The sequence below is a fragment of the Streptomyces sp. NPDC028305 genome, from assembly GCF_055569495.1.
Map to the genome: position 1 here is coordinate 54,538 of NZ_JBVHTN010000004.1, position 55,585 is coordinate 110,122.

Here is a 55,585-nt window from a genome sequence, read left to right on the forward strand (position 1 = left end):
AGTCCGTCGGTCTCCGCCACGGCGATCGCCCTGGCAGGCAGGATCCGCACCATGGGCCTCTTCGTCCGCTTGGATTCCGCGCAGGTTGTCACGGCCCTCTTCGAACAAGCGCAGCGCCATGTCCCAGCCGCCGCGTCGCAGTGCGCCACGGGATGGAACGTCTACCTCCTCGAAGTGCTGGAGCCGTTCAAGCTTCCATGAGTCGCCGTTGCGGATGGCGGCATCCCGAGCACGGAAATCCCGAAGGTACTCATCGCGCGTGAGCCGTTGGCCGCGCTCCTCGGGGAGCGCGGGAGCGTGAACGTCAAGCATCGGGAATGTCCGGCTTCGCCGCGCTGAGCATGTTGCCGGGAATGACGACGATTCGTTCGTCGGCCCCGACTGCCACACCTTCCGGCAGGCCCGAATGGTAGTGGGGGTCAGATCACGGCCGATGACGGCGATGTCGCCATTGCTGAGCTGCCAGATGTCCTGGCACTCTGTCTTACGAACCGCCCCAGACCAAGTTGGCGACGGCCACGAACATCGCGAGAGCGATCGCCACACCCTGGGCGACCTTCCCCCAGCCAGGCATCGGCTCGCTCCTCTTGGACGCCGAACGCGCGGCGAAGAAGGCGAACGCCAACGCGACGAGGACGATGGGACCGAGCAGCACGGACAGCCAATCGACTTGCACGGGCGTCATCGCGGATCTCCTTGTTCCACCTCGGTGACTGTCGGCACATCATCCGCGAGCGCCACCGGGACCCCTCCCGGACGTGATGTGCGCGCCTAGCCCCCCGACGGCGCCACCAGGCCCGCCTCGTAGGCGAGGATCACCAGCTGCACCCGGTCGCGGGCGTCGAGCTTGGCGAGCAGCCGGGTCAGATAGGTCTTGGCGGTGGCGACGCTGATGCACAGCCGGTCGGCGATCTCGGCGTTGGACAGGCCGCTGCCGACCAGGGTCAGCACCTCGCGCTCCCGGTCGGTGATGCCGCCGAGCTCCGCCCGCCGCGGCGGCGTGACCGTGGGGCGGGCGGCGAAGTCCTTGATCAGGCGGCGGGTGACGGCCGGGGCGATCAGCGCGTCCCCGGCGGCGACGACGCGGACCGCGGCGAGGATGTCGTCCAGGGCCATGTCCTTGACCAGGAACCCGGAGGCCCCGGCGCGCAGCGCCCCGTAGACGTAATCGTCGTCGTCGAAGGTCGTCAGGACGACCACGCGGGTCTCGCCGGGGCCCGTGGTGATCAGCCGGGTGGCCTCGATGCCGTCCGTGCCGGGCATCCGGATGTCCATCACCACGACGTCCGGGGCGAGTTCCGCGGTCAGCCGGACCGCTTCGGCGCCGTCCCCGGCCTCGGCGACGACCTCGAGGTCCGGGGTGTCGGTGATGACCATCCGGAGGGCGGCGCGGACAAGTGGCTGGTCGTCGGCGAGGAGGACTCGGACGGTCATCCGGCTGCGGCCTCCGCCTTCGTCTTGAGCGGCAGTCGGGCCGTCACCAGGAAGCCGCCGCCGCGCCGGGGCCCGGCGGTGAAGTCGCCGTGCAGCAGGGCGACCCGCTCGCGCATGCCGACCAGGCCGTACCCCGTGTCGTGCTCGGCGTCCGCGCCGGTGCCCGTGCCGCGGTCGCGGACCTCGATGGCCAGCTCGTCCTCGCCGTAGTCGACGCTCACCCGGCAGGAGCCGGCGCCCGAGTGCCGTACGACATTGGTCACCGACTCCTGGATGATCCGGAACGCCGCGAGGTCGATGTCCGCGGGCAGCGGGCGGCGCCTGCCCTGCCACCACACGTCGACGCGGACCCCGGCGGCCGTTGTGGTCGTCACCAGCCGCTCCACGTCCGCGAGGCCCGCGGCCGGCCGCAGCGGGAACGGCGCGGGCTCACGGTCCGCCTCGCGCAGCGCGCCCAGCATCCGCCGCAGCCCGGACAGCGTCTCGCGGCCCGTCTTCTCCACGGCGACCATCGCCTCGCGGGCCTTGCCCGGCTGGGTCTCGATGACCCGGGCGGCCGCGCCGGCCTGGAGGGCGATGATGCCGATGCTGTGGGCCACCGTGTCATGCATCTCGCGGGCGATCCGCAGCCGCTCGGCGGTGACGGCCTGGGCGGCGGCCTGGGCGTGCAACTCCTCGGTGTGGAGCCGGGACTGGCGCACCGAGTTGCCGAGGAGCCAGCCGATCACCACGGTCAGGGCGATGTACGGCTCGGGGGCGACACCGCCGTCGTGGACGCCGAGGCCCTGCCTCAGGAGGACGTAGCAGGGCAGCGTGGCCAGCGCCGCCGCGGCGGCGTTGAGCGAGGAGCGCCGGGGCCGGACGACCGCGACGTATGCGAGGGCGACGTCCGCCCCCAGGTACTGCATGGGCGGGATCTCGTCCTGGCGCCATGCCAGCGTCGAGGCGAGCGTGCCGGCCAGCAGTAGCCCGTACCCCAGAGAAGCCCTGCGGCGCAGCAGCGCACATCCGGCCAGGACGAGGGCGAAGGCGATGGCGAGCAGCAGCTTGGCGGACAGCGGGTCCAGGCCCTGCCGGGGGTAGCTGAGCGAGTACATCCGCCGCGGGGGCATCAGGACGTACTTCACGATGGGGTCCAGCGCCGCCGCGAACCACACCAGCCCCGCCCACAGGCCCGGCGGTATGCGCTTGAGCAGCGGCAGAGGCTGAGGCGGAGAGGCGGACATGGCGGGATCGTAACCGCGGGGCCCGAGGCCGGGCATCGGACCGTGGCTGTACAACCAGGGTCGACAACGGCGCCCGGCGATTGTCGGCGCTGGGCCGACGACGCGCGGGGCCGTCCACGGGCACCGTTGCCACCGTGATCGAAGTCAACCAACTCACCAAGCGATACGGCGGCACGACGGCCGTCAAGGACCTGACCTTCACCGTGGATCCCGGCCAGGTGACCGGGTTCCTGGGGCCGAACGGCGCGGGCAAGAGCACCACGCTGCGGATGATCCTCGGCCTGCACGAGCCCACCGGCGGCACCGTCACCGTCGAGGGCCGCCCCTTCGCCTCCCGCCCCCGCGGGCTGCGCCACGTCGGCTCGCTGCTGGACGCGCAGGAGGTGCACGGCGGACGCAGCGCGGTGGCGCATCTGTCCGCCCTGGCGCGCGGCAACCGCATCCCGCGGCGCCGGGTCGACGAGGTGCTGGAGCAGGTCGGCCTCGCCAAGGTCGCCCGGCGCCGCATCGGCGGCTTCTCGCTCGGCATGAAGCAGCGGCTCGGCATCGCGTCCGCGCTGCTCGGCGACGCGCCGGTGCTGCTCTTCGACGAGCCGCTCAACGGACTGGACCCGGAGGGCGTGAAGTGGGTGCGCGAGCTGTTCCGGGGGCTGGCCGCCGAGGGGCGCACCGTGTTCGTCTCCAGCCATCTGATGTCCGAGATGGAGCACACCGCCGATCAGTTGATCGTCATCGGCCGGGGCGAGCTGATCGCGGCGGAGAGCCTCGAGGAGTTCTCGGCCCGCGGCACCCGGCAGAGCGTCGAGGTGCGCACGCCCGCCGCGGGCGTCCTGCGGGACCTGCTCACGGCCGAGGGCGCGGCGGTGCGCACGGACGGCGAGCTGCTGACCGTGACCGGTCTGGGCGCGGCCCGGATCGGGGAGCTCGCGCAGGCCAACGGCGTTCCGCTGCACCACCTCAGCGCCCGGTCCGCCTCGCTGGAAGAGGCGTTCATGGAACTCACCGCAGACAGCGTCCAGTACCTCACGGGGGAGTCCCGATGACCGCGACCGCTGTGTACCTGCATGCCGCCGAGCCCCGCCCCCGGTTCGGCGATCTGATCGCCGCCGAGTGGATCAAGCTACGGTCGCTGCGCTCGACCTGGTTCGGCTACGGGGCGACCGCCCTGGCCGTCGTCGCGTTCAACGTCGGCACCGCCTATGACACCTACCGCTACTGGGGTCAGCAGAACCCGGACGGCCCGGAGGGCTTCGTCCGGGCCGGGATGCCGCTGGATGAGGCGTTCACCACCAATTCCGCCATCGTCATGATGCTCGCCCTCGGCGCCCTCGGTGCCATGGCGATCGTGGGGGAGTACGCGTCGGGCACCATCCGTACGACGTTCGCGGCCGTTCCGGCGCGGCGTTCGGTGATGGCGGCCAAGGCGGTGGTGGTCGCGGTGGTCGCGGCCGTGTTCGGCGCCTTCGTCGCGGGGGTCTCGTTCGCCGCGACCCAGGCGATCCTCGACCAGCGGGGCGCGGGCGTCTCGCTCGGCGACCCCGGCGCGCTGCGTGTCGTGGTGGCGTCCGCGCTCCTCGCGCCGCTGTGCGCGCTCGTCGGCCTGGCGCTGGGCACGGTCGTCCGGCAGACAGCGGGCACCATGATCGCCTCTGTCCTGGTTCTCCTGGTGCTGCCGATGGTGTTCACCGACGGCCGCCACTGGTCGGCGACCGCCTCCCACGACACGCTCTACCAGGCGTGGCGTCGGTTGGTGACCACTGATTACCGCCCGCTGCACTACCCGTGGACGGTCGGCGGAGCCTGGACCGTGTACGCGGTGTGGGCGGTGGCCGCGGCCGCCATCGCCGTCGTCGGTGTGCACCGGCGCGATCAGTGAGCGGAGGTGTCACCGGCGCGCGGTGAGCGCGCCGTACGCCCCCTGCTGACCCCATGCGCCGTCCAGCGCCCGCACAAGCGGGTTCCAGGGGCCAAGGGTCCCTATGCCAGCGGCTCTTGCATCCCCACACTGGAAGGCCTTCCGGCTGGTCGGCGCCCTCGCGGGCGGTGTGACCGCCGGGAGCAGGGGGGTTCGGGGGAAGCGGGGGAACCGCGTGGTTCAGCGACGGGGACGGTCGCCTTCGCGGCCGGAGGAGGGGCGTCGTGCGCCCGGTGTGAAGGTCTCGTACCGGCGGGCGCGGCCGGGCGCCGGGCCGTCGGTCCATCGGCACCGGCTGGCGTGGCGCGACATGGAATGGCAGATGCTCCGCATCCTGCTGATCTTCCGGCTGATGCACGGCATCCAGCTGGCCGTGACCGTGCCCGGCATCGCCGGGCACACCCGGCACGCCGGGCGGGCGCTGGTGCTGCTGCTCGCGGTGCTGGCCGAGTCCCTGTGGTTCGCCCAGCACATCTTCCGCAACCACCGGCGCCTGCTCACGCGGGACGCCGGAGGGGAACCGGACGCGGCACCGCCCGCCGGGACGGCGCCGCCCGGCGGAACGGCGGCGCAGGGGCCGACGGTGTACGACTCCACCGCGGCGGCCGTCGAACTGGGCTCCGCCGTCGTCTTCTTATGGGCCTGCGCCCTGGTCGTGGGGCAGAACCGGGCGGCCGACATGGCCCCGCTGCTGGTCCTGACCACCGAGCAGATCTCCGGCGCGGGCGTCGGCTCGGCCCTCGGCCAGCGGCTGCGCGTGCTCGTCGGGGGCACGGCCGCCATCGCCGCCTCGTACGCCGCGGTCATCGCGCTGGGCGACCCGTCGGCGCTGGGCCACCCCGATGTGCTGATCGGGCTCACCGGCTATGGGGCGCTGGCCTATCTCATCCGGCGCGGCGGCATCTTCCTGCTGCAACTCTCCGCCGACCTCGGCGACATGAGTCTCCAGCTGCACGAGCAGGAACAGCGGCGGCTGCTCGCCATCGAGCTGCACAACCACCTCGGGCACACCCTCAACGCCTTCCAGCGGGTCGACATCACCGACCCCGGGCAGCTCGACTCGCTGCGCAGGTCCGCGGTGGTGGCCCGGGAGCGGCTGGCCACCTTCATCGCCACCGGGCGGTTCAGCGAGTCGGTGCCGCTGATCGGCATGGTGCACCGGCAGGTCGCGCTGGCCACCAACGACCTGCTGACCGTGGAGCCCATCATCCCCGACCGCGTGGTCGAGGCGGCGGCCCGGATCCAGCCCGCCGAGGTGGAGCTGCTGGAGCCCGCCCTGCGGGCGCTGCTGATCAATGTGCCGCGCAGTGCGGGGGTGCACGACGCGGTGCTGCATGTGGATGTGATCCCCGCTCCGGAGCGCGTGGAGCTGGTGGTCACCGACCACGGCGCCGGGTTCCCGCCCGAGGTGCTGGCGGGCGGGGTCGCCCGGATGCGGTCGCTCGCGGTCCACGAGCGGCTGCTGCGGGAGCGGGGCGGGGCGCTGCGGGTGCGGTCGGTCAGCGGGCTCACGCAGGTGACGCTCACCCTCCCGATCGCGTCGCCCGCCCGGAAGAAGGCGTAGCGCACATGTCGAGCGAGCAGAACAAGGGGGCATCCGCATGGCGTTCGAAGCGGAACGGGACGACCGGCAGCCACTCCAGGTGGCGGTGGTCGAGGACCACGAGATGACCAGACGCGGCCTGGTGGAGGCGCTGAACGACGACCCCAGGCTCACCGTGGTCAGCGAGGTCGACTCGGTCAGAAAGCTGCGCATCAGCGGCGCGGAGTACGACGTGTGCGTGGCCGACCTGATGGGCGTGGCGACGGCCGAGGAGTTCGCCGAACTGGTGCGCCGCTCCGACGTCGTCGTCTGCACCGCCGCCGAGCAGTGGCGCCAGCGAGTGGCCCCCTGGGTGTGCGGGGCGAAGGCGGTGTTCGGCAAGACGGTGGGGCCCGCCGTGCTGGCCAACGCGGTCTGGGACGCCCGCTACCACCCGGACTGGCTCAAGCCCCACCTGGCCGACGCCCTGGAGACGGCGGTGCGCGAGTGCGGGCTGACCCTCCCGCCGTATCTCGCCGAGGTGCTGTTCAAGACGGCGCGGGGCGGGCGCGTGCCGTGGATCCTGGAGGAGCTGGGCGTCCAGGAGGACCAGTACTGCAAGGACCTGTCCGAGTTCCGGCAGCAGTGCGTCCAGGCCGGTCTCGGCCAGCTCACCCTGCTGGACGCGCTCTACATGGCCGCGTCGGCCGAACAGGCGCCGCCCCGCGAGCCCGTGGTGTTCTCCGACTGGGCGGCGGGCCTGAGCGAGGGCCAGGTCCGGGTGCTGGAGTGGTACGCGGACGGCTACTCGTACGAGGAGACCGCGGCCGCGCTGAACGTGAAGGTCTCGACGGTCAAGACGCAGATCGACCGGGCGATGACGGCCTGCGGGATCAGTTCGAAGCCCGCCGACGTCCGGATGATGTTCGCGATGTTCGTATGCTCCCGGCACACCAACCCCGACCTGCTGCTGCGCAGGCTCAACGCGCTGGGCGCGCACCCGCCCCGGAGGCTCACGGCCGAGCGGTGACCGGCCCGGCCGGCCCGGTGCGGCGCGTCGGATTCCGTCCCATCCGAGCCGGGCTCTGTCGTATCGGAGGACGACAAGGGAGGGCGCGATTACCCGCCCTCCCGGGGGACGAAGAGTGACAGGCGCGGCGAGGAGCATCGAGACAGGCCCCCGCGGGGTGCGGGGGTCCGGGGAGCCGGGGGGAGACACACATGTCCGACGATCAGGCGGTCCGGGGGACGCCGCGCGAGGTGAGGCGCGGGACGACGAGCAGGGCGCCCAGCGGGCTGACGGGCGCGGTGCCGGGCGGGGCCGCGGTCGGGGCGGCGGGCGCGGCCGCGGGCGGGGTGACAGGCGCGGCGGCGCAGGGCGACCGGCTGCTGGACACCGCCGACCGGATGCTCCGCCGGATCGTCCGGCTCGTGGAACTGGGCGACCAGGTCGACGAGGCCAGGAGCGGCCTCGTCGCCAAGCGGCTGCCGCGCCACCCGGTCCTCGGCTACTCCGACGTGGTGGCCTTCCTGGTGCGCAACCGCGCCACGGTGCCGGAGGCGGCGGGGGGCGCGGTGCTCCGGCGGCGCAGGGGCCGCGAATACCTCGTCCAGACCTTCTACCTGGACGCCGACGGCACCCCGCTGCACCGCGCCGAGCAGGCCGAGGCGCCGGTCTGGGTCTGCCGGGCCCAGCGCCTGGACGAGGAGCTGGCGGCCGCCTTCGGCGACGCGGACCTGATCGTCTTCCAGGGAGGGGCGTGACCGTGCTGAGTCTGCTGGCGACCGTCCTCCTCGGGCTCGGCGGGCTGGGCGCCGTCGCGGTGGTCTACGTCGTGATCGTGACCATCGAATACCTCGCCGACTGGTTCCGGGCCCGCAGCGAACGGCTCCAGCTCGACACCGACCTGCGCTGCGTCACCGTCGCGGAGTCCATCCGCGACGGCAAGGTCAGCTACATCCAGGGCGTGTTCGACACCGCTCGCGAGCAGTTCGTGGAGAGCCGCCGCGTCAAGGGCGAGCGGGCCGACGAGCGGGTGCGCGGCGCCCACCGGACGCACCAGGTCGCCGTGTGGGGCTGACCGCCGACCACATGCCGACCACCGCCGTCCACGCGGCGAGAGGAGGACCGCAGTGAAGTGGAACAGCAGGCCCGAGAGCCACCCCGGATGGCCCGGCGGGCCGACGCCGCGCCCCGCCTTCGCGGTCAGCGGCATCCCCGGCGGCACCGACGAGGTCGAGGCGGCCCTGCTGCGCAGCCGGCTGATCGCCGCCGTGGACGCCTTCGGCGGCCACCACGGACCGGAGCCGCTCACCGTCACCGTCACCAACCGGCCACCCGCACAGACCAGGACGGAGGCGGTGGCGGCGGACAGCCCCTCGGTGGCGGAGCGCGCGCAGGACTTCACGGCCGGCGCCCCGCTGTACACCTTCGACCGGCTGGTGCTCCCCGGCCGGACGATGGAGCAACTGCTGCGCGCGATCCACATCGTGGAGCGGCGCCGGACCCTGTTCGACGACTGGGGGCTGCGGACCATCCAGCCGCACCCCAGCTCGGCGGTGAACCTCGAAGGCCCGCCCGGCACGGGCAAGACGATGGCCGCCCACGCCATCGCGGACCGCCTGGGCCGCCCCCTGCTCGCCGCCCGCGCCTCGCAGCTGGAGAGCAAGTACCACGGGGAGGGCCCCAAGAACCTGGACGCGCTCTTCCACGCCGCCGCGGCCCAGGGCGCGGTGCTCTTCCTCGACGAGGCGGACGGGTTGATGTCCGCCCGCTTCGAGACCGCCGGCCACGGCTCCGAGCACGCGGTGAACGCCATGCGCAGCGAACTGCTCACCGCGCTCGACCGGTTCGAGGGGCTCGCGGTGTTCGCCACCAACCTGGTGTCCAGCTACGACACCGCCTTCGACAGCCGCGTCTGGCACGTCCGCTTCCCGCGCCCCGACGAGGCGGCCCGCGCCGCGATCTGGCGCCGCCATCTGCCCGGGACGCTGCCCCAGGCCGGCGACGTCTCCCCGGAGGCGCTCGCCGCGGTCGGCGAGGTCACCGGGCGGGACATCCGCCGCGCGGTGATCGACGCGGCGGCGGAGGCGCTGCTGACGGGGCGGGGGCGGGTCGGCCAGGCCGATCTGCTGGCCGCGCTGGAACGGGTCAGGGCGAGCCGCCCCGAGCGCCCGGCGCCGCCCCCGGCGCCACCGGGATGACTGCGCACGCCCCCGGCCGGGCAGTGACCATGACGGCGCCCCGCCACCGGGCGGGGCGCGTCGAGGTGCTCGGCGGAAGGAGCGGAAGTTGCGGCGGTTCGAGGGCTATTCGGTCGTACTCACCGGAGCGGGCCGCGGCATCGGCGAGGCCACCGCCCGCCGCTTCGCCGCCGAGGGCGCCCGGGTGCTGATCACCGATCTCGACGGCGAGCGGGCCGCGAAGGCGGCCGCGGCGATACGGGCCGACGGAGCCGAGGCCGAGTCGCTGGCCTGCGACGTCGCCGACCGTACGGCGGTGGAGGCCGCCGTCGCGCACGCCGTGGAGCGCTTCGGGGCGCTCGACGTACTCGTCAACAACGCCCTGTCCTGCACCCCCGACACCCCGCTGTTCGAGGACCAGCCGGACGACGGGTGGCACCAGGACCTCGACATCACCCTCACCGGCGCCTTCCGCTGCGCCCGCGCCGCGCTGCCCCACCTGGCGGCGGCGGGCGGCCGGGGCGCGATCGTCAACGTCGGCTCGGTCAACGGCGAGCAGGACTTCGGCAACCACGCCTACAGCGCCGCCAAGGCGGGCCTGGCCAGCCTCACCCGTACCCTCGCCGGGCACGCCGCCCGCCGCGGCGTCCGCGTCAACCTCGTCGCCCCCGGCACCGTCCGCACCCCCAACTGGGACGGCCGGGAGGACGTCCTCGACCGCGCCGCCCGCGTCTACCCCCTGGGCCGCGTCGGCGAACCCGCGGACATCGCCGCCGCCATCACCTTCCTGGCCTCCACCGACGCCGCCTGGATCACCGGCGTCACCCTCCCCGTGGACGGCGGCCTGCTGACCAGCAACCTGGGCCTGTGGGACGCCTTCACGGGGGAGTGACGGGGCTAACGCGCGACCCCCAGCGACGCGAAGTCGTAACTGCCCGCATAGATGTGGCTGGTGTAGACGTTGGTCAGCCGGGAGCCGCGCCAGGTGTAGTTCTTCTGGAAGACCAGGGGGACATAGCCGGCGGCGTCGGAGACCCTCCGGTTGATCTGACGGTAGGTGTCCCTGATCTCCTTGCGGTCCTGCTCGGCGATCGCCTTGTCGAAGAGGCCGTTGATGGATTCGTCATCCAGCTGGGCGAGGTTGACATTGCCCGAGCTCGGGATGAAGCGGCCGTCGACCAGGGGCTGGAGAAATCCCTGGCCGGACGGGAAGTCGGGCAGCCAGCGCCCGAGGATGATGCCGTAGCCCCTCTTCTTGACGGTCGAGGGCGTGCCCACGGCCGTGTAGTAGTTGCTGAGTTCGATCCGCTCGATGGTGATCGTGATCCCGACGGACGACAGCGACTGCTGGAGCGCCTCGGCGGCGGAGAGGTCGTCAGGGCTGCTGGCGCGCACCGGGATGGTGGTCCGGAAGCCGCCCGGCTTGCCGCAGGCCGCCAGCTCCTTCTTCGCCTCGGCGGCATCGGGCCTTCCGCCGTTTTTCAGGACGCCGTACGGATCGTCGGTGGGGTTCGCCCCCTCGATGCCCGGCGGGAGCATGTTCGTGGCGATCTCACCGGTGGCGGGGCCGCCGAGGGCTGTCTGCACGGACCGCCGGTCCGTGGCGTAGACGATCGCCTTGCGGCAGTGGATGTTGTTCAGCGGTTTGACGGTCCGTGGCAGGGCCAGATAGCGGATGCCCCAGGTGTACGGGTCGTCCAGGCGGTCCTTGAACGTGCTGGTCTGGGCCTTGGCGATGGCCGCCTTGGAGAGCGAGGCCGGTTCGAGGTCCAGGTCGTAGCTGCCCGCGAGGAGCCGCTGGCTCCTGGCGTTGTCGTCCGGGACGATGTCGACCGTGATCCGGTCGGGCAGGGCGGTGCGGACCGGGTCGGAGGTCTGGTTCCATTCCCCGTTGCGGACCAGCTCCAGCGACGCGCCCGGCTTGTACGAGCCGAACTTGTACGGCCCGGAGGAGAACGGGCGCTCCGTGTACTTGGCCTTGGTGTCCTTCGCACTCGGCACGGGTGAGCCGGTCGGCATCGCCAGCATCTGCTCGAAGTCGCTGTTCGGCTCGGCCAGATGGAAGACGATGGTTTTCGCGTCAGGGGTTTCGATGGTTTCGAGGCCCTTGTCGTCCTTGTAGGGGCCCTTGTACTTTCCGTCGGGGTCGAGGACCTGCCGGAGATAGCTCGGGCCGCCGGGGAGTACATCGGTGGCCCAGGCCCGCTCGATGCCGTATTTGATGTCCTCGGAGGTGATACCCGAGCCGTCTTCCCAGGTGAGCCCGGAGCGCAGGGTGTAGGTGTACGTCTTGCCGTCGTCGCTCACCTCGGCCCTGCTCGCCGCGAGGTCCGGGACCAGCTCGGTGCCGCCCTTGTCGGGCTTGGGGGCGTAGGTGACCAGCTGGCGGGTGAAGTAGCGGGAGAAGTTCCAGGCGTATCCGTAATAGGTGCGCTGCGGATCCCAGTAGTCGGCGTCGTTCCTGCCGACGAACTTCAGCGTGCCGCCCCTGGCCTTCGACGGGTTGACGACGCTCTTGGTCGCGGCGTTGTACACCGGGCCCGGGAGGGGCTTCGGGGAGCCCGTGGCCGTCGGCGACGGCTTCGCGTCGTCCTTCTTGGGGGAGTCGTCCTCCAGCCAGCCGTTCACCAGCGGGATGCCGGCGGCCAGCAGGCCGCCGACGACCACCGCCGCCACCGCGGAGCGCACCAGGATCCGGCGGTTTCCCGGCCCGCCGCCGCCGGGGACCGGGGCGGCCGCCGGGGGCCAGCCGGGCGGTGGCGGGGGCGGGGCGGACGGCGGCGGGGGAGCGCCGGCGGGCGCGTACGACGGGGGCGTCGGGCCGTAGACGGGCTGGGCGGGGGCCGCGTTGCGCGCCAGGGCCAGGCCGCCCGCCATGCCGCGGCGGTCGCGCCTGTGCGGCAGCGGGCGCCCCTTCGCGCCCAGCGCCGCGTACACCTGCCCGTAGACCGTGTCCAGGTCGAGCAGCTCCGGCCCGCCCGGCACCCCGTCGCCCAGCAGCCTGAGCAGCTCGCCGGTGAAGGCGGTGTGGGTCTCGCCGGGCGGGGCGAACGCGAAGCTGCTGTCGGGGACGGCGGCCAGCAGACAGGCGCCGTCGACCGCGGCGCGTTCCATGACCGCCTCGACGCCGTCGACGTAGCCGGGCGTCTCACCGCTGAGGCAGCAGTCGAGCAGCATCACCCGCCGGCCCGCCGGGCCGTCGGACATGACATCGCGCAGCGTGCCGTACGGCAGCCCCGTGTAGGACCGCTGCCGCAGCGACCCGGCGAGGCTGAGCACCAGCTCCCCGCGGCGCGGCTCCACCAGGCCGTGGCCCGCGAAGTACACCAGCAGCGTGTCGGTGGCCTCCTCGGCCGCGGCCCGGACGGCGTCCAGGACCTCGACCGCGTCCTGGGGGTTCTCGATCACGGTGCAGTGTTCGGCGGCCAGCCCCCAGGACTGCGGGGCGCACAGGGTGGCGGCCAGCGCGCGGAGATTGTGCGCCACCTGCGGGAGCTGCTCCAGGTGGTCGTAGCGGCTGGTGCCGATGAGCACCGCCCGTGAGGCGCCCGCGGCGGGCAGGAGTGTCACGGCCGCCGCCCCTCTTCCGCTCCGGCGGGCGCCTGGGCGGCGCCCGGCCGCCGCGCTCCCCGCACATCACCGCACACGTCAACGTCGATCCGCAACGAGCCCCCCTTGAGTGACGACGGTCTCATATTCTGCCTCAACCCAAGGGAGGCCGGGGTGGCTGGACCGTCCGTACCGTCAGTAGTCCCTGACCGCGTAGGAGTTGGTGACGTCCTCGCCCGCCCCGAGCTCGTCGGCGAACTCCCGCGCCTCCGCCTCGCCCAGCTCCGCCGCGTCCCGGGCGTCCATCACGGCCTTGTTGGTCAGCGCGAGGTCCTGGTTGGCGGTCACGTACGCGCGCAGTTCCCGCTCGTACGCCGCGAACGCGGCCTCGTGGTCGCCGTCCGCGGCCCTGAGCTCGCCCGCCAGGACGTACGCGCCGACCAGGGCCATGCTGGTGCCCTGGCCGGACAAGGGCGAGCCGCAGTAGCCCGCGTCGCCGAGCAGCGCCACCCGGCCGAGGGACCAGGAGTCCATGCGGATCTGGGCCATGGAGTCGTAGTGGAAGTCCGGGGCGCCCCACATGTACTCCAGCAGCCGCGGCAGCTCCCACCCGGACCCCTCGAACTGCCCGGCGATCAGGCGCTTCTGCTCCCGCGGGTCGCGGGCCACGGACTCGGCCGGGGGCTTGTCCCAGTCGAAGCCGACGTGGACGCGGACCTCTTGGTTGCAGCGCACGCTCATCACGAGCGCGCCCCACAGCCTGCCCGGCATCCGGTGGACGATCTGCCAGCGGTCCAGGTCCAGGTAGTTGGGCGCCGTCCACACGGCCGTGGAGGTCCCGAGGTGGTGGAGAAAGTCCTCCTCGGGTCCGAAGACCAGCCCGCGGGTGTGGGAGTGCACCCCGTCGGCGCCCACGACCAGGTCGAAGGCGCGCCGCGCCCCGCCGCGGAAGACGACCCGCACCGCCTCCGCGTCCTGCTCCAGCCGGTCGATGGAGTCGCCGTGGACGTACTCGATCCCGGCGCCGCCCGCGTCGGTGACGATCGCGGCGAGTTCGTCGCGCAGGATCTCGATGTCGGGGCTGTCGAGGTCGCCGCCGCTGAGGGTGCGCTCGGTGGTGCGGAACAGCTCCCGGCCCTCGGCGTCGACCGCCGACATCCCGCGCAGTCCGGTGCGGCGGTCGCGGATCCGGTCCAGGACGCCCATGCGGCGGGCCACCTCGAGCGCGGGGCCGCGGACGTCGACCGCGTGCCCGCCGGGACGCGGCCCGGCGAACTGCTCGACGACGGTGACCTCGTACCCGTACCGGTCCAGCCAGTAGGCGAGCGCGGGCCCGGCGATGCCGGCCCCCGAGATCAGCACGCTCTGGCGACGCTTCTCGTGGCGCATGGTGACTCCCCATCAGTGGTGATCGGACAGCCCCGATGCTGGTCCGGGCCGCCGACGCACCACCGACGCACCACCGACACGCGCCGGACACCCCCGGGCAAACGCCGACGCGGCGCCGACACGGGCCCGAAGGCCCTGCCGACGCCGCGTCCGGTCGTCCGTTGCGGTCTCAGCCCGCGCGCAGCACCGAGGCCACGATCGGCCCCGCGGAGTCACCGCCGTGGCCGCCCGCCGGGACCACGGCCGCCGCCGCGAGGTCGCCGCTGTAGGCGGTGAACCAGCCGTTGGGCTCCTTCTGTCCGTCGACCTCGGCCGAGCCGGTCTTGGCGCCGAAGTCACCGCTCATCCCGGACATCGCCTGGGCGGCGGTGCCCGCGGTGGCGGTCAGCTTCATCAGGCTCTTGAGCTGCTGCCGGGTGCCCGGCTTCAGGGCGCGGGGGGCCTTGGCCAGGGTCCGGTTGTCCAGCGAGGGGGAGACCAGGTAGGGCTGGCGGAAGGTGCCGCTGGCGACGGTCGCCGAGACCGACGCCATGTTGAGCGGGTTCATCCGCACCCCGCCCTGCCCGATCAGCGAGGCGCCCTTGGAGGCGGCGGTCTGCACCGGCACCGCGCCGTCGAAGGAGGCGATGCCGGTCTGCCAGTTCAGCCCGATGCCGAAGACGTCCCGGGCCTCCTTGGTGAGGTCGTCGTCGGCCAGCTCGGGGGCCTGGCTGATGAAGGCCGTGTTGCAGGAGCGGGCGAAGCTCTGCTCGAACCGGCCGCCCTTGATCTCGAACTTTTTGTCGTTCTGGAACTTCCAGCCGCCGTACGAGAAGTACTTCGGGCACGGGTGCGGCTTGCCGTAGCCCGCGAGGCCCTTGTCGATCAGCAGCGCCGAGGTGATGACCTTCATGGTCGAGCCCGGCGCGTACGACCCCTGGAAGGCGGTGTTGAACCCCTGGGCGGGGGAGTTGGCGACCGCGAGCACCTCGCCGGTGCTCGGCTTGACCGCCACCACCGAGGCCTTGGGCCGCTTGTTCACCGCCTGCTCCGCCGTGGCCTGAAGCTTCGCGTCGATCGTCGTGTGGAGCGTGCCGGCCTTGCCCTTGGAGAGCACCTTCAGCGTCTCGTCGGCGGACTTGGAGCCCTTGGCGCGGGAGATCCAGGTCTCCACGCCCGGCGTGCCGCCGGCCTTCTTGCCGTACCGCTCCCGCAGGCCGTCCAGGATCGCCTTGAGCGTCGGGTGGTCGGCGGCCGTCAGCTCGGCGCCGTCGCGGTCGACGGCCTTGATCGGGGGCGTGCCGGCCGGGCCCGTCTTGAGGGCGTCCCCGGCCCCCAGCTTCGGGTGCACCACCGAGGGTTTCCAGTCGACGACCGCCGCCCCGGTGGTGGTGTCGCGGGTCACGGTGAGCGCGGATTCATACGTCCAGGGGACCTGCCGCCCGCCGTAGGAGATCTGGGCGTTGACCGTGAACGGCACCGTACGGTCGGTGCGCTGCCCCGCGGCCAGCGTCACCTTTCCGATGTGGGCCTTGTCACGGTAGGCGGTGAGCGCGGCGGTGGCGGCCTTGTCGTCGTCCGTGAGGGCGGCGGCCTTCGCGGTCTGTCCGGCGGACCAGGCGGCCAGGAAGTCCTCGGCCGTGGTCTTGACCTCGGCCGCGCTGGGCGGGCCGGTCTTCACCTTCTTGACCACCGGCTTCTCGTCCCCGGCCCCGGTGTCCGCGCCCTCCTTCGAACCGGTCGAGCCGCTCTCACCGCTGCCGCAACCGGCGACCCCGACCATGGCGGCGAACACCGCACCGATGACCGCGGCTCTCGCGCCACTCCGCATTGCAGAACCCCCACAGTCCTTCGAAGCCCTCCACCGCTCGATGGCGGGCGTGGTCCGGGGCACTCTACCGGCATCGCGGACGCGGCCCCGGCCCCCGACTGGCCCGTCAGATCCAGGTGTCGAGCCAGATTCTGGCCCGCCATTGGTCCATCGGCAGCGTCTGACCTGTGTAGAGGGGGAAGAAGTAGATGAAATTCCAGATGATGAGCAGCACCAGCACACCCGCGCCGACCGTGCCGATCACCCGCCGGTTCTCCGTCGCTCCCGGCGGCCCCAGGATCGCGCCGACCATCATCGCCACCGCCAGGCACAGGAACGGCACGAAGACCACGGCGTAGAAAGAGAAGATCGTGCGCTCCTGGTACAGGAACCACGGCAGATAGCCCGCGGCCAGGCCGCACAGGATCGCGCCCGCCCGCCAGTCCCGCCGCAGCGCCCAGCGGAACAGCAGATACGCCACCGCGAAGCAGGCCGCCCACCACAGCAGCGGGGTGCCCAGCGCCAGCACCTCGCGCGCGCACTTCTCGGTCGCGTCCTTGGGGCAGCCGGCCTCCCCGGCGGACGGGGACTCGTAGAAGTAGGAGACCGGGCGGGACTGGACCAGCCAGCTCCACGGGTTGGACTGGTAGATGTGCGGGTCGTGCAGGCCCACGTGGAACTTGTAGACCTCGGTCTCGTAGTGCCACAGGCTGCGCAGCGGGTTCAGCCAGGCCCAGAAGTCGTGGTCGCTGTAGCCGCCGCCGCCCTGCGACTTCGGCGTCTCGGCCCAGTGCCGGAAGTAGCCGCTGCGGGTCCAGCCGGTCTTGGGGCTGTAGCGGCCGGTGGAGGTGAACCAGCCCCACCAGGTGGCGAGGTAGGTGACCAGCGCCACAGGGACGGTCGCCAGGAAGGCCCACAGGGTGTCGCGGCGCAGCACCGAGCGGAAGGGCTTGCGCGCGCCGGCCGTGCGGCGGGCGCCCATGTCCCACAGGACCGTCATCACACCGAAGGCCGCCAGCACGTACAGGCCGTTCCACTTGGTGCCGGCCGCGAGCCCCAGGCACACCCCGGCCGCGATCCGCCACGGCCGCAGGCCCAGCTTCAGCCGCGCCGCGACCTCCGCGTCGGGGCGGGCGGTGCCGTCGGGGTCGACCGGCAGGGCGGCGGCGAGCCGCGCCCGTGCCTGGTCGCGGTCGACCAGCAGACAGCCGAAGGCGGCCAGCACGAAGAACATGACGACGAGGTCGAGCAGCGCGGTGCGGCTCATCACGAAGTGCAGGCCGTCCACCGCCAGCAGCACGCCCGCCAGGCACCCCAGGAAGGTGGACCGGAACAGCCGCCGTCCGATCCGGCACAGCATGAGCACCGACGCCGTGCCGAGCAGGGCGACCATGAACCGCCAGCCGAAGGGCGTCAGGCCGAAGAGCTGCTCGCCGACCGCGATGACCCACTTGCCCACCGGCGGGTGGACGACATACCCGGCGGCGTCGCTCAGCGGGATCTGCTGGGGATCCCCGATGATCTTGGCGTTGGCGTTTTTCGGCCAGGTGCCCTCGTAGCCGAGCCGGAGCAGGGCCCAGGCGTCCTTGGCGTAGTACGTCTCGTCGAATATGACCTTGCGCGGGCTGTCGAGGCGCCAGAAACGCAGCAGCCCGGCGAACAGCGCGACCAGCAGCGGACCGCCCCAGCCGGTCCAGCGGGCGATCCGCGCCGCCGCCGGCGGGGCCGCGCCCAGGGCCTCCCACAGCCGCGTCCCCGGCTGTGCGTATGGGGGCACCAGCCGCTCCCGTACGTCCGACCGCGGACGGCCCGCGTATCCGAAGCGGCGCAGCCGCCGCTGCCAGGCAGGCGGATGCTGGCCGGCGGCTCGGCCCGGCTGGGCGTGGGTCGCGGTGTCACTCGTCACCCGGCCCATCGTAGGGAAGGGGACTGTGGGAGTGGCGAGCCAAGTCGTCCGGCCGGGGACGCGGGGCCTGACGACGGGGCCGCGGACGGGGCTGCGGTCGGGGTTCGCCGTCAAGTTTTCCGGGGCCCGGCGGGCGGGCTGCGAGGATGGAACGCGTGACAGGAACGCTGGTACTGGCAGGGACCCCCATCGGCGACACGCGGGACGCGCCCCCGCGGCTGGTCGCCGAGCTCGCGGCCGCCGACGTGGTGGCCGCCGAGGACACCCGGCGGCTGCGCCGCCTCACCCAGGCGCTGGACGTGCAGCCGCGCGGCCGGGTGGTGTCCTACTTCGAGGGCAACGAGGCGGCCCGTACGCCCGAACTGGTGGAGGCGCTGGCGGGCGGCGCGCGGGTGCTGCTGGTCACCGACGCGGGCATGCCCTCCGTCTCCGACCCCGGCTTCCGCCTGGTCGCCGCCGCCGTCGAGCAGGGCATCACGGTCACCGCGGTGCCCGGGCCCTCCGCCGTGCTCACCGCGCTCGCGCTCTCCGGGCTGCCGGTGGACCGCTTCTGCTTCGAGGGCTTTCTGCCGCGCAAGCCGGGCGAGCGGCTGGGGCGGCTGCGCGAGGTCGCGGCCGAGCGCCGCACGCTGGTGTACTTCGAGGCCCCGCACCGCCTGGACGCCACGCTGGCCGCCATGGCCGAGGTGTTCGGCGCGGACCGGCGGGCCGCCGTGTGCCGCGAGCTGACCAAGACCTACGAGGAGGTCAGGCGCGGCCCGCTGAAGGAGCTGGCGGCCTGGGCGGCCGAGGGCGTACGCGGCGAGATCACGGTGGTGGTCGAGGGCGCCGCCGAGGCGGGTCCTGACGAGGCCGATCCGGCCGAGCTGGCCCGCCGGGTCGCGGTCCGCGAGGAGGCCGGGGAGCGCCGCAAGGAGGCCATCGCGGCGGTCGCGCAGGAGGCCGGGGTGCCCAAGAGGGATGTGTTCGACGCCGTCGTGGCGGCAAAGAACGCGGCACGATCGGATCCCGGCGAAGGTAAAGGGAAAGGCTGAAAAGCAAAGGTTAGGCCGGGTGGCGGGGGCTTTGGGGCATCCGGCCGCCAAATCTCATTCAAGAGGTGGAAGGGCAGCTGCGCTCGGGCTCTTAAAGGCGTCCACTAGAGGTGGGACGTCCAGTCCCGGAAGACTTGTCCTGCGGACAAGAGGAGTTGCCATGAGCGAAATTGCGGGTACCTCGAGCGGCGTTCGCCCGATAGCCCACACCACCACCGACGCGACGGACGGGGAGGTCGCCCATGAGGCGTACGCCTTCGCGTGCATGAAGTGCGGGCACGGCTGGGAGCAGTCGTACGACATCGAGCACCACGTGGACGCCGAGGGGAGGGCGTTTGTCGTCTACTTCACCGACGGCCTGCGCGTACGGTCCCCGCTGACCAGCCCCAACTGCCACAACTGCGGCGCCGACCTCGTGCGCATCATGAGGTCGGGCCAGGTGTCGACGGCCCTGCGGAGCCTGACCGGGCAGCCCCGGCGGCGCGGCCGGCGGGCGGCCGGCGCGGACGGCGAGGCGTCCGACGGCGCGTCGGCCGCGCAGGCCCCACGGGAGGAGCGGCAGCGCCGTGGGCACCACTGGCATCTGTCGGATCTGCTGCACCCGTTCCAGAATCACCGGAAGTGAATCGCCGGTGGTGAGTCCGGTCACACGCATATGAGCCGGACCATATTCGAATGAGCGCCTCCGGGGCGCGATTCTTTGGATTCCCCCGGATTTCCGGATTTTCCTGGCTCCCCCGAGCATTCATAGAATCGCGCTCATGGCGCAGAACACAACGACCCCCGGCGGCAACGCCACCAAGAACAGTGCACAAAGCGCACAAAAGGAAAAGGACGCCCCGCCGCCGCTCCCCGAGCCGCTGCGGGTGCCGGTCGCCGATTCGCACACCCACCTGGACATGCAGTCCGGCACCGTCGAGGAGGCACTGGCCAAGGCCGCCTCGGTCGGCGTGACCACCCTCATCCAGGTGGGCTGCGACCTCGCCGGGTCGCGCTGGGCGGCGGAGACGGCCGAGGCCCACGAGAACGTATGGGCCACCGTGGCCCTGCACCCCAACGAGGCGCCGCGCATCGTCCACGGGACCCCTCCTTCTGGGGGGCAAGCCCCCCAGGCCCCCCGCGACGGCCGGTCCCGGCAGGGCGCGCGGGAGCCCGGCGGCGAGGCGGCCCTGGACGCCGCCCTCGAGGAGATCGCGGCCCTCGCCGCGCTGCCGCAGGTGCGGGGCGTCGGCGAGACCGGCCTCGACTACTTCCGCACCGGCCCCGAGGGCATCGCCGCCCAGGAACGGTCCTTCCGCGGTCACATCGCCATCGCCAAGCGGTACGGCAAGGCGCTGGTCATCCACGACCGGGAGGCGCACGAGGACGTGCTGCGGGTGCTGGCCGAGGAGGGCCCGCCCGAGACCGTCGTCTTCCACTGCTACTCCGGCGACGCCGCCATGGCGAAGATCTGCGCGGCCCATGGCTACTACATGTCCTTCGCGGGCAACGTCACCTTCAAGAACGCCACCCCGCTGCGCAAGGCCCTCGCCGTCGCCCCGCTCGACCTGCTGCTGGTGGAGACCGACGCGCCCTTCCTCACCCCGGCCCCGTACCGCGGACGGCCTAACGCCCCGTACCTCATTCCGCTCACCCTGCGGGCCATGGCGGAGGTCAAGGGCGTCCCCGAGGACACCCTCGCGGCCGCCGTCGCGGCCAATACCGCGCGGGTTTTCGGCTATCGCGCGCCGGTTTCCGGGGCCGGAGAGCCCGGGGAAGGGCGTCACGTACAGTAATCGTACCGCTTTGGAGAGTCGTCGCGGCTCCGCTACAGTCCCGGAACTCATGCCCTGACCAGTGGACTTGTGGAGTGTTTCCGGAGTGTTGTCGTGAGCCGTACGCAGGGAGGCCGCCGCCGGGCCGCGGGCGGCCACCGCGGCGCGGGCGGCCGGGCCGCCGCCCGCCGGGCCGGGCGCCGCAGGCAGCGGGCCGCCCGGCCCGAGCAGCTGCGCCGGCTGCTGCCCCAGGCGCTGGTCGTCGCCGCGCTGGCGGGCGGCACCTCCGCCTTCGTGGCCCAGGACAAGGCGGTACGGCTCAGCGTCGACGGCCGCCCCCGCACCCTGCACACCTACGCCGAGGACGTCGAGGAGCTGCTCGCCGACGAGGGCGTGGAGATCGGCGCCCACGACCTCGTCGCCCCCGAGCCCGGGCAGGACCTCGTCAGCGGCGACCGGATCGCCGTCCGCTACGGCCGCCCGGTCACCCTCACCCTCGACGGCGAGCGCCGCCGGGTGTGGACCACGGCCGGCACCGTGGACGGCGCGCTGCGCCAGCTCGGGGTGCGCGCCGAGGGCGCCCATCTGTCCGCGTCGCGCTCCGCCGCGATCTCGCGGCGCGGCCTGGACCTGGACGTACGGACCGAACGCACCGTCACCTTCATGGCCGACGGGCGCGAGCACACCGTCCGCACCAACGCGGCCACCGTCGCCGACGCCCTCGCGGAGACCGCGATCGCCCTCCGCGGCCAGGACACCACCTCCGTGGCCCTGGAGAGCTTTCCGCGCGACGGGCAGACCGTCTCGGTCATGCGGATCAGCGGCCGCGAGGAGGTACGCGAACGGGACATCCCCTTCCCGACCGTCCGGCGCGCGGACCCCACCGTCCTCCAGGGCGCCGAGCTGGTGGCCGTAGCGGGCGAGCCCGGCCTCGAGCGGACCACCTACCTGGTGCGCACCGTCAACGGCGTCCGGCAGCGGCCCCGGAAGCTGAAGACCCGCGTGGTGCGGGAGCCCGTGGCGCGCGTCGTCCGCGTCGGCACCAAGCCCCGGCTGCCGCAGTCCGTGGCCGGCGCGGAGGGGCTGAACTGGCAGGCCATGGCGCGCTGCGAGTCCGGCGGCCGGGCGGACGCGGTCGACGGCACGGGCCGCTACGGCGGGCTCTACCAGCTCGACCAGGGCACCTGGCACGACCTGGGCGGGCAGGGGAGCCCGCAGAACGCGCCCGCGGACGAGCAGACCTACCGCGCGAAGAAGCTGTACGTCCAGCGGGGCGCAAGCCCCTGGCCGCAGTGCGGCCAGCGGCTGAACCAATAGCCCCCGCAAGGGGCCGTAAGCTTCACCGGTGAGCTCCACCCACTCCGATGTCCTGCTCGGCCCCGCCGACATCCGCGAACTGGCCGCCCGGCTCGGCGTGCGCCCCACCAAACAGCGCGGTCAGAACTTCGTCATCGACGCCAACACCGTCCGCCGGATCGTCCGGACCGCCGACGTCCGGCCCGACGACGTGGTCGTCGAGGTCGGCCCCGGGCTCGGCTCGCTGACCCTGGCCCTGCTGGAGGCCGCGGACCGGGTCACGGCCGTCGAGATCGACGACGTCCTCGCGGCCGCGCTCCCCGCGACCGTCCAGGCCCGGCTGCCCGGCCGCGCGGACCGCTTCGCGCTCGTCCACTCCGACGCCCTGCGCGTCACGGAGCTGCCCGGCCCCGCGCCCACCGCGCTGGTCGCCAACCTCCCGTACAACGTCGCGGTCCCGGTGCTGCTGCACATGCTCGACCGCTTCCCCACCATCGAGCGGACCCTCGTCATGGTCCAGGCGGAGGTCGCCGACCGGCTGGCGGCGGCGCCCGGCTCCAAGGTGTACGGCGTGCCGTCGGTCAAGGCCGCCTGGTACGCGGACGTCAAGCGCGCCGGGGCGATCGGCCGCAACGTCTTCTGGCCCGCGCCGAACGTCGACTCCGGCCTCGTCTCCCTCGTCCGCCGCCCCGCGCCGCGCACCACCGCCACCAAGGAGCAGGTCTTCGCGGTGATCGACGCGGCCTTCGCGCAGCGCCGCAAGACGCTCCGCGCGGCCCTCGCGGGCTGGGCCGGCTCCGCGGCGGCGGCCGAGGCCGCCCTCACATCGGCCGGCGTATCCCCCCAGGCCCGGGGCGAGGCCCTCACGGTCGAGCAGTTCGCGGCGATCGCGGAGCGGGGCCCGGCGGCGGCGTAATTCCCCCACCCCGCCCCTCCCCGATCCCCGGTCTGCGCCCCGGACCCCGCTGCCGGGGCTGTGCCCCGGGGCCCGCGCACGGGGTGGCGCACCCAGCCCGGCGAGCCACCCCCCGGCCCCGGCCCCGGCCCCTGCCGGGCCTCCCTGCCCCGGCCCCGCCCCTGTCGGGTCCCCCGGCCTGGCGCCGCGGCCCCGCTCGGGGTGGTGCCCGGGGCACCGGAGGCTGCGCCCGGACCCGCTGAGTCGTGCCCCGGATTCCCTCCCGGGCGCTGCGCCCCGGACCCGCCGGGGCTGTGCCCGGCCCCTGCTGCCCCCGCGGGGCGGCGCCCCGGCCCGGTGCCCCGCCCCCCGCCGGGCCGGGGGTTGTGCCCCGAGCACTGCGGGCTGCGTCCCGGCCCCGCAGGGGGCCGCGCCACGCCCCTGCGGGGGTGCGGTCCCGGGGTCCTGCCCCCGAACCGTCCGCCGGGGTGCGGCCCGGAGTTCGGATTCGGGTTCTCGGTCGCCCCGGACGCCTCCGGGGTCCAGGGGGCGGAGCCCCATGGTTCGGGAAGGGGCGGGTAGGGGACGGGCTCGCCGCAGGCGCGACAATGGGGGCGCCGTCGTAGCCGGACCCGCCGAGGAGAAACCAGCCGTGACCCGATCCGTGACCGCCCGCGTGCCCGCGAAGGTCAATGTCCAGCTCGCGGTGGGCGGCCTCAGGCCGGACGGCTTCCACGACCTGGCGAATGTCTTCCTGGCCGTGGGGCTGTACGACGAGGTGACGGCCACCCCGGCCGACGAGCTGCGGATCACCGTCTCCGGCGCGGACGCGCACCACGTGCCGCTGGACCGCACCAACCTCGCCACCCGCGCCGCCCTCGCGCTGGCCGCGCGCCACGGCGTCGAGCCGCGGGTCCATCTGCACATCGCCAAGGACATCCCCGTCGCGGGCGGCATGGCGGGCGGCAGCGCGGACGCCGCCGGGGCGCTGGTGGCGTGCGACGCGCTGTGGGGGACGGCGGCGTCGCACGCCGAGCTGCTGGAGATCTGCGCCGAGCTGGGCAGCGACGTGCCGTTCAGCCTGGTGGGCGGCGCGGCCCTGGGCCGCGGGCGGGGTGAGCTGCTGACCCCGCTGGAGACCGGCTCCACGTTCCACTGGGCGTTCGCCGTCGCCGAGGGCGGCCTGTCCACCCCCGCCGTCTACCGCGAGTGCGACCGGCTGCGCGCCGCCGACGGCCAGGGGGCCACGGTGGACGACGTACCGGACCCCGAGCCGTCCGCGGCGCTCCTGGAGGCGCTGCGCACCGCGGACGCGAGCGCGCTCGCCGCCGCCGTGACCAACGACCTCCAGGCCGCCGCGCTGTCGCTGCGGCCCGCCCTGGCCGACACGCTGCGCGCGGGCACCGACGCGGGCGCGCTCGCCGCGCTGGTGTCCGGCTCGGGCCCGACCTGCGCCTTTCTCGCCGAGGACGCGGAGGCGGCGGCCGCCGTCGCGAAGGCCCTGGCCGCCTCCGGCACCTGCCGTGCCGTACGGGTGGCCACGGGGCCCGCGGCGGGGGCGACCGTCGTCCCCGCCACCGCGTGACGCGCGCTACCCGCCGATGATCAGCAGGTTGATCAGCCAGGCGATGCCGAGCGCCACGAGCGCGGCGCCCCACACCACGCGGCCGAGCACGCGCTGGGAGAAGGCGCCCCAGGTGCCGGCCAGCGCGGCGACCAGCGAGGTGTAGACGGCGAGGTAGACGATCGTGTCCTGACCGGCGTCGGTGCAGATGAAGCGGGTGTCGCCCATGCCGCACTCGGACCCGGCGGACATCGTGATCATGGGGAGGAACATCAGGGTCAGCCCGGCGCCCAGCCACACCGCACCGACCGCCACCGCCCTGATGGCCCTCAGTCTGCGCTCCGCCCCCCGCTGGACGGCGGCCCGCGCCGCCTCGGCCAGCCTCGCCTCGGCCAGCTCCTGCTCCAGGTCCGCCTCGACCGTCCCCGCAGCCGTCCCCGCACCGGCCCACAGGCTCCTCGCGTGATCCATGGCAGAGGACGCTAGGAGCGAGATCATCCGCGGGACATCCGTACAGATACTCAAGCGCGGTACTTACCGCGGACGGCTGCGTGCCCGGACCGCTTCGCGCGGCGACTACCCTGGGACGCTGATCGATCCGCGTACAGGAGTGTGATGGCCACCAACTTGGTCAACGTCGAAGCCGTCGGCAAGGTGTACGGCACCCGGGCGCTGCTGGACGGCGTCTCCCTCGGGGTGAACGAGGGCGACCGGATCGGCGTCGTCGGCCGCAACGGTGACGGCAAGACCACCCTGATCCGGATCCTCGCCAAGCTGGAGCCCGCCGACACCGGCCGCGTCACCCACGCCGGGGACCTGCGGCTCGGCGTGCTCACCCAGCACGACTCGCTCGACCCCGCCGCCACCGTCCGCCACGAGGTCATCGGCGATCTCGCCGACCACGAGTGGGCGGGCAACGCCAAGATCCGGGACGTGCTGACCGGGCTGTTCGGCGGGCTCGACCTGCCGGGCTTCCCGCAGGGCCTGGACACCGTCATCGGCCCGCTCTCCGGCGGCGAGCGCCGCCGGATCGCGCTCGCCAAGCTGCTCATCGCCGAGCAGGACATGGTCGTCCTGGACGAGCCGACCAACCACCTCGACGTCGAGGGCATCTCCTGGCTGGCCGGCCATCTGCGGGCGCGCCGCTCGGCGTTGGTGGTGGTCACCCACGACCGCTGGTTCCTGGACCAGGTCTGCACCCGGATGTGGGATGTGCAGCGCGGTGCGGTGCACGAGTACGAGGGCGGCTACAGCGACTACGTGTTCGCGCGGGCCGAGCGGGAGCGCATCGCCGCCACCGAGGAGGCCAAGCGGCAGAACCTGGTCCGCAAGGAGCTGGCCTGGCTGCGCCGCGGCGCCCCGGCCCGCACCAGTAAGCCGCGGTTCCGGATCGAGGCCGCGAACGCGCTGATCTCGGATGTACCGCCGCCCCGCGACTCCGCGGAGCTGATGAAGTTCGCGAACTCGCGCCTGGGCAAGACCGTCTTCGACCTGGAGAACGTGACCGTCCAGGCCGGTCCGAAGGTGCTGCTCAAGCATCTGACCTGGCAGCTGGGCCCCGGCGACCGGATCGGCCTGGTGGGGGTGAACGGCGCGGGCAAGACCTCGCTGCTGCGGGCCATGGCCGAGGCGGCCGCCAGCGACGGCGAGCGGCAGCCGGCCGCCGGCCGGGTGGTGGTCGGCCGGACGGTCAAGCTGGCGTATCTCTCGCAGGAGGTCGCGGAGCTGGACCCGTCCTGGCGGGTGCTGGAGGCCGTGGAGCAGGTGCGGCAGCGCGTCGACCTGGGCAAGGGGCGGGAGATGACCGCCTCGCAGCTGTGCGAGAAGTTCGGCTTCACCAAGGAGAAGCAGTGGACGCCGGTCGGCGACCTCTCCGGCGGTGAGCGGCGCCGGCTCCAGATTCTGCGGCTGCTCATGGACGAGCCGAATGTGCTGTTCCTCGACGAGCCGACCAACGACCTCGACATCGAGACGCTGACCCAGCTGGAGGATCTGCTCGACGGGTGGCCGGGCTCGCTCGTGGTGATCAGCCACGACCGGTACTTCATCGAGCGGACGACGGACCGGGTCCTCGCGCTGCTGGGCGACGCGGCCCTGCGGATGCTGCCGCGCGGCGTCGACGAGTACCTGGAGCGGCGGCAGCGCGCCCAGGCCGCCGCCGCGGCACCGGCGGCCGCGGCGATTTCCCGCCAGAAGGCCGCGGAACAGTCGGGCGCGGCGCAGAAGTCGGCGGCCGAGCAGCGCGCCGCGAAGAAGGAGCTCCAGAAGATCGAGCGGCGTCTGGACCGCATCGGTGAGCAGGAGTCGGAGCTGCACGAGCGGATCGCCGAGCACGCCACGGACTTCGCGAAGGTCGCGGAGCTCGACGCGCGGCTGCGGGAGTTGACGGCGGAGCGGGAGGAGCTGGAGACCAGCTGGCTGGAACTCGCCGAGGACGTCTAGCGAACGTCTCGCGGACGTCCGGCGGGGCGCACGGCCGACGCCGCCCCGCGGCGGTGTGTGAAGGCGGTGTGGACAAGGGCAACGGTCGCGTCACGGGCCGGTCTCAGCTGTTCGATGAGGCTGAGACCGGCCCTTGGCCTGATAGCACCGGGTGATAGAAAGAACTCCCGCTTGCCTGCCGCTCACTGGCGGGTTGCGTGTCCGATTCGCTCCTTCCTGGTGGGCTTTGAACCCCGGGATCGCGGGGGAGGCCGATCGGCTCACGGACCCGCGCTCTAAGGACAATCCGATGTCACAGCCGCCTCCGCCGCCCAATCAGCCGCCGCAGGGTGGCTTCGGCGCACCGCAGAACCCGTCGTACGGCTATCCGCAGCAGCCCCCGGGCACCCCGCCCGCCCCGGGCTACGGCTATCCGCAGGCGCCGGGCCAGCCGCCGCAGGCTCCCCAGGCCCCGCCGCCGCCCCCGCCCGGACCGCCCCAGACTCCTCCGCCGTCGGCCATGCCGCAGACGCCCCCACAGGGCGCCGGGGGTTACGGCTATCCGCAGCCGCAGTCCGTGCACGCGCAGCCGACGCAGGTCGGCATGCCCGCGCCGCAGTTCCCCTCCGGGCAGCAGCCGCAGTACGGATACCCGCCCCAGGCCCCGTACCCGGGCGGCATGCCGGGCGCGCCGGGCGGCCAGGGCGGCGGCAACCAGTCCAAGCAGCGCATGATGATCATCATCAGCGCGGTGGTCGCGGTCGCGCTGATCGTCGTCGGTGGCATCTTCTTCGCCACCAAGGGCGACGGCGGTGGCGACGACCAGGCCAAGGACAAGGACAAGGACAAGAAGACCAGCCAGGGCAGCAGTTCGGGGACGACGGGCGGCAAGGACGTGCCCGCGCCCGAGACCGTCCAGGGGAAGCTGATCAACAAGATCGACATGCCGAAGGTGAAGGACCAGATCACCACCGAGGGCATGTGGGTCACCGACGACACCTTCGTGAAGGCCGATGTCTACAAGATCGTCGGCTATCCGCTGGACGGCGGGGACCCGAAGTGGACCATCCCGCTGGCGGGTCAGATCTGCTGGTCCTCGGCCCACCTCACCGAGGACGGCCTGACCACGGTCCTCTTCCAGGAAGCCAAGCCCTCCAAGGCGGACAAGTACCCCTCCTGCACGGAGGTCGGGCTGTTCGACCTGAAGAACGGCAAGATGGTCTGGCAGCGGCATGTGAACGACGGCGACCGGAAGATGCGCTTCGATGAGGTGACCCTCGGCGGCGGCACCGTCGCCGCGGGCGGCACCAGCGGCGGCGCGGCCTGGTCGGTCGAGGGCAAGGAGCTGTGGAAGCCGCAGCCCGGCGAGGAGTGCTCGGACGACGGCTACGCGGGCGGCGGCGACAAGCTGATCGCGGTGCGGCGCTGCGGTCAGTACGACAACCCGGAGCTGACGGTGCAGACGCTGAACCCGAAGACGGGCACGGTGAAGTCCACCTACAAGGTCTCCTCGGGCCTGGACTACGTCCATGTGGCGTCCACCGACCCGCTGGTCATCGGCCTCGACGCGGGTGACTCCACGGGCGCCTCGGTCTCCGACTTCCTGACGATCGACGACAGCGCCAAGGTGGGCAAGGTCGTCAGCAAGATCTCCACGGAGGGCGGCAAGTACGTCGCCGACTGCGAGACGACCGACGTCGAGGGCTGCAAGTTGATCGCCATCAGCAAGTCGGCGAACGCGCTGTTCATGGGGTCGGAGGACCGCCGCAGCGCGGCGGAGGGCACCACGGCGAACGAGGTCGTCGCCTTCAGCCTGGAGACCGGCAAGGCGATCGGCAAGGCCGACGGGGTCGAGCGCGCGGCGCTGACCCCGCTGGGCCTGGACAAGGACGGCTTCGTCATCGCCTACCAGGAGTCCACCTACTCCGCGGGCGGCGCGGTCTGGCGGATCGACCCCAAGTCCTACAAGAAGGACAAGCTGCTTCAGAACGAGGCCACCGCGCACGACATGGAGTCCAACTTCAGCGCGGAGTACGACGAGATCGCCTACGCGAACCAGCGGCTCTACATGAGCGACCGCTACGCCACCAAGCCCAGCAGCAGCTATGACGCGAACGACCCGCTCGCCGTGATCTTCGGCGCGGGCAGCTGATCGGCACCCAGGCCCCAGGCCCAGTCGCGGCCGGCCACGGCGGCCCCGCCCGTACGCAGCGTACGGGCGGGGCCGCCGCCGTTGTCGGCGGACGCCCGCATCGGTCCGATTCGGACGCCAACTAGATGTCAAGTAGGCGCGAATGGCCGGGATTTCGGCATTCCGGGGGGCTTCTTCCGGGTAAGGGGCGCACAACGTCGAACAAGCGTGTAGCTTCCCGGGGGCAAGGGAATTCCAGGGCCCCGGCGCGGGGCCTGACGGGCGAGGGGGTGCTTGGCGCGGACGGTGGCATTAGGGGGTGTCCGGTGGATCAGGCTGGATCAGCGAGCGGCGTCTGGTGCGTCCAGGCGCAAGGCGGAGGAGGAGAGCGCAGCGGCGCTGCGTGCGACGACGACAACGCAGCGGATGGGCGTGCCAGGCGTCGGGAGCCCAGCATGATCCATCGGGCACCCCCTAAGCGGTCCGGGAGCGGCCGGGACTTCGTTCCGACGCGGATGGGGGGAGCCCATGGGCGTGCGACTCATGGTGGTCGATGACCACCGGCTGCTCGCCGAGGCGCTCGCCTCGGCGCTGAAGCTGCGCGGGCACCGGGTGCTCGCGGCGGCCGCGCCGAGCGCGGGGGCGGCGGAACTGGTGGTGAGCCGGGCACCGGAGGTGTGTCTGCTGGGCACGGCTGCGCCCGCCGAGCCCGGCGCCTTCGAACCGGTCGTACGGATAAAGAAGGAGCGGCCGCAGGTGGCCGTGGTGGTGCTGGGCCCGGTGCCGAGCCCGCGCGGCATCGCGGCCGCGTTCGCGGCCGGGGCGTCCGGCTATGTGCGCCATGACGAGCGCATCGAGGGCGTCGAGCGGGCGATGGCGAAGGCGCGGGCGGGGGAGGCAGCCGTGGCGCCGCAGCTGTTACAGGGCGCGTTCGCCGAACTGCTCAACCCGGCGGCGCAGCCGGACGACGAGGGCTCCCGGCTGCTGCGGATGCTGACCCCCCGCGAGGTCGAGGTGCTGATGCGGGTCGCGGACGGCGAGGACACCAGGCTGATCGCCGCGGGCATGGGGATCGCGCCCAGCACGGCGCGCACCCATGTCCAGCGGGTGCTGATGAAGCTGGGGGTGGGGTCCCGGCTGGAGGCGGCGGCCCTGGCGGCGCGCACGGGGCTGCTGGAGCGGGCGGCGACGCACCAGCACCAGACGCCGCCGTCGCCGTAGCTCCCGTGCCGCCGTGGCTCTCGTGCCGTCGTAGCGCCCGTGCCGCCGGGGCTCAGCTGCCGCCCGCGTCCGGCCCCTCCCCCGGCGCCGCCTCGGGCGTGGTGTGCGGCGCGGCGGTCGGCCGCAGCCTCAGCCAGAGCAGGAAGAGCAGCCCGACGACGAGCATGCTCACGCCCGTCCAGAGGTTGATGTTGATGTTCTGGGCCTTCTTCAGGTCCGCCTCCGAGACGGTGATCCCGGCGATGGTGACCAGGATTCCGTAGATCACGAACAGCCCGCCGATGATCCTCCGTACGTCGAAGAGCCGGGCCGCGGTCGCGGACTTCTCCTCCAACTCCTCGACCCGGCGCTGGTACTCGTACTCGTCACTCATGACGTATGAGGCTCCGATCGGCGAGTCGTATCGGGGGTCAGAGGGAGAACGGGACGTAGCACAGCGCCGCCAGCACGATCGCGCCCCAGCCCAGCAGGGCCGGCCGGCGGTACCAGGCCTCGTCGCCGGCCGCCGGGGGCTCGGCCATGCCGGGGGAGGTGGTTCCGTAGACCAGCCCGGCCAGCGACTCCACCGGCTTGGGCGCGGTGAACAGCGAGACGGTCACCATCACCACCCCGCCGAACACGAACGCCACGATCGCCGAGACGAAGTTGGCCCCCTGGTCGCTGGGGATCGAGATCACATGCCCCTTGTAGAGCCAGAAGTAGTTGATCATCGCGGCCACGGTCCCGGACAGCAGCCCCCAGAACCCGGCCGCGGGCGTGGCCCGCCGCCAGAACATGCCGATGATGAAGACGCAGAACAGCGGCACGTTGAAGAACGAGAACAGGGTCTGGAGATAGTTCATGATGTTGCTGAACGAGGAGGCGATGAACGCCGTCCCCATGCCGCCCAGCACGCCGATCGCCGTCACCACGCGCCCGGTGAGCAGGTAGTACCCGTCAGGGCGGCCCTTCTTCACATACGCCGCCCAGATGTCGTTGGTGAAGACGGTGTTGAAGGACGAGACATTGGCCGCCATGCCCGCCATGAACGCGGCGAGCAGCCCGGTCACCGCGACGCCCAGCACGCCGTTGGGCAGCAGATCGCGCATCAGCAGCGGGATCGCGTCGTTGTACTGGAGCCCGCTCTTCTCGGTGCCCAGGCCCGGCTCGACGACCAGCGCGATCAGCCCGGGGACGACCACGATCAGCGGGATGAACATCTTGGGGTAGGCGGCGATCAGCGGGGTGCGCTGGGCGGCCGAGAGGTTTCTGGCGGACAGCGCGCGCTGCACCTCGGCGAAGTTGGTGGTCCAGTAGCCGAAGCTGAGGCAGAAGCCGAGGCCGAGCACGATGGTCAGCCAGTTGGCGCCCAGCGGGTTCTGGGAGCCGATGCCGGTGCCGCCCCAGGCGGAGGTGAAGTTCGGCCCGTATCGGTCGGTGAGCGCGTCGTTCAGCCCGCTCCAGCCGCCGACCCGCTTGAGACCGACGACGGTGAGCGGGATCAGGGCGGCCAGGATGACGAAGAACTGGAGCACCTCGTTGTAGATCGCCGAAGAGAGCCCGCCGAGGGTGATGTACGCCAGCACGAACAGGCCCGCGACCACGATGGCCACCCACTGCGGCCAGCCCAGCAGCGCCTCCACCACGATCGCCATCGCATAGAGGTTGACGCCCGCGATCAGCACGGACGCCACCGAGAAGATGATCGAGCTGAGCAGGTGCGAGGAGCGTCCGTAGCGGTGCAGCAGGAACTCCGGGACCGACCGCACCTTCGAGCCGTAGTAGAAGGGCATCATCACCAGGCCGAGGAAGACCATGGCGGGGATCGCGCCGACCCAGTACCAGTGCACCGTGTACACGCCGTACTGCGCGCCGTTGGCCGCCATGCCGAGGATCTCCAGGGCGCCCAGATTGGCGGCGACGAACGCGAGACCGGTGACCCAGGCGGGCAGCGACCGGCCGGACAGAAAGAAGTCGAGGCTGGTTCTGACGCTCGCTCTGGCGGCGAATCCGACGCCCAGGACGACCGCGAAGTAGAGGACGAGAATGGAGTAGTCGAGTGCGTTGGTGGGGAGCCGGAGCCCTTCGGCCAGATCGGTCATGAGTCACTCGCTTCATCGCCAGAACGGAACGCACCGGAAACGTGCGGCGAAGGTATCCGAATTCTCCTGCTTTGTCCGGCCGCCTTCGCGCTCATTGACGCCGCTGTTGAGTTGTGGTTCATTGTGTTTGGTTGTGTTGAATGCAGTCGTCGAATGACAACTGGCAGTGACAGGAGTTGGCGGAGTGAAGAAGACGGCGACGCGGCTCGCGGACGGACGCGAGCTGATCTACTACGACGCGCACGACGACGCGGTGCGCGACGCCGTCGACCCGCGCCCCCTGGACCCCATCGCCACCAGCTCCGAGATCCGCCACGACCGCCTGCTCGGCGACCGGGTCGCGGTCGCCTCGCACCGCCAGGGCCGCACCTACCACCCCCCGGCCGACGAGTGCCCGCTGTGCCCCTCCCGAGAGGGTCGGCACAGCGAGATCCCCGCCGCCGACTACGACGTGGTGGTCTTCGAGAACCGCTTCCCCTCGCTGGCCGGGGACTCGGGCCGCTGCGAGGTCGTCTGCTTCACCTCCGACCACGACGCGTCCTTCGCCGACCTCACCCCCGAGCAGGCCGCCCTGGTACTGGAGGCCTGGACCGACCGGACGGCCGAGCTGGCCGGGCTGCCCTCCGTCGAGCAGGTCTTCTGCTTCGAGAACCGGGGCAAGGAGATCGGCGTCACCCTCGGCCATCCGCACGGGCAGATCTACGGGTATCCCTTCGTCACGCCCCGTACGCAGCTGATGCTGCGCTCGCTCGCCGAGCACCGGGAGCGCACCGGCCGGAACCTCGTCGACGACGTGGTCGCCGACGAGGTGGCCGACGGGCGGCGCATCGTGCTGGAGGGCGAGCACTGGATCGCGTTCGTGCCGTACGCGGCGCACTGGCCGTACGAGGTGCACCTGTACCCCAAGCGGCGCGTCCCCGACCTCCGCGACCTCGATGAAGGCGCGCGCACAGAGTTTCCACAGATGTATCTGGAACTCTTGAAGCGCTTCGACCGGATTTTCGGTGAGGGAGAGCCGCCGACGCCGTACATCGCCGCCTGGCACCAGGCGCCGTTCAGCGTGGCGGACCGCGGTGAGTTCGCACTTCACCTCGAGCTTTTCACCATCCGCCGCACTTCCGGCAAGCTGAAGTTTCTCGCGGGTTCCGAATCCGGCATGAATGTGTTCATCAACGATGTGCCGCCGGAGGCCGCGGCCGAGCGACTGCGAGAGGTAGCGAGCGAGTGAGCAATGCGCAGCAGAAGAAGTACCTGGTCACCGGCGGTGCCGGCTATGTCGGCAGCGTGGTTGCGGCGCATCTGCTGGAGGCCGGTCACCGGGTGACTGTCCTGGACGACCTGTCCACCGGGCACCGCGTGGGGGTGCCGGAGGGCGCGGAGTTCATCGAGGGGCGCATCCAGGACGCGGCCAAGTGGCTCGACCCCTCCTACGACGGCGTGCTGCACTTCGCGGCCTTCTCGCAGGTCGGCGAGTCCGTCGTGAACCCGGAGAAGTACTGGGTCAACAACGTCGGCGGGACCACCGAGCTGCTCGCGGCGATGCGCGAGGCCGGCGTGCGCAAGCTCGTCTTCTCCTCCACGGCCGCCACCTACGGCGAGCCGGAGACGGTCCCGATCACCGAGGACGCCCCGACCTCGCCGACCAACCCGTACGGGGCCACCAAGCTCGCCGTCGACCACATGATCAGCGGGGAGTGTGCCGCGCACGGCCTGGCCGCGGTGAGCCTGCGGTACTTCAACGTCGCGGGCGCCTACGGGGCCAACGGCGAGCGGCACGACCCCGAGTCGCACCTCATCCCGCTCGTCCTCCAGGTTGCCCAGGGGCGCCGCGAGGCGATCTCCGTCTACGGCGACGACTACCCCACCCCCGACGGCACCTGCGTGCGCGACTACATCCACGTCGCCGACCTGGCCGAGGCCCATCTGCTGGCCCTGGGCGCCGCCGCCGAGGGCGAGCATCTGATCTGCAACCTCGGCAACGGCAACGGCTTCTCGGTCCGCGAGGTCATCGAGACCGTCCGCCAGGTCACCGGGCACCCGATCCCCGAGGTGACCGCCCCGCGCCGGGGCGGCGACCCGGCGGTCCTGGTGGCCTCGGCCGAGCGGGCCAAGGAGCGTCTCGGCTGGTCGCCGAGGAGCGCCGACCTGGCGGGAATCGTCGCGGACGCCTGGCGGTTCGCACAGCACATCGCACAGTAGAAGGAGAGCTGGCAAGTGAACGACAGCGTGAGCGGCCCGGACCGCGCGGTGGAGGGTTTCCGCAAGGTGTTCGGGGTCGAGCCCGAGGGCGTCTGGGCGGCCCCGGGCCGGGTCAATCTGATCGGTGAACACACCGACTACAACGACGGCTTCGTCATGCCGCTCGCGCTGCCGCACACCTGTCTGGCCGCCGCCCGCGCGCGCACCGACGGGGTGCTGCGGCTGCATTCCGGGGACGCGCCCGGCGGCGTCGTCGAGCTGCGCGTGGACGACCTCGCGCCGGTCGCCGACGACGCGGGCGGCGACCGCGGCGGCTGGGCGGCCTACCCGGCGGGCGTGGTGTGGGCGCTGCGCGACGCGGGGGTGCTGTCGGGGGACGGGGCCGGCGGGGCGGATCTGCACTACACCAGCACGGTGCCGACCGGCGCGGGCCTGTCCTCGTCGGCGGCGCTCGAGGTGGTGACGGCCACCGCGCTGAACGAGCTGTACGGGCTGGGTCTCGAGCCGATGCGCATCGCCCAGCTGTGCCAGCGCGCGGAGAACGTCTTCGTGGGCGTGCCCTGCGGGATCATGGACCAGACCGCGTCCGCCTGCTGCGCCGAGGGGCACGCGCTGTTCCTGGACACCCGTGAGATGGCGCTGCGCCAGGTGCCGTTCGACCTGGCGGCCGAGGGGCTGCGGCTGCTGGTCGTGGACACCCAGGTCAAGCACGAGTTGGGCGACGGCGCGTACGCCAACCGGCGCGCCTCCTGCGAGGCGGGCGCGCGGGCGCTCGGGGTGAACGCCCTGCGCGATGTGGCGTACGAACACCTGGATGAGGCCCTCGGCACCCTCGCGGGCGACGAGATTCTGGTCAAGCGGGTGCGCCATGTGGTGACCGAGAACCACCGGGTGGAGGAGGTCATCGAGCGCCTGGACGCGGGCGCCACCCGGTCCATCGGCCCGGTCCTGACCGACGGACACGCCTCCTGCCGCGACGACTTCGAGATCTCCTGCGCGGAGCTCGACCTGGTCGTGGAGACGGCGAACGCGGCGGGCGCGCTCGGGGCCCGGATGACCGGCGGCGGCTTCGGCGGATCGGCGATCGTGCTGGTGGAGGAGGCGGACGCGGAGTCCGTGGGCAAGGCGGTGACCGAGGCGTTCGCGGCGGCCGGGTACCGGGCCCCGCGGATCTTCCCGGCGGTGCCGAGCGCGGGGGCTCGGCGTCTGGCCTAACTGCCGTACCAAATGGGTCGGTTGATCGCTCCGCCGATCAAATCCCGTACCGTTTCGTTGACTTACTCCTCACAACGGAACACGATCCTCACAGGAGCAGGTCAACGTCGGTGCGCCGACGGTCAGTTTTGCCGAAAATCACCCCCGGTGTCGGACTCGGGCCGTACGCTGAGCACAGCGTCGGTGGGGGCCGACGTGTATCAGGGGGCGAGACAGGCAGGTACGACGCCCGGGGTGGGGTAGTGATCAGCACGGCGGCGGCCGTGCGGTTGCGGCGACCCCGCACCGGGCGCCGTACCCGCACTGGGTTTTTCCGTATCCGGAGTCGTGGGGGGTTCCGTGGCACGTATTCGGGTTCTTGTGGTCGATGACCATCGCATCTTCGCCGAGTCGCTGGCGGCCGCCCTCGCGGCCGAGCAGGACGTGGAGGTCGCGGCGGCCGGGAGCGGTCCAGCGGCGCTGCGCTGCCTGGAGCGCGGGGCGTCGGAGGGGCGCCGCTTCGATGTGATGCTGGTCGACGCGGATCTGGGCAGAGGGGCGGGAGGTGCCGTCGGCATTCCGCCGCAGCCCCTGCCCTCGCCCGCCGAGTCGCTGATGGGCGGTGGGGCCGTCGGCGCCGTCGGGGCCGTCGGGTCCGTCAACGGCGGTGGCGCGAACGGCCGGGCGGTGCCCGCCCGGCTGGCGCCCGGCCGGGCGGCGGACGGCATCTCGCTGGTCGGCGGGGTCCGCTCGGCGCAGCCGGGCGTGCGCACCGTGGTGCTGGCCGAGCGGGACGACCCGCGCCGCGCGGCGGCGGCCCTTCAGGCCGGGGCGTGCGGCTGGGTCGCCAAGGACTGCTCGCTCTCCCGGCTGCTCGCGGTTATCCGTGGCGTGCTGCGCGACGAGACACATCTGCCGCCCGCCCTGCTCACCGGCGTGCTGCGGGAGCTGACGGCCGCCCGTAAGCACCGCACCGAGAGCGAGCGGCTGGTGGAGTCGCTGACCCCGCGCGAGCGCGAGGTGCTGCGCTGCATGGTGGCCGGCCTGGGCCGCAAGGCGGTCGCCGAGCGGCTGTATCTCTCCCCGCACACGGTCCGCACGCATATGCAGAACGTGCTGGGCAAGCTCGGCGTGCACTCCACCCTGGCGGCCGTGGCCCTGGCCCGCCGCGCCGGGGTCGGCCCGGTCGACCTAACCGGGGAGATTGTCGAACGGGGCGGTCAGCTGGCGTAGCAGCGCGGCCAGTTCGGCCCGCTGCGCCTGGGACAGCTCGGCGAGGATGGCGTGCTCCTGGTCGAGCAGTCCGGCGAGCGCCTGGTCGGCGCGGTCGCGCCCTTCGACGGTCAGCCGCACCAGCACCCCGCGCCGGTCGCTGGGGTCGGGCAGCCGCTCGACGAGGCCCTTCTTCGCCAGCCGGTCGATCCGGTTGGTCATCGTGCCCGAGGTGACCAGGGTCTGGGTGAGCAGCTGCCCCGGCGAGAGCTGATACGGCGTCCCGGCCCGGCGCAGCGACGTCAGCACGTCGAACTCCCAGGGCTCCAGATTGTGCTCGGCGAAGGCGATCCGCCGCGCCCGGTCGAGGTGGCGGGCCAGCCTGCTGACGCGGCTGAGCACTTCCAGCGGCTCCACGTCGAGGTCGGGGCGCTCCCGGCGCCACGCCGCGACCAGCCGATCGACCTCGTCCTCCATGGAGATCAGTGTAGTAGGTCTGTCGACATGAAGTCTCTTGACATCAAGATACCTCCTGGAGCACGGTAGGCCCGGACAGCGTGGATCGCACCGCGCACCATGTGCACCTGTCAGGGAGCTTCGTCATGCAGTCTTCACCCACCTGGGATCCGGGCCAGTACCTCCGCCATGCCGGCCATCGCACTCGCCCCTTCCTCGACCTCCTGGCCCGCGTGCCCGACCTCCCCACCGCCCCCGGCCGCCCGCCCCGCATCGCCGACCTCGGCTGCGGCGCCGGCAATGTCACCGTCCTGCTCTTCGACCGCTGGTCCGACGCCCATGTCACCGGCTTCGACAACTCCCCGGAGATGCTGGAGGCGGCCCGCGCCCACCAGGCCCCCGCCGAGGGCGGCGGCCTGCTCGACTTCCGCCCCGCCGACGCCGGGCGCTGGGTGCCCGAGGAGACCTTCGACCTGATCGTCTCCAACGCGCTGCTCCAGTGGGTCCCCGGCCACCCCGAGTCCTTCCCGGCCTGGATCTCCGCCCTCCGCCCCGGCGGCACCTTCGCCTTCCAGGTCCCGGGCAACTTCACCGCGCCCAGCCACACCCTGCTGGCCGGCCTGTGCGAGTCCCCCCGCTGGCGAGACCGCCTCTCCGCCCACGGCAGCCGCCCCGCCCCGGTCCTCGACCCGGCCGCCTACCTGGAGCGGCTGGCCGCCCTCGGCTGCGAGGTCGACGCCTGGGAGACCACCTATATCCAGATGCTGACCGGCCCCGACCCGGTGCTCGACTGGGTCAAGGGCACCGCCCTGCGCCCCGTCCTCACCGCCCTCCAGGACGACCCGACGGCCCGCGACGCCTTCCTGGCCGAATACGCCGAACTCCTCCGCAAGGCCTACCCGCCCGGCCCGCACGGCACGGCCTTCCCCTTCCGCCGCATCTTCGTCGTCGCCCGGAAGGCGGAATGAGGCTCGCCGCGATCGACCATGTGCAGCTGGCCGCCCCGCCAGGCGCCGAGGGCGCGCTCCGCACGTATTACGGCGAAGCGCTCGGCATGACCGAGATCCCCAAGCCCCCCGTCCTGGCGGCGCGCGGCGGTCTGTGGTTCCGATGCGGCCCGGTTCAGCTCCACCTCGGCGTCGAGGAGGACTTCCGGCCGTCGAAGAAGGCCCACCCGGGCATCCGGGTAACGGGTATCGATGCCCTCGCGGCGCGGCTGGCGGAGGGAGGCGTCGAGGTCGTCTGGGACGAGAACCTGCCGGGTCACCGCCGCTTTTACTCCCACGACCCGGTCGACGACCGCGGCTCGCCGTAGCGGCTGACTTTGCGGTGAGTATCGGACAGCGACACGCCGTGGTGTCGGCGTGTCGCTGTCCGATACTCACCACAACTCAGGAAGTCACCGGCAGTGCGGCTTGGCTGACGCCACCTCGGTCCGTTCCAGCGGTGGCGTGCGCCAGAGGACGCGTTCCGCCGACCTTTGCCCACACGGTCAGCCCCTGCGGGGTGCGGCATTGCCCCCAGTGTTCGGCCACTGCGGCAACGATCAGCAGGCCCCGGCCATGCTCGCTGTCCTGGCCCGGACAGCACCCGGCTGCGGTCCCGTCTACGCCTTCGTCGGTCACGGCAATGACGGTCGACTGTCCCGCCAGGGCAAGCGTGACTGTGATGGTGCTGCTTTTCGTATGCTCCAGCGCGTTGGCGGCGAGCTCGCCCACCACCGCCTCCAGCGCTTCGGTGACCTCCACCAGCAGGCCCCAGACGTGAGCCGTTCCCCGCACGTGCCGACGGGCCACACCGGCGGACGCCAGATCGCGGCCCGGCAGCGTCAGCAGGCTCAGCCCATCCGGGCTGGTGCCTCCGAGGGCGGTGCTGATCGCCTCAAGAGACGCGACGTACTGGTCCACGACCGACCTCCTGAGTGGGGCGGTCCGCGAGCCACGCTCGGGCAAAACGCGCGAGGGTCGCGGCGACCGCCTCGCACAGCTCATCGTCGTCAGTGGTCAGCACGTCGGCCGCGTTCGGCTCCACGATCCAACGACGGCCGCAGGCGGCGCGTACGCCGGTGCGCAGGTTCGCGCCGGGCGATGGCCAGCGCATCATGCCGGAGGCGACGCAGCGAGTCCCGGTCAGCGGTGGCCAGCTTGCGGAGCAGCCTGGCGGCGCGAGGAATTCGACCGTTGCCCGCGGTGGCACTTCCAGGACGAGGCCGATGGGCGTGCCCCGGGCCCGTAGCTGGTGCAGGACTGCCGTCCCGATCGTCCGGGTTACGCGGGCCACGTCCCACGTCGGGCCGATTGGTACCTCGGCTGCTCGTCCGGCCTGCCAAGCCCACTGGATATCGGCGAGCCGGGCTCCGGTGGTGACGGCCAATTCGGCGGGGGTGTGCGGTGTCATGGCGGCTCCTCAGCAGTTCGACACGTGCCTGCGACGCCTAACGAGAAGCTAGTCATTGGATTCCAATAACTGGCCTCATCTTCAGTAGAGTTCATCAATGTGGGTGACTGGCCGCCTGGATCGTCAACCTGACGTCGGCTGCGGCCATACGATCGGCGACGCGTTCAACGGACAGCCGACGGCGACTCTCGGCTGACTCGAAGGAGGAAGCTGGGGATGACTGCCACGATGACGGGGCCGGCTGGGCGCATGCAGATCGCCCGGGGCTTGATCTCCTTGCGGGAGCGTTGCGGCCTGACACAAACTCAGGTCGCGGAGCGCGCGGGCGTGAGCAAAGCGACGGTGAGTCGGTACGAAGCTTGGCAGGACCGTGCCCGCATTCGCTGGGCCACGGTCAAGGCACTGGCCGATGCCTGCGATGCGTCGGCAGAGGAGCGGGACGCGCTGGTGAAGGTGGCCAGGTCCCAATCCGAAGGATGGTGGGTCGGCAACAGCGCGGTGCCGGAGTGGATGGATCCCCTGGTCTCCTTCGAGCAAGAGGCCGCGTACGAGCACGTGTACGCGAACAACGTCGTCCCCGGCCTCCTTCAGACTCGCGCTTACGCCACCGCGATCCACAATGCGACCGAATTGCGAACGCCCAATGAGAAGGTCGAGCGCTTGGTTGATGCCCGCATGCAGCGTCAGGGCATCCTCGACCGGGACAGCGCCCTGCATTTGTGGGTGATCCTGGACGAAGCCGTACTCCGGCGCATCGTGGGTGACGACAGGGTGATGGCTGAGCAGTTGGACCACCTCTACGAGACGGCGCATCGGCCCAACATCGACATTCAGCTTCTCCCGTTCACTGCCGGAGCCCACGCCGCAGGGTCCGGCCACTTCGTCATCCTTGGCCGGGACGACGCACGCAACCCCCTCAACTCCATGGCAGTCGTCTACATCGAGATGCGCCGCCGTGGCCTGTACCTCGATGACGCCGAAGAAGTCGGTGCTTATAAGTTGACCTTCGATTACCTTCGTTCTCAGGCGGCCGACACCTCGGCCTCGCTGCGGCGGTTGGCAAAAACCCGACAGGAGCTGACCTCATGACCGACCGAATATCGCCCGCGACCGTCTGGTTCAAGAGCACTTACAGCGGTCCAGAAGGCAACGAGTGCGTTGAGGTGGCAGACCTCCGCGCCCACGTCGGGGTTCGTGACTCCAAGAACACGGACGGTCCCGTGCTGGCCTTCTCCGCCGATGCCTTCGCGTCGTTCCTCGCCGAGGTCAAAGCGGGCCGGTGGGACCTTCCCACCTGAACGGCCAGCCCCACACGCGGGTGCTTCCGGTCGGCTGAGGTTTTCCACAATCCGTACATTGCTGATGCGACAGCGTGTATACATCCTGTAGCAGCGAGAAAGGGTGAGTCGGTGTACGTGGCGGGGTTACGGCTCGACGGTGTCCGTGGGTTCCACGGGCCGCGCACCGTGGATCTCGACTTCACCCGGCCCGACGGCGGCTACGCCGGGTGGACGGTGCTGGCCGGGCGCAATGGCTCGGGCAAGACCACGTTACTGCGTGCCATCGCGCTGTGCCTCGCGGGAAACCGGCGGGCCGCCCAGTTGGATGCGGAGCTGGAGGGCTGGTTGTCGGACGGCCGGGAGCATGCCTCGCTCACGGCGGTACTGATGGCCGACCGCACAGAAGATCCAGGGGGCGGCAAGGCGATGGGGCACGGGTCTCGGACCTCTGAATTCCAGGTTCGGCTCCAGTGGAAGCCCGAGGACGCGCTGTTTCCGGAATCGGGCGATGTCATGCCCACTGAGGTGAAGTTCAGCGGGAGTCGGCAGGCCGGCTCACTGTGGTCTTCGTCGCCGATGGGCTGGTTCCACGCCGGGTACGGCCCGTTCCGCAGGTTGTCCGGGGCCGGGATGTACCACGAGCGCCAATCCCGTGCCGCCCAGCGCGGCGCCGCGAGCCGCGCTGCCGCGCTGCGCACCCTCTTCCAAGAGGGGGCCGCGTTGACCGAGGCTGTCGACTGGCTGGTCTCCGCGCATCTCTACCGCATGGAGGGGCGCGCCGGAGCCCAGGAACTTCTGGACACCGTATTCGCACTGCTCAACGATGATCTCCTGCCCGATGGCTACCGCATCGTTGATGTCGATTCCGATGGGCCATGGCTTCGCCGGGATGACGGTGCGAGCGTGAAATTTCCACTGCACCAAATGAGTGATGGGTTTCGCACCGTAATCGCACTGGTCCTCGACATCGTCTGGCGGATGCATTCCGCATATGGACACCTGGATCTCAAGTGGCGTGGCGGCGAGCAGGGCCCCGAGCCGTATCTGCCCCATTCGGGCGTGGTCCTCATCGACGAGATCGACGCACACCTCCACGTCTCCTGGCAGCGGCGCATCGGGGAGTGGCTCAAGGCGCATTTTCCGGCCATCCAGTTCATCGTGACGACGCACAGCCCCTACATCTGCCAGGCCGCTGACGAGCGCGGTCTGATCAGGCTGCCGGGACCGGATGAGCCAAGGCCACCGGAGGTCGTATCCGAGGCATTGTGGAAGCGCATCGTTTACGGCACAGGTGACGACGCGGCGCTTTCGGACCTGTTCGGCCTTGACACCCCGTATTCGGATGAGGCCCAGGAGCTGCGACGGGAACTGGTGGCGCTGGAGGCTCGTGTGGTCACGGGCCACGCCACACATGAAGAGGAAGCCCGCCACGGAGCGCTGAGGGAGAAGCTGAAGAGCTCGCCACGCACCAGGGTCTCGGAGGTGGAGGCCCGCTTAAGGCGTCTCGGGGCCTTTGACGAATGATCCGGATACAGCGCATCGAGCTGCCGCGACAGCTGGCGGCTCACGCGGCGGAACTGACCGAACGAGTGACGAAGGCCGGCCCGGAGGAGCGGTATGACATCGCGCGCGGGCTGTGGAGCCACACCACCCATCGACGCAGGCTCGTCACCCCGCTGCGCGAGTTATTGGGCCAGATGGCGCATGGCAACCGCTGTTGCATGTACTGCTGTGACGACCTCAGCACGGACGTCGACCACTTCGAGCCGTTGGCGATCAACCCCCTGCGGACCTTCGATTGGTTGAACCACCTCCTCGCCTGTACGGCATGCAACAGCCACCACAAGGGGGATCGCTTTCCCCTGGACAGTCTGGGTGAGCCGCTGCTCATCGATCCCACTCGGGAAGATCCTTTCGAGCATCTGTACCTGGGTCTGGCGAACGGCGAGTACACCGGGCTGACGGACAAGGGACGGACGACGCTGGAGGTGTGCGGGCTGAACAGGGACGACCTGCCCAACGCCCGATGTGGTGCACGGGATGTAGTGAGCATGTGCCTGGATACCTGGCAGCGCGGCTGGGAGCAGGCGAACGAAGGCAAGATGACAGTGGCCGTCCGCACCATCCGTGAACAGCCCTTCGCCGATGTTGCCCAGTTCATGCTTCGCCAGGCGGTGTTACCGAAGGCCAGGACGGTCTTCGCCTTTGAGGTCGGGGACGAGACGCTGGAGCGATTACAACGCCCGGAGCTGCGCGCGGCCCTGCTTGCCTGACACCGGCACAGTCGGTCAAGGTCACATGCCAGGCACGCTTTGCCGCAGCGTTCCCCTTGGGCCGTGCGTCATGAGACCGTGGATGTGCTGAACAACACAGGGTGGGCCAAGGCTTATGTTCTCGGGGGAGAGCCATGGACAGCGCGTCGGGCGGGGCTGGTTCGGGTACGAACGGGGGCAGCAGCGAGGAGCAGCGGCAGCGCGGCGTGTGGATTCTGGTCGCCGCCGCCCTCGCCTTCGCGGTCCTGGTGCTTCCGCAGGTCGTCGAGGACGACGACAAGACCTCTTTCGCGGGCGCCCTCCCGTCCAGCGGCTCCTCGCGCCTGCCGTCGCTGCCCAGTGGGATACCCAGCGGTGTGCCCAGTGGTCTGCCGAGCGGCCTGCCCACCTCATCGCCGCCCAGCTATGGCTCCGGAGGCGGCGGGCAGCAGACGGGCGGCGGCAGTGGCGGCGGCAGCGGGGGAGGGGGCGGGTCGGTGCGGACGCAGCAGCCCGCCGCGCCCACCCCGGCGCCGGACCCCACCGCGGAGGCGTTCCGGGCGGTGAGCCCCGGTGACTGTCTCGCCGTCTACGACACCGGCCGCGGCGACTACAACACCGGGATTCCCTACCGGGTCGGGTGCGGCGCGGGCAACGCCTATATGTGGGTGACCGGGGTCCGCTCCAGCAGCAGCGGCTGCACCCAGGGGTCGGGCCGCGGCTATATGTCGTACACCTCGCGGGGGCAGACCATCGCCCTGTGCCTGACCCGTCAGTTCAAGGTGGGCTACTGCCTGTTGGCGAAGCAGTCGGGCAGCGGGCAGTCGACGCAGATGCGGGCCGGGCTGATGACCGCGGTGGACTGTGACGCGAAGCGGGTCCCCTCCCGGTACAACCAGGTCCTGCACATCACCGGCGTCTACAAGGCCCCGGCGACCCGCTCCGCGTACGACTGCGCCCGGGTCCAGGGCGACCGTACGTACTACTGGTCGTGGCTGGTCAACGGCGGCCGGACGCTGCTGTGCACCATGGTGTACCGGGGCTGACTCAGAGCGTCGCCACGCTCACCACGCCCGCGCTCACCGCGAGCAGCAGGATGAGCCCGCCGCCGCCCGGGGCGGCGAGGTACGGCAGGAGGGCCACCGTGGCCAGCAGACAGTACGCGGCGGTCACCCAGGACAGCACCTGCTGGGCCTCTTCCGGGCCGTGCCGGTTGAGCCGCACCGCCAGCGCCATGAAGACGGCCGCCCACAGGGCGGCGCGCGGCTGACCGAAGGAGAGATTGTCGTAGAGATCCACGGCGGGCTTGTACCAGTCCGTCTCGGACAGCTCGGCCGCGAACTGGATCATGTCTTTCAGATACGAGCCCGAAGCGAGCGAGGTCGCGTCCTTCAGATCGGCCCGCACCCACTCCGAGATCACCAGCACCATCAGGCCCAGCGCATGACAGAAGCCCGGCCCCGCCCCGACCGTCTTCTTACGCGCCTCGGACCGTTCCCCCGTGGACATATGCAGCCCCCTCCCCCGTAGCTCACATCATCCACCGGGGGGAGGGGCGCGGACCAGCCCTCAGCCGGTGAGGAAGTCGGTCAGGACTTGCGGTGACCGATCAGCCGGGGCTTGGGCTCCAGCCCGTCCAGGCCGTGCCAGGCCAGATTCACCAGATGGGCCGCCACCTCGGCCTTCTTCGGCCGGCGCGCGTCCAGCCACCACTGGCCGGTGAGCGCGACCATGCCCACCAGCGCCTGGGCGTAGAGCGGGGCGAGCTTCGGGTCGAAGCCGCGGGCCTTGAACTCCAGGCCCAGGATGTCCTCGACCTGGGTGGCGATATCGCTGATCAGTGAGGAGAAGGTGCCCGTCGACTGGGCGACGGGGGAGTCGCGCACCAGGATGCGGAAGCCGTCGGTGTAGGTGTCGATGTAGTCGAGCAGGGCGAAGGCCGCCTGTTCCAGCAGCTCGCGGGGGTGGCCCGCGGTCAGCGCCCCGGTCACCATGTCCAGCAGCCGGCGCATCTCGCGGTCCACCACGACCGCGTACAGCCCCTCCTTGCCGCCGAAGTGCTCGTAGACCACCGGCTTGGAGACCCCGGCCTTGGCCGCGATCTCCTCCACCGACGTGGCTTCGAAGCCGCGCTCGGCGAAGAGCGTGCGACCGATGTCCAGCAGCTGCTCCCGGCGCTCCTTGCCGGTCATCCGCACCCGGCGGGTGCGCCGGGATCCGGATCCGGAGGCGCGGGCCGCCCGGTCCTTGTTACCGCTGGTATTACTGTCGGTCGCCACGCCCCCCATCATGCCGCTTCGGCGGTTTCCTCTTTACGGCGGGCGTCGATACGGGCCTCATTGGGCCAGCGCACGTCATAGGCCCAGCCGGCCTTCTCGAACCAGCGGATGATCCGGGCGCTGGAGTCCAGCTGGCCCTTCATCACGCCATGGCGGGCGGAGGTCGGGTCGGCGTGGTGCAGATTGTGCCAGGACTCGCCGCACGAGAGCACCGCCAGCCACCACACGTTGCCGGACCGGTCGCGCGACTTGAAGGGCCGCTTGCCGACCGCGTGGCAGATCGAGTTGATCGACCAGGTGACATGGTGCAGCAGCGCCACCCGGACGAGCGACCCCCAGAAGAACGCGGTCGCCGCGCCCTGCCATGACCAGGTCGCCAGCCCGCCGATCAGCGCGGGCAGCAGCAGCGAGACCAGCGTCCAGACCACGAACTGCCGGGAGACGCGGCGGATCGCGTCGTCCTTGATCAGGTCGGGCGCGTACTTGTGCTGCGGGGTCTGCTCCTCGTCGAACATCCAGCCGATGTGCGCCCACCACAGGCCCTTCATCAGCGCCGGGACGCTCTCCCCGTACCGCCAGGGGGAGTGCGGGTCGCCCTCGGCGTCGGAGAACTTGTGGTGCTTGCGGTGGTCGGCCACCCAGCGCACCAGCGGCCCCTCCACCGCCAGCGACCCGGCGATCGCCAGCGCGATCCGCAGCGGCCGCTTGGCCTTGAAGGAGCCGTGGGTGAAGTAGCGGTGGAAGCCGATGGTGATGCCGTGGCAGCCGATGTAGTAGAAGGCGACCATCAGGGCCAGATCGAGCCAGCTGACTCCCCATCCCCAGGCCAGCGGGATGGCCGCGGCCAGGGCGAGGAAGGGGACGGTGATGAACAGCAGCAGGGTGATCTGTTCGATGGAGCGCTTGCTGTCCCCGCCGAGCGTGGCGGAGGGAAGTGGGTGCTCCTGGGCCTTCGGCGCGTCTTGGATCACGTCGGGGCTTGCAGTCATGGGATCCCTCGTGGGGCTCGGGGGTACGGCTACGGGACCGTAACCTACGGCGACGTAAGTATGGCAGGGCCCCGAAGCGGGGCAATAGGGCTATGGATTCCCCCGAGGGTGTGCCGCCTATCCTGGTGGCGTCGGACAGCGTGGTCCGCACATCGCCGATAGCTCGGGGGTCCCGGGGCCGCGCCACGCGGTGGAGCCGCATCACGTCCGGAGCAGCCGTGCCACGGCGTTTTCGGCCCCGTCGTTCCCCCGACCAGTGCCCGATCACTGCAAGGAGCCCGCACCTGTGAGCAGTGCCGACAACACCAACGCCGCCCTGCGCGCCGATATCCGCCGTCTGGGTGACCTACTCGGCGAAACCCTGGTCCGTCAGGAGGGCCCCGACCTCCTCGACCTCGTCGAGCGCGTCCGCGCTCTCACCCGTAGCGACGGCGAGGCCGCCGCGGAGCTGCTCGGCTCCACGGATCTTGAGACGGCGGCCAAGCTCGTACGCGCATTCTCCACCTACTTCCATCTGGCGAACATCACCGAGCAGGTCCACCGCGGCCGCGAGCTGCGCGCCAAGCGCGCCGCCGAGGGCGGCCTGCTCTCCCGCACCGCCGACCAGCTCAAGGACGCCGACCCCGAGCATCTGCGGGAGACGGTCCGCCACCTCAACGTCCGCCCCGTCTTCACCGCCCACCCCACCGAGGCCGCGCGGCGCACCGTCCTGAACAAGCTGCGCCGGATCGCCGAGCTGCTCGACACCCTCGCCGTCGGGGGCGACAAGCGCCGCACCGACCTGCGCCTGGCCGAGAACATCGACCTCCTCTGGCAGACCGACGAGCTGCGCGTCGCCCGCCCCGAGCCCGCCGACGAGGCGCGCAACGCGATCTACTACCTGGACGAGCTGCACGCCAACGCCGTCGGCGATGTGCTGGAGGACCTGTCCGCCGAGCTGGAGCGGGTCGGCGCCCCGCTGCCCGCCGGCACCCGCCCGCTCACCTTCGGCACCTGGATCGGCGGCGACCGCGACGGCAACCCCAACGTCACCCCCCAGGTGACCTGGGACGTGCTGATCCTCCAGCACGAGCACGGGATCACCGACGCCCTCGCCGTCGTCGACGACCTGCGGGCCGCCCTCTCCAGCTCCATCCGCAACTCCGACGCCTCCGAGGAGCTGCTGGACTCCCTCCAGCGCGACCTGGAGTTGCTCCCCGAGATCAGCCCCCGCTACAAGCGGCTGAACGCCGAGGAGCCCTACCGCCTCAAGGCCACCTGCGTCCGGCAGAAGCTCCTCAACACCCGCGCCCGCCTGGCCGGCGGCACCCCCCACCAGCCGGGGCGCGACTACCTGGGCACCGCCGAGCTCCTGGCCGACCTGCACCTCATCCAGGAGTCCCTGCGCGCCCACCGCGGCCAGCTGATCGCCGACGGCCGCATGGAGCGCGCCATCCGCACCCTTGCCGCGTTCGGGCTCCAGCTGGCCACCATGGACGTGCGCGAGCACGCCGACGCCCACCACCACGCGCTCGGCCAGCTCTTCGACCGCCTCGGCGAGGAGTCCTGGCGGTACGCCGACATGCCGCGCGACTACCGCCGCAAGCTGCTCGCCAAGGAGCTGCGCTCGCGCCGACCGCTCGCCCCCACCCCCGCCCCGCTGGACGCCGCCGGGGCCAAGACCCTCGGCGTCTTCCACACCATCAGCGAGGCCTTCGAGCGGTTCGGCCCCGAGATCGTCGAGTCGTACATCATCTCCATGTGCCAGGGCTCGGACGACGTCTTCGCCGCCGCGGTCCTCGCCCGCGAGGCCGGGCTGGTCGATCTGCACGCCGGCTGGGCCAAGATCGGCATCGTGCCGCTGCTGGAGACCACCGAAGAGCTCAAGATCGCCGACCAGCTCCTCGACGACATGCTCTCCGACCCCTCCTACCGGCGGCTGGTCGCCCTGCGCGGCGATGTCCAGGAGGTCATGCTCGGCTACTCCGACTCCTCCAAGTTCGGCGGCATCACCACCTCCCAGTGGGAGATCCACCGCGCCCAGCGGCTGCTCCGCGACGTCGCCCACCGGCACGGCGTACGGCTGCGCCTCTTCCACGGCCGCGGCGGCACCGTCGGCCGCGGCGGCGGCCCCACCCACGACGCGATCCTCGCCCAGCCCTGGGGCACGCTGGAGGGCGAGATCAAGGTCACCGAGCAGGGCGAGGTCATCTCCGACAAGTACCTGGTGCCGTCGCTCGCCCGGGAGAACCTGGAGCTGACCGTCGCCGCCACGCTCCAGGCCTCCGCCCTGCACACCGCCCCGCGCCAGTCCGACGAGGCCCTGGCCCGCTGGGACGCCGCGATGGACACCGTCTCGGACGCCGCCCACGGCGCCTACCGGGCGCTGGTGGAGGACCCGGACCTGCCCGCGTACTTCTTCGCCTCCACCCCCGTCGACCAGCTCGCCGAGCTCCACCTCGGCTCCCGCCCCTCCCGGCGCCCGGACTCCGGCGCCGGCCTGGACGGGCTGCGGGCCATCCCCTGGGTCTTCGGCTGGACGCAGTCGCGGCAGATCGTGCCCGGCTGGTTCGGCGTCGGCTCCGGGCTCAAGGCCGCCCGCGAGGCGGGGCTCGACGCGGCCCTGGACGAGATGCACCAGCACTGGCACTTCTTCCGGAACTTCCTGTCCAACGTGGAGATGACGCTCGCCAAGACCGATCTGCGGATCGCCCGGCACTACGTCGACACGCTGGTGCCGGACGAGCTGAAGCACGTCTTCGACACCATCCGGGCGGAGCACGAGCTCACCGTGCGGGAGGTGCTGCGGATCACTGGCGAGACGGAGCTCCTGGACTCCAACCCGGTGCTGAAGCAGACCTTCCATGTCCGTGACGCCTACCTGGACCCGATCTCCTACCTCCAGGTCTCGCTGCTGCGCCGCCAGCGCACCGCCCACGAGCGCGGCGAGGACGCCGACCCGCTGCTCGCCCGGGCCCTGCTGCTGACGGTCAACGGCGTCGCGGCGGGCCTGCGCAACACGGGGTGACCTGCGGTCCGCCCCCGAGATGACCGCGGCCTGGGCCGCTCCTCGCGGAGTGGCCCAGGCCGCGGTCTTTGCCTTGGGGGCGGGGCGTCAGAACGTCAGGGTGGCGAAGGACGCGGCGAGGAGGGCCGCGCCGGTGAGGCCCAGGGCCCACGCGGTGCGGCGGAGGCGGAGGCCGCCGGCGACCATGAGCGCGGCCAGCAGGAGGGAGCCCGCGAAGGGCACCCAGGCGTGCAGGATTCCGGTCATGCCGGTCCGTACCGCTTCGTCCGAGCCGGGCTTGAGAGCCACCAGCAGGCGCTCGCCCCGGCCGTCGGTGACCGCCTTGTCGATCCGCACCTTCGCACGGGCACGGCCGGAGCCGTCCATGGGCGTGAAGGCGCCCGTGCACCAGTCGTCGTCGCAGGCGGCGACCGTGATCGTGCCGCGTTCGAGGTTCTTGGTGAACATCGCCGGCTTGGCGGTCGCCCACGAGTACCAGACCCCCGCGACCAGAACGAACAGCGCGAGGAGCGCCATCACCACGTTCTTGGTGACGAGCAGCAGCCCGTATGCGCTCTCGCTCGCCCGCCGCTTACGGCTGCGTTTGATCGTGCCGGTGGAAGACATGGCCGCGATCCTGGCGACACCCTGGCCCGCCGGTCAACCTCCGCCGAGGGCCGCGCGGGCGGATTCTCAGGAGTTGTACGTGGACTGCGCGCGCTCCAGACCGTCGACGATCAGCGTCTCCACCGCGTCCGCCGCGCGGTCCACGAAATAGTCCAACTCCTTGCGCTCAGATGCGGAGAAGTCCTTCAGCACAAAGGCCGCGACGTCCATCCGGCCGGGGGGCCGGCCGATCCCGAAGCGGACGCGGAAGTAGTCGGGGCCGAGCGATTTGGTGATCGACTTCAGGCCGTTGTGGCCATTGTCACCCCCGCCGAGTTTGAGCCGGAGCGCGCCGTGGTCGATGTCCAGTTCGTCGTGGATGGCGATGACATGCCCGACCGGCACCTTGTAGAAGTCGCGCAGCGCGGTGGTGGGGCCGCCCGAGAGGTTCATGAACGACATGGGCTTGGCGACGATCACCCGGCGGCTCGCCGGGCCGGGCGCGCCGAGGCGCCCCTCGACGACCTGGGCGCGGGACTTGTGCGCCTTGAACCGGCCGCCCATGCGGTCGGCCAGCAGGTCGGCCACCATGAAGCCGACGTTGTGGCGGTTGCCGGCGTACTCGGGCCCGGGGTTGCCGAGGCCCACGACGAGCCAGGGGCTAGCTTCGTCCGTCATCTGACCTCTCTCCTGGAGGTGAAGGACCGGCCGCCGCCCCGGGCCCGGCCCCGGGAGGGGCGGGGGCGGGACGGCGGCCGGAACGGGCAGGGGGTGGCGTGGCGCCTCGGCCTCAGGCCTCGGCGCGTGACGCCTCCTCGGGCGTTGTTACGCCTCCTCGCCCTCGGCCTCGCCCTCGGCGGCCGGGGCCTCGGCCTGGGCGGAGACGACCTGGATCACGACGGCGTCCTCCTCCACGGCCAGGGTGGTGCCGGCCGGCAGGGTGATGTCCTTGGCGAGGACGGAGTGACCGGCGTCCAGGCCCGCGATCGAGACGGTGACCGCCTGCGGGATGTGGGTGGCCTCGGCCTCGACCGGCAGCGCGTTCAGCACGTGCTCGAGCAGGTTGCCGCCCGGGGCCAGCTCGCCCTCGGTCTGGACCGGGACCTCGACGGTGACCTTCTCGCCACGCTTCACCAGGAGCAGGTCCACGTGCTTGAGGAAGCCCTTGATGGCGTCGCGCTGGACCGCCTTGGGGATGACGAGCTCCTTCTTGCCCTCGACGTCGAGGCTGAGCAGCACGTTCGGGGTCTTGAGCGCGAGCATCAGGTCGTGGCCCGGCAGGTTGACGTGGACGGGCTCGGAGCCGTGGCCGTACACCACACCCGGGACCAGGCCCTCGCGGCGGGCGCGGCGGGCGGCACCCTTGCCGAACTCGGTACGGTTCTTGGCGGAAATCTTGACCTCAGCCATGGCTGCACTCCTCGTAGTCGTTGTATGCCGCTGTGTCCGCTGAAAGCGGATCTGACGGCAAGCGGATCTGACGGCCGTCACCCGGCCCACGACAGACCATCTCTACGAAGAGCGCGTCGATAACGGACGAGCCGCGTACATCACCGCACACAGCTTCCCTCGCCGAGCAACCCGGCAATTCTACCGTCCCGGGACTCGTGCCTCGGCACATGGCTGAGGCCACCCCTCGCGGGGTGGCCTCAGATCGGTCGGCGAGCGCTCGGGGCGCCGGGTCCTAACTCGCCGGCGGCCATCACTGCTCCTCGAAGAGGCTGGTCACCGAGCCGTCCTCGAAGACCTCCTGGACCGCGCGGGCGATGGTCGGCGCCATCGACAGCACGGTGATTTTGTCGAGCTCGACCTCGTTCGGGGTGGGCAGGGTGTTGGTGAAGACGAACTCGCTCACCTTCGAGTTCTTCAGCCGGTCCGCGGCCGGGCCGGACAGCACGCCGTGGGTGGCCGTCACGATGACGTCCTCCGCGCCGTTGGCGAACAGCGCGTCCGCCGCGGCGCAGATGGTGCCACCGGTGTCGATCATGTCGTCGACCAGGACGCAGACCCGGCCCCGCACATCGCCCACGACCTCGTGGACGGTGACCTGGTTGGCCACGTCCGGGAAGCGGCGCTTGTGCACGATGGCCAGCGGGGCGCCGAGCCGGTCGCACCAGCGGTCGGCGACGCGCACCCGGCCCGCGTCCGGGGAGACCACGGTCAGCTTGTCGCGGTCGACCTTGGCGCCCACGTAGTCCGCGAGCACCGGCAGCGCGAAGAGGTGGTCGACCGGGCCGTCGAAGAAGCCCTGGATCTGGTCGGTGTGCAGATCGACCGTGAGGATCCGGTCGGCGCCCGCGGTCTTGAGCATGTCGGCGATCAGCCGGGCCGAGATGGGCTCACGGCCGCGGTGCTTCTTGTCCTGGCGGGCATAGCCGTAGAACGGCACGATCACGGTGATGGAGCGCGCGGAAGCCCGCTTCAGCGCATCGACCATGATGAGCTGCTCCATGATCCATTTATTGATCGGAGCCGTGTGGCTCTGGATCAAAAAGCAGTCGGCGCCTCGCGCGGACTCCTGGAAACGGACGTAGATCTCGCCGTTCGCGAAGTCGAATGCCTTGGTCGGGACCAAGCTGACGCCCAGCTCGTGGGCGACCTCCTCGGCCAGCTCGGGGTGGGCGCGGCCGGAGAAGAGCATGAGCTTCTTCTCGCCGGTCGTCTTGATCCCGGTCACAGCAAGTCTCCTTGGATGTCACTTTGATGCGCTTATCACCGTACGCCCCGCACGGCGCACCCGTGCGCGGGTCATCCCTCGCCCGCGGCCTCCTCGTGGGCCGACTCGGCGGCCCTCGCGGCGGCGCTTCCGGGACGCTTGCGGGCGACCCAACCCTCGATATTCCGCTGCTGGCCGCGTGCGACAGCGAGCGAGCCCGGGGGCACATCCTTGGTGATGACCGAGCCGGCGGCGGTGTAGGCGCCGTCCCCGATCGTGACCGGAGCCACAAGCATGTTGTCCGCTCCGGTACGGCAGTGGCTGCCGATGGTGGTGTGGTGCTTGTTGACGCCGTCGTAGTTCACGAACACGCTGGCGGCACCGATGTTGGTGTACTCGCCGATGGTCGCGTCGCCTACGTAGGAGAGGTGCGGCACCTTGGTGCCCTCGCCGATCCGGGCGTTCTTCATCTCCACGTACGTACCCGCCTTGGCCTTGGCGCCCAGCCGGGTGCCCGGGCGCAGATACGCGTACGGGCCGACGCTCGCGGCCGCGCCGATCTCCGCGCCCTCGGCGACGGTGAAGCTCGCGGTCGCGCCCTCGCCGACGGTGGTGTCGGTGAGCCGGGAGTTCGGGCCGACCTGGGCGTGCGCCGCGAGGTGGGTGGCGCCAAGCAGCTGGGTGCCGGGGTGCACCACGGCGTCCGGCTCGAAGGTGACGGTGGCGTCCACCCAGGTGGTGGCCGGGTCGACGACGGTCACCCCGTCGAGCATGGCCCGGGTCAGCAGCCGGTCGTTGAGCAGCCGGCGCGCCTCGGCGAGCTGCACCCGGTTGTTGATGCCGACGATCTCGCGGTGGTCGCCCGCCACACAGGCGCCGACGCGGTGCCCGGCCTCGCGCAGGATGCCCAGCACATCGGTGAGGTATTCCTCACCCTGGCTGTTGTCGGTCCGCACCTTGCCCAGGGCGTCGATCAGCAGTTGGGCGTCGAACGCGAAGACCCCGGAGTTGATCTCGCGGATCGCGCGCTGGGCGTCGGTGGCGTCCTTGTGCTCCACGATCGCGGTGACCGCGCCGCTCGCCCCGTCGCGCACGATGCGGCCGTAGCCGGTCGCGTCGGGGACCTCGGCGGTGAGGACGGTCACAGCGTTGCCCTCGGTGGCGTGGGTCTCGGAGAGGCGGCCCAGGGTCTCGCCGGTCAGCAGCGGGGTGTCCCCGCAGACGACGACCACGGTGCCGTCCAGGGCGACCCCGCTGTTGGAGAGCTGCTCGAGCCCCATCCGGACGGCGTGCCCGGTGCCGTTCTGTTCGTGCTGCACGGCGGTGCACACCTCGGCGTCGATCTCCGCGAGATGGGCGGTGACCTGCTCGCGGGCGTGGCCGACGACGACCACCAGGTGCTCGGGGGACAGCTCGCGGGAGGCGGCGACGACATGCCCGACGAGGGACCGGCCGCAGATCGCATGCAGGACCTTGGGAGTCGCCGACTTCATGCGGGTGCCCTCACCCGCTGCGAGGACGACGACGGCTGCCGGGCGGTTGACGCTCACGGATGTGCCCTTCGGGCTCGGCTCGGGGTGGACACCCGCAGGATACCGAGAGGTTTCGGGGCGGAAACGAGGGTGGGTCCCCGGTCGGAAGATCGGGGGGCGGAATGCGAGCTCCCCTGCAAGGATTCGAACCTTGACAAACGGTACCAAAAACCGGTGTGCTGCCTGATTACACCACAGGGGATGGTAAATCGGTCAAAGTCGGACACCTGGTGGGGGTGGCCGACTTGGCCTCCACCACTATGCCGTACCGAGCGCCCTCGACGCGACGGTAGAGCCCCCCCGCTGCGCCGGACAGATCACAAGCCGCGTCGCGCGAATCACATACCGGCGATCCCCGGGCCGAGCGCGCTCCGGCCCTCGTGTCCCGGGTCAAACCGCCCGCATCCGGCCGTAGTCTGTCGGTATGACTTCGACGGGGGATACGGGGGAAGCCGAAACGGCGGGCGCGCGGGGCGCGCCCGCCGGGCCGTGGTGGTGGCCGCGGCGGCGGAGCATGGTGCTGGACATCGTGATCGCCGTCCTGTCCGCGGTCGAGTGCGCCGCGGAGGGCGTCGCCTTCGCCCATGACGCGCGCATCCCGGTCGCCGCCGGAGTGGCGACGGGGCTGGTCGTCGGCGCCACGCTGCTGCTGCGGCGGCGCTGGGCGATCGCCGTGGTGCTCATATCGATCGCGGTCACCCCCGCGGAGATGGGCCTCATGCTCAGCATCGTCGGCCTCTACACCCTGGCCTCCTCCGAGGTGCCGCGCCGGATCACGGCCGTGCTGGCCGGGATGTCGGGCGTGGGCACGCTCATCATCTCCACCATCCGCTTCCAGGAGGACATGCACCGCACCGGCGGCAGCGGCGCGGATTCCACCGTGTGGGTGATCCCGCTGGTCGCGGTGGTGATGTCCCTGGGTCTTACCGCGCCGCCCATCCTGCTCGGGCTGTACGTACGGGCCAGGCGCCGGCTCGTGGAGAGCCTGCGGGAGCGGGCGGACGGCCTGGAGCGCGAGCTGTCGCTGCTGGCGGACCGCGCGGAGGAACGGGCCGAGTGGGCCCGTAACGAGGAGCGCACCCGCATCGCGCGGGAGATGCACGACGTGGTGGCCCACCGGGTGAGCCTGATGGTGGTGCACGCGGCGGCCCTCCAGGCGGTCGCCCTCAAGGACCCGGAGAAGGCCGCGAAGAACGCGGCGCTGGTGGGCGACATGGGCCGCCAGGCCCTGACCGAG

At 71.6% G+C, this 55,585-nt stretch carries 53 protein-coding genes and 1 tRNA gene (2 of these 54 running past the window's edge); 31 read left to right on the forward strand and 23 right to left on the reverse strand.

The genetic code is table 11. The features are described from left to right. Nucleotides 1-53, reverse strand: the 5' portion of a protein-coding gene (locus ACZ4WQ_RS16445) for a hypothetical protein (protein WP_398370840.1). It extends 652 nt beyond the left edge of the window; 53 of the gene's 705 nt are visible here — the first part of the coding sequence; the start codon lies at nt 51-53; its stop codon lies beyond the left edge, outside the window. On the opposite strand from ACZ4WQ_RS16445, the gene ACZ4WQ_RS16450 reads away from it, so the two are divergent. Continuing rightward, complete coding sequence (locus ACZ4WQ_RS16450; RefSeq protein WP_398370842.1) at nt 52-201, forward strand: hypothetical protein; 150 nt, start codon at nt 52-54, stop codon at nt 199-201. The genes ACZ4WQ_RS16445 and ACZ4WQ_RS16450 overlap by 2 nt on opposite strands. A gap of 283 nt (nt 202-484) precedes the next feature. Here ACZ4WQ_RS16450 and ACZ4WQ_RS16455 read toward each other — a convergent pair whose 3' ends face one another. The 3 genes from ACZ4WQ_RS16455 to ACZ4WQ_RS16465 form a co-directional block, all read right to left on the reverse strand. Beyond that, the gene (locus tag ACZ4WQ_RS16455) at nt 485-685 is read right to left on the reverse strand and encodes a hypothetical protein (protein ID WP_311726372.1); all 201 of its coding nucleotides are present in this window, start codon (nt 683-685) and stop codon (nt 485-487) included. Nucleotides 686-771: 86 nt separating this feature from the next. Next, complete coding sequence (locus tag ACZ4WQ_RS16460; protein WP_311726371.1) at nt 772-1,434, reverse strand: response regulator transcription factor; 663 nt, start codon at nt 1,432-1,434, stop codon at nt 772-774. Further along, entirely contained in the window at nt 1,431-2,660 is a 1,230-nt protein-coding gene (locus ACZ4WQ_RS16465) for a sensor histidine kinase (RefSeq protein ID WP_398370845.1), read from the reverse strand. The genes ACZ4WQ_RS16460 and ACZ4WQ_RS16465 overlap by 4 nt, the downstream gene beginning before the upstream one ends. 134 nt (nt 2,661-2,794) lie before the next feature. On the opposite strand from ACZ4WQ_RS16465, the gene ACZ4WQ_RS16470 reads away from it, so the two are divergent. The 8 genes from ACZ4WQ_RS16470 (at nt 2,795) to ACZ4WQ_RS16505 (ending at nt 10,172) form a co-directional block, all read left to right on the forward strand. After that, nucleotides 2,795-3,703, forward strand: a complete 909-nt coding sequence (locus ACZ4WQ_RS16470; RefSeq protein ID WP_385348666.1) for an ABC transporter ATP-binding protein — start codon at nt 2,795-2,797, stop codon at nt 3,701-3,703. Beyond that, nucleotides 3,700-4,536, forward strand: coding sequence for an ABC transporter permease (locus ACZ4WQ_RS16475; RefSeq protein WP_385348669.1), 837 nt, complete (start codon nt 3,700-3,702; stop codon nt 4,534-4,536). Before ACZ4WQ_RS16470 ends, ACZ4WQ_RS16475 begins: the two co-directional genes overlap by 4 nt. Before the next feature lie 361 nt (nt 4,537-4,897). Continuing rightward, a complete protein-coding gene (locus tag ACZ4WQ_RS16480) occupies nt 4,898-6,139 on the forward strand; it encodes a sensor histidine kinase (protein ID WP_361183034.1) in 1,242 nt (413 codons plus the stop codon). Between the two features lie 37 nt (nt 6,140-6,176). Continuing rightward, nucleotides 6,177-7,127: a response regulator transcription factor gene (locus tag ACZ4WQ_RS16485; protein WP_311726366.1), complete on the forward strand. Its 951-nt coding sequence runs from the start codon at nt 6,177-6,179 to the stop codon at nt 7,125-7,127. A 191-nt stretch (nt 7,128-7,318) separates the two neighbouring features. Beyond that, entirely contained in the window at nt 7,319-7,861 is a 543-nt protein-coding gene (locus tag ACZ4WQ_RS16490; RefSeq protein ID WP_468022250.1) for a hypothetical protein, read from the forward strand. Continuing rightward, nucleotides 7,858-8,178 carry a hypothetical protein gene (locus tag ACZ4WQ_RS16495; protein WP_311726364.1) on the forward strand — a complete coding sequence of 107 codons (321 nt, stop codon included), beginning with the start codon at nt 7,858-7,860 and terminating at the stop codon, nt 8,176-8,178. The genes ACZ4WQ_RS16490 and ACZ4WQ_RS16495 overlap by 4 nt, the downstream gene beginning before the upstream one ends. A 52-nt stretch (nt 8,179-8,230) precedes the next feature. Beyond that, nucleotides 8,231-9,301, forward strand: a complete 1,071-nt coding sequence (locus ACZ4WQ_RS16500) for an ATP-binding protein (RefSeq protein ID WP_398370850.1) — start codon at nt 8,231-8,233, stop codon at nt 9,299-9,301. A gap of 88 nt (nt 9,302-9,389) precedes the next feature. Beyond that, nucleotides 9,390-10,172 (forward strand): SDR family NAD(P)-dependent oxidoreductase, encoded by a 783-nt coding sequence (locus ACZ4WQ_RS16505; protein ID WP_468022251.1) that lies wholly within the window; start codon nt 9,390-9,392, stop codon nt 10,170-10,172. A 5-nt stretch (nt 10,173-10,177) separates the two neighbouring features. Here the strand turns inward: ACZ4WQ_RS16505 and ACZ4WQ_RS16510 are convergent, their stop codons facing one another. The 4 genes from ACZ4WQ_RS16510 to ACZ4WQ_RS16525 form a co-directional block, all read right to left on the reverse strand. After that, complete coding sequence (locus ACZ4WQ_RS16510) at nt 10,178-12,850, reverse strand: caspase, EACC1-associated type (protein ID WP_468022252.1); 2,673 nt, start codon at nt 12,848-12,850, stop codon at nt 10,178-10,180. Nucleotides 12,851-13,024: 174 nt separating this feature from the next. Beyond that, nucleotides 13,025-14,218 carry an FAD-dependent monooxygenase gene (locus ACZ4WQ_RS16515; RefSeq protein WP_468022253.1) on the reverse strand — a complete coding sequence of 398 codons (1,194 nt, stop codon included), beginning with the start codon at nt 14,216-14,218 and terminating at the stop codon, nt 13,025-13,027. Nucleotides 14,219-14,387: 169 nt separating this feature from the next. Further along, nucleotides 14,388-16,028 carry a penicillin-binding transpeptidase domain-containing protein gene (locus ACZ4WQ_RS16520; protein ID WP_468022254.1) on the reverse strand — a complete coding sequence of 547 codons (1,641 nt, stop codon included), beginning with the start codon at nt 16,026-16,028 and terminating at the stop codon, nt 14,388-14,390. A gap of 106 nt (nt 16,029-16,134) precedes the next feature. Beyond that, the gene (locus ACZ4WQ_RS16525) at nt 16,135-17,922 is read right to left on the reverse strand and encodes a dolichyl-phosphate-mannose--protein mannosyltransferase (RefSeq protein WP_468022255.1); all 1,788 of its coding nucleotides are present in this window, start codon (nt 17,920-17,922) and stop codon (nt 16,135-16,137) included. A 146-nt stretch (nt 17,923-18,068) separates the two neighbouring features. Here ACZ4WQ_RS16525 and rsmI point away from each other — a divergent pair, with 146 nt between their 5' ends. The 6 genes from rsmI to ACZ4WQ_RS16555 all read left to right on the forward strand — a co-directional run bounded on the left by rsmI (nt 18,069) and on the right by ACZ4WQ_RS16555 (nt 24,477). Further along, on the forward strand, nt 18,069-18,947 hold the full coding sequence (gene rsmI / locus ACZ4WQ_RS16530; RefSeq protein ID WP_358843247.1) for a 16S rRNA (cytidine(1402)-2'-O)-methyltransferase: 879 nt from the start codon (nt 18,069-18,071) through the stop codon (nt 18,945-18,947). A 160-nt stretch (nt 18,948-19,107) separates the two neighbouring features. Then, the gene (locus tag ACZ4WQ_RS16535; RefSeq protein WP_311726355.1) at nt 19,108-19,572 is read left to right on the forward strand and encodes a hypothetical protein; all 465 of its coding nucleotides are present in this window, start codon (nt 19,108-19,110) and stop codon (nt 19,570-19,572) included. Between the two features lie 136 nt (nt 19,573-19,708). Next, nucleotides 19,709-20,722, forward strand: coding sequence for a TatD family hydrolase (locus ACZ4WQ_RS16540; RefSeq protein WP_468022256.1), 1,014 nt, complete (start codon nt 19,709-19,711; stop codon nt 20,720-20,722). 93 nt (nt 20,723-20,815) lie between these two features. Beyond that, nucleotides 20,816-22,018: a ubiquitin-like domain-containing protein gene (locus tag ACZ4WQ_RS16545; RefSeq protein ID WP_468022257.1), complete on the forward strand. Its 1,203-nt coding sequence runs from the start codon at nt 20,816-20,818 to the stop codon at nt 22,016-22,018. 28 nt (nt 22,019-22,046) lie between these two features. Then, on the forward strand, nt 22,047-22,913 hold the full coding sequence (gene rsmA / locus ACZ4WQ_RS16550; protein ID WP_311726352.1) for a 16S rRNA (adenine(1518)-N(6)/adenine(1519)-N(6))-dimethyltransferase RsmA: 867 nt from the start codon (nt 22,047-22,049) through the stop codon (nt 22,911-22,913). Between the two features lie 631 nt (nt 22,914-23,544). Continuing rightward, complete coding sequence (locus ACZ4WQ_RS16555) at nt 23,545-24,477, forward strand: 4-(cytidine 5'-diphospho)-2-C-methyl-D-erythritol kinase (protein WP_468022258.1); 933 nt, start codon at nt 23,545-23,547, stop codon at nt 24,475-24,477. Between the two features lie 6 nt (nt 24,478-24,483). Here ACZ4WQ_RS16555 and ACZ4WQ_RS16560 read toward each other — a convergent pair whose 3' ends face one another. After that, on the reverse strand, nt 24,484-24,927 hold the full coding sequence (locus ACZ4WQ_RS16560; RefSeq protein WP_468022259.1) for a hypothetical protein: 444 nt from the start codon (nt 24,925-24,927) through the stop codon (nt 24,484-24,486). Nucleotides 24,928-25,071: 144 nt separating this feature from the next. Between ACZ4WQ_RS16560 and ACZ4WQ_RS16565 the strand changes: the two genes are divergently transcribed. The 3 genes from ACZ4WQ_RS16565 to ACZ4WQ_RS16575 all read left to right on the forward strand — a co-directional run bounded on the left by ACZ4WQ_RS16565 (nt 25,072) and on the right by ACZ4WQ_RS16575 (nt 30,229). Beyond that, nucleotides 25,072-26,898, forward strand: coding sequence for an ABC-F family ATP-binding cassette domain-containing protein (locus ACZ4WQ_RS16565; RefSeq protein WP_311726349.1), 1,827 nt, complete (start codon nt 25,072-25,074; stop codon nt 26,896-26,898). A gap of 289 nt (nt 26,899-27,187) precedes the next feature. Further along, nucleotides 27,188-29,029, forward strand: a complete 1,842-nt coding sequence (locus ACZ4WQ_RS16570) for a hypothetical protein (RefSeq protein ID WP_468022260.1) — start codon at nt 27,188-27,190, stop codon at nt 29,027-29,029. A gap of 507 nt (nt 29,030-29,536) precedes the next feature. Beyond that, nucleotides 29,537-30,229 carry a response regulator transcription factor gene (locus ACZ4WQ_RS16575; protein WP_311726347.1) on the forward strand — a complete coding sequence of 231 codons (693 nt, stop codon included), beginning with the start codon at nt 29,537-29,539 and terminating at the stop codon, nt 30,227-30,229. A gap of 52 nt (nt 30,230-30,281) precedes the next feature. On the opposite strand, the gene ACZ4WQ_RS16580 is transcribed toward ACZ4WQ_RS16575, so the two are convergent. Both ACZ4WQ_RS16580 and ACZ4WQ_RS16585 read right to left on the reverse strand, forming a co-directional pair. Further along, nucleotides 30,282-30,602 (reverse strand): hypothetical protein, encoded by a 321-nt coding sequence (locus tag ACZ4WQ_RS16580; protein WP_358843242.1) that lies wholly within the window; start codon nt 30,600-30,602, stop codon nt 30,282-30,284. A 37-nt stretch (nt 30,603-30,639) separates the two neighbouring features. Then, a complete protein-coding gene (locus ACZ4WQ_RS16585; RefSeq protein WP_468022261.1) occupies nt 30,640-32,310 on the reverse strand; it encodes a sodium:solute symporter family protein in 1,671 nt (556 codons plus the stop codon). A gap of 184 nt (nt 32,311-32,494) precedes the next feature. On the opposite strand from ACZ4WQ_RS16585, the gene galT reads away from it, so the two are divergent. The 4 genes from galT (at nt 32,495) to ACZ4WQ_RS16605 (ending at nt 36,936) form a co-directional block, all read left to right on the forward strand. Then, entirely contained in the window at nt 32,495-33,538 is a 1,044-nt protein-coding gene (gene galT / locus ACZ4WQ_RS16590; RefSeq protein ID WP_385348716.1) for a galactose-1-phosphate uridylyltransferase, read from the forward strand. Continuing rightward, a complete protein-coding gene (galE, locus tag ACZ4WQ_RS16595; RefSeq protein WP_311726343.1) occupies nt 33,535-34,509 on the forward strand; it encodes a UDP-glucose 4-epimerase GalE in 975 nt (324 codons plus the stop codon). Before galT ends, galE begins: the two co-directional genes overlap by 4 nt. A 15-nt stretch (nt 34,510-34,524) precedes the next feature. Continuing rightward, nucleotides 34,525-35,724, forward strand: coding sequence for a galactokinase (gene galK, locus ACZ4WQ_RS16600; protein ID WP_398370879.1), 1,200 nt, complete (start codon nt 34,525-34,527; stop codon nt 35,722-35,724). 339 nt (nt 35,725-36,063) lie between these two features. Then, nucleotides 36,064-36,936 carry a response regulator transcription factor gene (locus ACZ4WQ_RS16605; RefSeq protein ID WP_385348722.1) on the forward strand — a complete coding sequence of 291 codons (873 nt, stop codon included), beginning with the start codon at nt 36,064-36,066 and terminating at the stop codon, nt 36,934-36,936. On the opposite strand, the gene ACZ4WQ_RS16610 is transcribed toward ACZ4WQ_RS16605, so the two are convergent. Next, a complete protein-coding gene (locus ACZ4WQ_RS16610; protein WP_311726340.1) occupies nt 36,895-37,392 on the reverse strand; it encodes a MarR family winged helix-turn-helix transcriptional regulator in 498 nt (165 codons plus the stop codon). The two genes, ACZ4WQ_RS16605 and ACZ4WQ_RS16610, sit on opposite strands and share 42 nt — an antisense overlap. A gap of 125 nt (nt 37,393-37,517) precedes the next feature. Between ACZ4WQ_RS16610 and ACZ4WQ_RS16615 the strand changes: the two genes are divergently transcribed. Together ACZ4WQ_RS16615 and ACZ4WQ_RS16620 are read left to right on the forward strand one after the other, a co-directional pair. Beyond that, on the forward strand, nt 37,518-38,339 hold the full coding sequence (locus ACZ4WQ_RS16615; RefSeq protein ID WP_311726339.1) for a trans-aconitate 2-methyltransferase: 822 nt from the start codon (nt 37,518-37,520) through the stop codon (nt 38,337-38,339). Next, nucleotides 38,336-38,686 carry a VOC family protein gene (locus ACZ4WQ_RS16620; protein ID WP_311726338.1) on the forward strand — a complete coding sequence of 117 codons (351 nt, stop codon included), beginning with the start codon at nt 38,336-38,338 and terminating at the stop codon, nt 38,684-38,686. The genes ACZ4WQ_RS16615 and ACZ4WQ_RS16620 overlap by 4 nt, the downstream gene beginning before the upstream one ends. A 76-nt stretch (nt 38,687-38,762) precedes the next feature. Here ACZ4WQ_RS16620 and ACZ4WQ_RS16625 read toward each other — a convergent pair whose 3' ends face one another. After that, a complete protein-coding gene (locus tag ACZ4WQ_RS16625; RefSeq protein WP_311726336.1) occupies nt 38,763-39,278 on the reverse strand; it encodes an ATP-binding protein in 516 nt (171 codons plus the stop codon). After that, nucleotides 39,253-39,768 (reverse strand): hypothetical protein, encoded by a 516-nt coding sequence (locus ACZ4WQ_RS16630; RefSeq protein ID WP_398370884.1) that lies wholly within the window; start codon nt 39,766-39,768, stop codon nt 39,253-39,255. The genes ACZ4WQ_RS16625 and ACZ4WQ_RS16630 overlap by 26 nt, the downstream gene beginning before the upstream one ends. 216 nt (nt 39,769-39,984) lie before the next feature. On the opposite strand from ACZ4WQ_RS16630, the gene ACZ4WQ_RS16635 reads away from it, so the two are divergent. The 5 genes from ACZ4WQ_RS16635 to ACZ4WQ_RS16655 all read left to right on the forward strand — a co-directional run bounded on the left by ACZ4WQ_RS16635 (nt 39,985) and on the right by ACZ4WQ_RS16655 (nt 44,346). Then, nucleotides 39,985-40,857: a helix-turn-helix domain-containing protein gene (locus tag ACZ4WQ_RS16635; RefSeq protein WP_311726334.1), complete on the forward strand. Its 873-nt coding sequence runs from the start codon at nt 39,985-39,987 to the stop codon at nt 40,855-40,857. Then, nucleotides 40,854-41,066 carry a DUF397 domain-containing protein gene (locus ACZ4WQ_RS16640; protein ID WP_311726333.1) on the forward strand — a complete coding sequence of 71 codons (213 nt, stop codon included), beginning with the start codon at nt 40,854-40,856 and terminating at the stop codon, nt 41,064-41,066. The genes ACZ4WQ_RS16635 and ACZ4WQ_RS16640 overlap by 4 nt, the downstream gene beginning before the upstream one ends. Before the next feature lie 117 nt (nt 41,067-41,183). Beyond that, nucleotides 41,184-42,572 carry an AAA family ATPase gene (locus ACZ4WQ_RS16645; protein WP_385348734.1) on the forward strand — a complete coding sequence of 463 codons (1,389 nt, stop codon included), beginning with the start codon at nt 41,184-41,186 and terminating at the stop codon, nt 42,570-42,572. Continuing rightward, complete coding sequence (locus tag ACZ4WQ_RS16650; protein ID WP_311726331.1) at nt 42,569-43,321, forward strand: HNH endonuclease family protein; 753 nt, start codon at nt 42,569-42,571, stop codon at nt 43,319-43,321. Before ACZ4WQ_RS16645 ends, ACZ4WQ_RS16650 begins: the two co-directional genes overlap by 4 nt. A 134-nt stretch (nt 43,322-43,455) precedes the next feature. Further along, complete coding sequence (locus ACZ4WQ_RS16655) at nt 43,456-44,346, forward strand: hypothetical protein (RefSeq protein ID WP_311726330.1); 891 nt, start codon at nt 43,456-43,458, stop codon at nt 44,344-44,346. A 1-nt stretch (nt 44,347) separates the two neighbouring features. On the opposite strand, the gene ACZ4WQ_RS16660 is transcribed toward ACZ4WQ_RS16655, so the two are convergent. From ACZ4WQ_RS16660 to ACZ4WQ_RS16670, 3 genes are all read right to left on the reverse strand, one after another. Continuing rightward, a complete protein-coding gene (locus tag ACZ4WQ_RS16660) occupies nt 44,348-44,809 on the reverse strand; it encodes a hypothetical protein (RefSeq protein WP_311726329.1) in 462 nt (153 codons plus the stop codon). A gap of 80 nt (nt 44,810-44,889) precedes the next feature. Then, complete coding sequence (locus ACZ4WQ_RS16665) at nt 44,890-45,588, reverse strand: TetR/AcrR family transcriptional regulator (protein WP_311726498.1); 699 nt, start codon at nt 45,586-45,588, stop codon at nt 44,890-44,892. Beyond that, nucleotides 45,588-46,568: an acyl-CoA desaturase gene (locus ACZ4WQ_RS16670; protein WP_385348729.1), complete on the reverse strand. Its 981-nt coding sequence runs from the start codon at nt 46,566-46,568 to the stop codon at nt 45,588-45,590. The genes ACZ4WQ_RS16665 and ACZ4WQ_RS16670 overlap by 1 nt, the downstream gene beginning before the upstream one ends. Before the next feature lie 286 nt (nt 46,569-46,854). Between ACZ4WQ_RS16670 and ppc the strand changes: the two genes are divergently transcribed. Continuing rightward, nucleotides 46,855-49,575 carry a phosphoenolpyruvate carboxylase gene (ppc, locus tag ACZ4WQ_RS16675; protein ID WP_385348731.1) on the forward strand — a complete coding sequence of 907 codons (2,721 nt, stop codon included), beginning with the start codon at nt 46,855-46,857 and terminating at the stop codon, nt 49,573-49,575. 87 nt (nt 49,576-49,662) lie between these two features. On the opposite strand, the gene ACZ4WQ_RS16680 is transcribed toward ppc, so the two are convergent. The 6 genes from ACZ4WQ_RS16680 to ACZ4WQ_RS16705 form a co-directional block, all read right to left on the reverse strand. Next, on the reverse strand, nt 49,663-50,181 hold the full coding sequence (locus tag ACZ4WQ_RS16680) for a hypothetical protein (protein ID WP_398370888.1): 519 nt from the start codon (nt 50,179-50,181) through the stop codon (nt 49,663-49,665). 66 nt (nt 50,182-50,247) lie between these two features. Then, nucleotides 50,248-50,838: an aminoacyl-tRNA hydrolase gene (gene pth / locus ACZ4WQ_RS16685; RefSeq protein ID WP_398370890.1), complete on the reverse strand. Its 591-nt coding sequence runs from the start codon at nt 50,836-50,838 to the stop codon at nt 50,248-50,250. Between the two features lie 147 nt (nt 50,839-50,985). Next, nucleotides 50,986-51,570 (reverse strand): 50S ribosomal protein L25/general stress protein Ctc, encoded by a 585-nt coding sequence (locus ACZ4WQ_RS16690; protein WP_311726324.1) that lies wholly within the window; start codon nt 51,568-51,570, stop codon nt 50,986-50,988. Nucleotides 51,571-51,862: 292 nt separating this feature from the next. Continuing rightward, complete coding sequence (locus ACZ4WQ_RS16695) at nt 51,863-52,837, reverse strand: ribose-phosphate diphosphokinase (protein ID WP_468022262.1); 975 nt, start codon at nt 52,835-52,837, stop codon at nt 51,863-51,865. Nucleotides 52,838-52,908: 71 nt separating this feature from the next. Then, nucleotides 52,909-54,366, reverse strand: a complete 1,458-nt coding sequence (gene glmU / locus ACZ4WQ_RS16700) for a bifunctional UDP-N-acetylglucosamine diphosphorylase/glucosamine-1-phosphate N-acetyltransferase GlmU (RefSeq protein ID WP_398370893.1) — start codon at nt 54,364-54,366, stop codon at nt 52,909-52,911. A 111-nt stretch (nt 54,367-54,477) separates the two neighbouring features. Then, nucleotides 54,478-54,550 (reverse strand) — tRNA-Gln (locus ACZ4WQ_RS16705). Between the two features lie 222 nt (nt 54,551-54,772). Here ACZ4WQ_RS16705 and ACZ4WQ_RS16710 point away from each other — a divergent pair. Then, a protein-coding gene (locus ACZ4WQ_RS16710) for a sensor histidine kinase (RefSeq protein WP_398370895.1) crosses the window boundary here: on the forward strand, nt 54,773-55,585 show its 5' portion. It continues 699 nt past the right edge of the window; the window shows 813 of its 1,512 coding nt (coding positions 1-813); its start codon is at nt 54,773-54,775; its stop codon lies off the right edge, out of view.

Bases quoted from the DNA above. Each gene is read 5' to 3' on its own strand.
- ACZ4WQ_RS16450 (WP_398370842.1), top strand. From the start codon at position 52: ATGGGCCTCTTCGTCCGCTTGGATTCCGCGCAGGTTGTCACGGCCCTC.
- ACZ4WQ_RS16455 (WP_311726372.1), bottom strand. From the start codon at position 685: ATGACGCCCGTGCAAGTCGATTGGCTGTCCGTGCTGCTCGGTCCCATC.
- ACZ4WQ_RS16460 (WP_311726371.1), bottom strand. From the start codon at position 1,434: ATGACCGTCCGAGTCCTCCTCGCCGACGACCAGCCACTTGTCCGCGCC.
- ACZ4WQ_RS16465 (WP_398370845.1), bottom strand. From the start codon at position 2,660: ATGTCCGCCTCTCCGCCTCAGCCTCTGCCGCTGCTCAAGCGCATACCG.
- ACZ4WQ_RS16475 (WP_385348669.1), top strand. From the start codon at position 3,700: ATGACCGCGACCGCTGTGTACCTGCATGCCGCCGAGCCCCGCCCCCGG.
- ACZ4WQ_RS16480 (WP_361183034.1), top strand. From the start codon at position 4,898: ATGCTCCGCATCCTGCTGATCTTCCGGCTGATGCACGGCATCCAGCTG.
- ACZ4WQ_RS16485 (WP_311726366.1), top strand. From the start codon at position 6,177: ATGGCGTTCGAAGCGGAACGGGACGACCGGCAGCCACTCCAGGTGGCG.
- ACZ4WQ_RS16490 (WP_468022250.1), top strand. From the start codon at position 7,319: ATGTCCGACGATCAGGCGGTCCGGGGGACGCCGCGCGAGGTGAGGCGC.
- ACZ4WQ_RS16515 (WP_468022253.1), bottom strand. From the start codon at position 14,218: ATGCGCCACGAGAAGCGTCGCCAGAGCGTGCTGATCTCGGGGGCCGGC.
- ACZ4WQ_RS16520 (WP_468022254.1), bottom strand. From the start codon at position 16,028: ATGCGGAGTGGCGCGAGAGCCGCGGTCATCGGTGCGGTGTTCGCCGCC.
- ACZ4WQ_RS16525 (WP_468022255.1), bottom strand. From the start codon at position 17,922: ATGGGCCGGGTGACGAGTGACACCGCGACCCACGCCCAGCCGGGCCGA.
- ACZ4WQ_RS16535 (WP_311726355.1), top strand. From the start codon at position 19,108: ATGAGCGAAATTGCGGGTACCTCGAGCGGCGTTCGCCCGATAGCCCAC.
- ACZ4WQ_RS16540 (WP_468022256.1), top strand. From the start codon at position 19,709: ATGGCGCAGAACACAACGACCCCCGGCGGCAACGCCACCAAGAACAGT.
- ACZ4WQ_RS16560 (WP_468022259.1), bottom strand. From the start codon at position 24,927: ATGGATCACGCGAGGAGCCTGTGGGCCGGTGCGGGGACGGCTGCGGGG.
- ACZ4WQ_RS16565 (WP_311726349.1), top strand. From the start codon at position 25,072: ATGGCCACCAACTTGGTCAACGTCGAAGCCGTCGGCAAGGTGTACGGC.
- ACZ4WQ_RS16570 (WP_468022260.1), top strand. From the start codon at position 27,188: ATGTCACAGCCGCCTCCGCCGCCCAATCAGCCGCCGCAGGGTGGCTTC.
- ACZ4WQ_RS16575 (WP_311726347.1), top strand. From the start codon at position 29,537: ATGGGCGTGCGACTCATGGTGGTCGATGACCACCGGCTGCTCGCCGAG.
- ACZ4WQ_RS16580 (WP_358843242.1), bottom strand. From the start codon at position 30,602: ATGAGTGACGAGTACGAGTACCAGCGCCGGGTCGAGGAGTTGGAGGAG.
- ACZ4WQ_RS16585 (WP_468022261.1), bottom strand. From the start codon at position 32,310: ATGACCGATCTGGCCGAAGGGCTCCGGCTCCCCACCAACGCACTCGAC.
- ACZ4WQ_RS16610 (WP_311726340.1), bottom strand. From the start codon at position 37,392: ATGGAGGACGAGGTCGATCGGCTGGTCGCGGCGTGGCGCCGGGAGCGC.
- ACZ4WQ_RS16615 (WP_311726339.1), top strand. From the start codon at position 37,518: ATGCAGTCTTCACCCACCTGGGATCCGGGCCAGTACCTCCGCCATGCC.
- ACZ4WQ_RS16620 (WP_311726338.1), top strand. From the start codon at position 38,336: ATGAGGCTCGCCGCGATCGACCATGTGCAGCTGGCCGCCCCGCCAGGC.
- ACZ4WQ_RS16630 (WP_398370884.1), bottom strand. From the start codon at position 39,768: ATGACACCGCACACCCCCGCCGAATTGGCCGTCACCACCGGAGCCCGG.
- ACZ4WQ_RS16635 (WP_311726334.1), top strand. From the start codon at position 39,985: ATGACTGCCACGATGACGGGGCCGGCTGGGCGCATGCAGATCGCCCGG.
- ACZ4WQ_RS16640 (WP_311726333.1), top strand. From the start codon at position 40,854: ATGACCGACCGAATATCGCCCGCGACCGTCTGGTTCAAGAGCACTTAC.
- ACZ4WQ_RS16650 (WP_311726331.1), top strand. From the start codon at position 42,569: ATGATCCGGATACAGCGCATCGAGCTGCCGCGACAGCTGGCGGCTCAC.
- ACZ4WQ_RS16655 (WP_311726330.1), top strand. From the start codon at position 43,456: ATGGACAGCGCGTCGGGCGGGGCTGGTTCGGGTACGAACGGGGGCAGC.
- ACZ4WQ_RS16660 (WP_311726329.1), bottom strand. From the start codon at position 44,809: ATGTCCACGGGGGAACGGTCCGAGGCGCGTAAGAAGACGGTCGGGGCG.
- ACZ4WQ_RS16665 (WP_311726498.1), bottom strand. From the start codon at position 45,588: ATGGGGGGCGTGGCGACCGACAGTAATACCAGCGGTAACAAGGACCGG.
- ACZ4WQ_RS16670 (WP_385348729.1), bottom strand. From the start codon at position 46,568: ATGACTGCAAGCCCCGACGTGATCCAAGACGCGCCGAAGGCCCAGGAG.
- ACZ4WQ_RS16680 (WP_398370888.1), bottom strand. From the start codon at position 50,181: ATGTCTTCCACCGGCACGATCAAACGCAGCCGTAAGCGGCGGGCGAGC.
- pth (WP_398370890.1), bottom strand. From the start codon at position 50,838: ATGACGGACGAAGCTAGCCCCTGGCTCGTCGTGGGCCTCGGCAACCCC.
- ACZ4WQ_RS16690 (WP_311726324.1), bottom strand. From the start codon at position 51,570: ATGGCTGAGGTCAAGATTTCCGCCAAGAACCGTACCGAGTTCGGCAAG.